This is a genomic window from Streptomyces sp. NPDC003691 (assembly GCF_053981115.1).
The window spans coordinates 1-41,729 of record NZ_JBSFNQ010000066.1; the positions used below are offsets into that span (position 1 = coordinate 1).

Consider the following 41,729-nt stretch of genomic DNA (forward strand, 5'->3'; position numbering starts at 1 on the left):
CCGTCGACACCGCCTGCTCGTCCTCCCTGGTCGCCATCCACCTCGCCGCCCAGGCCCTGCGCCGCGGCGAATGCACCCTGGCAGTAGCCACCGGAGCCCGACCGAAGGGCCGGCCTGCGGTAATCGCCCGAACGGTGCGATACCGCAGGCCGGCCCTTCCGTTTACCCGGTCAGGGGGTGAGGTCGAGCACGCGAACCGGTTTCCCGCTCCACCGCTTCGGCTCGGTGGTGGCGACGACAGCCCCGTCGGGCCGGTCGGCGGTCGGCTGTGCCGCGTGCCGACTGTGAGCGGCGGCCCAGGTCTCCTCCCGGGCGACGGCGAGCGCGGCGGCCAGGTCCAGATCGAGAACGGTGATGCCGGGCAGCGCGGCCAGGTGCTCCGCGGTGCCGGGTCGGGCCCGGTCCGCTTCGACCAGCGCGCAGGCGGGTGCGTAGAGGAACCAGCCCGGCTCGGCGTGGGCCCGGTGGATAAGGCGGGAAGCGAGGACATTGCCCTGCCCGGCCGCCGTCATGGCCGTCTCGTCCAGGACGATGTGCATCTCGCTCACCGGCCGGTCACCTGCGCCAGACGCCGGTCCAGTTCCCCGTCCAGCTCCCGTTCCTCGGCCGCCGACGGGGCGTAGCCGTTCCATGCGGCCAGCGCCGCCTTGGCCCGCTCCGCTCGCTCGGCCCGTTCGGCCGGGGTCAGCAGGGTCTCGGCGAGGCGCGCCAGATACGCGCGCAGCGACAGCCCCTCGGCTGCGGCGACTGCGGCGAGCCGGTCCTTGGCTTCCTCGGGGATACGGACATTCGCATCGGACATCATCGTGCTCCTTCCCATCCTTCGAGGGTACGGGTACGTACCCGTACCCGTACGCCCAATGCCGAATTCGCGGTATGCGTTTTCTATGGCGCAGGGGTTCGGGGGCTTCGGGGTTGCGGGGTCGGCGCAGCAGGTCAGGAGCGCAGCAGGTCGACCGTCTGGCGGACCGCGCTCTCCTGCATGGCGGCGAGGGATTCCGCGGTGACCCCGGCGGTATGAGGGCTCAGGAGCGCGGTGTCGCCCAGTGCCGCCGCGGTACCGTCGGCGGCCAGGCCGAAGTCGTCGACGGCGAACCGCAGATCGGGCCGGGCGGCGACCACGTCAGGCAGGGCTCCGAGGTCGAGGATCTCCTTGCGGGCCGTATTGACGACCAGGGCCCCCGGCGGGAGCAGGCCGAGAAGCCGCGGGCCGATGAGTCCGCGGGTGCCGTCGGCGAGCGGGAGGTGCACGCTCAGGACATCGCTGTGCCGGAAGACGTCTTCCAGCGAAGCCGTCGGCAGATCGGGGTGGTCCCCGGGGGTACGCGTCCAGACCAGCGGTTCCATGCCGAAGGCCCGGAGCAGCGGTAGCAGTGCCCGGGCCGTCGCGCCGGCGCCCAGCACGCCGGCGCGCCTGCCTCGCAGCTCCACCGGGGCTTAGGCCATGCCGGCCCGCTCCTCGCCCGTCAGGGCGGCACGATGGCCGGACAGAGCGCGCTTGGCGAGGGCGAGGACCATCATCATGGTGTGCTCGGCCACGGAGACCGCGTTCACGCCCGGGGTGGTCACCACCCGCACACCGCGCTCCCGGAGCGCGGCCAGGTCCAGGTGGTCGGTGCCGGTTCCCACCGAACCGAGCACCCGCAGGCCCGGGAGCGCGTCCAGGATCACGGGGCCGATACGTTCTCTGACTCCGACGACGGCAGCGGACACCCCGGGCCCCAGGGCGGTCAGCTCGGTCAGTGCCCGGTCCCGGCGGCTTGCCACCCGTACCTCGGTGAACGCGTCGCTGAGGAGCCCGAACGCCTCGGGGTTGCCGGGCAGGTCGGGCAGGGCGACGAAGACCGTCCCCGGAATCGTCCCGCGTGTGCCGACGACCGTCATAGTGATCCCCCAGATACGGAACGTGCCGGTGGCAGACCGTAACGATGCTACGGCGGGCGGCTCGCCGTCCACCCCGCCGTGGCCGATATCGGGCCCTCCTCCGCCCCGTCCCCGCCCACCCTCCGCCGAAGAGCGTGTGCTAGGGTTTCTTGGCTGTAGTTGTAGCAACCATGAACCCGTGCGCCTGGCAGATACGCGAGATCCACATCTTCCTCAGGCGCTTCGTTTGTCTCCGGCAGCTCCGGACGGGGCCTTGGCCTCCAGAGTCCGACTCACCGGACGCGTATTCCGCTCAAACGGGGTCCGCACCGTCGTGGTGCGGGCCCCGTTTCGCGTTGCGCCGGGACAGCGTGCCCAGGAAGCAGGAAGGCGGACACCGCATGTCCCGCAGGCCCCAGAAGTCAAGTCGTCGTGCCCCTTCGGGGCCGCCCGCAGTGGCGGCGCCCAAGGATTTCAAGCTGCCCGAGTCCGTGACGCCGGCGTTGCCGGCCGTTGACGACTTCGCCGCTCTCGATATGCCCGAGGCGCTGCTGAAGACCCTCGCCGCGCAGGGAGTGACCGAGCCGTTCCCCATTCAGGGCGCCACCCTGCCGAACTCGCTGGCCGGGCGGGATCTGCTCGGGCGGGGGCGGACGGGGTCCGGGAAGACCCTGGCGTTCGGTCTGGCTATGCTCGCCAGGACGGCCGGGCTGCGGGCCGAGCCCAAGGCGCCGCTCGCCCTGGTGCTGGTGCCCACCCGGGAGCTGGCGCAGCAGGTGACGGACGCGCTGACGCCGTACGCGACGTCCGTGAACCTCCGGATGGCGACCGTCGTCGGCGGGCTCTCCGTCAACAAGCAGGCCGGTACGCTGCGGCGCGGCGCCGAGGTGGTCGTGGCGACCCCCGGGCGCCTCAACGACCTCGTCGAGCGCGGCGACTGCCGGCTGGCCGATGTCCGGATCACGGTGCTGGACGAGGCCGACCAGATGACCGACATGGGCTTCCTGCCGCAGATCACCAAGCTGATCCGGCAGGTGCGGACGGACGGGCAGCGGATGCTCTTCTCGGCCACCCTGGACCGGAACATCGACAAGCTGGTGCAGCAGTTCCTGACCGACCCCGTGGTGCACTCCGTGGACCCGTCGGCCGGTGCGGTGACCACCATGGAGCACCATGTGCTCCATATCCAGGACGAGACCGACAAGAAGGCCGTCACCGCCCGCATCGCGGCCCGTGACGGCCGGGTGATCCTGTTCATCGACACCAAGCGCGCCGCCGACCGGCTCACCAAGCGGCTGCTGGCCGTCGGTGTCCGGGCGTCCGCCCTGCACGGCGGCCGGTCCCAGCCGCAGCGCACCCGCACCCTGGACCAGTTCAAGAACGGCCAGGTCACGGCATTGGTGGCGACGAACGTCGCGGCCCGCGGCATTCATATCGACGATCTCGACCTGGTCGTGAACGTCGATCCGCCCACCGACCACAAGGACTACCTCCACCGTGGCGGCCGCACCGCCCGGGCCGGCGGCTCCGGCCGGGTGGTCACGCTGGTGCTGCCCGAGCAGAAGCGGGAGTTCACCCGGCTGATGTCCCACGCGGGCATCCGCCCCCGTACCGCCGCCGTCACCTCCACCGACGCGCAGCTCGCGGCGGTCACCGGGGCCCGCGAGCCCTCGGGTGTCGCGGTCACCATAGAGGTGCCCGCGCCGACCCCGCCGAAGTCGTCCCGTGGCGGGCGCGGCGGCGGCGGTGGTGGTGGTGAGTCCGGTGAGCGTTCCCGCCGCAGGCGCCCCCGCCCCGCCGGGGACGAAGGTTCCGGTACCGGTTCCCGTTCCGTTGCTGGTTCCGCTTCCGGTTCCGGCCGGGGCTCCCGTGGTTCCGGCGCGTCCGCGGGTTCCGGCCGTGGCTCCGGTGCCGCCGCCGGTTCCGGCCGCGGTGGCGGCCGTGGTTCCGGTGGTACGGCCTCCGGTGCCGGTCGCGGTTCCGGTGGTGCGGCCTCCGGCGGCGGGCGCGGCGGTCGTGGTTCCGGTACGGCTCAGGGTGCCCCCTCCGCCCGTGGCGGCGAGCGCCGCCGCGGCGGCCGCCGCGGCACCGCGGGATAACCCGCAGACGGGGACGGGGACGGGGGCTGGGACGGGGACGGGAGTGGAGCGCGGCGGGCCTCAGGCCCGCCCGTAGAACTCCTCCGTCTCCTCCACCGCCGCCTTGAACCGTTCGTCGAAGTCATCACGGATGAGCGTCCGGACCACATAGTCCTGGACGCTCATTCCGCGTTTGGCCGCGTGCCCGCGGACGCGTTCCAGCAGGTCGTCGTCTATGCGCAGGCTGAGCACCGTCGATTTCATGCTGCCAGGGTCGCCGCCGGGCCGTCGCGGGCGCGTCATCTTTTGCCCGGTGATCACTCGTACGGGTGATAAGGGCTTGCCCTCGGGCGGATCGTGCACTCGTCGCCCGACTGGTATTTAGACAGAGTAATGAGTTATGCTAACAAACATGTCAGACCTGTCCCATGGTGACACCGGCGGACCTCACGGCGACGACGCCGACCAGGCCGCGGTGAACGCGCTGCGCTCGGCCGTGATGCGGCTGGGCCGACGGCTCAAGCACCAGCGAGTCGACGAGTCGCTGAGCCCCACCGAGATGTCGGTGCTCGGCACGCTGGCCCGCTGCGGCTCGGCCACCCCCGGGGAGCTGGCGCGGCGGGAGCACGTACAGCCGCCGTCCATGACCCGCATCGTCGCGCTGCTGGAGGCCAAGGGACTGGTCCGGCTGGAGCCGCACCCCGACGACCGGCGGCAGAAGGTCGTCAGCCAGACCGAGCAGGCCGAGGCCATGCTCGAAGAGAGCCGCCGCAAGCGGAACGCCTGGCTGGCCCAGCTCGCCGACGGTCTGGACGAAGACGAGTGGGAGAAGCTGCGCGCCGCCGCCCCCGTCCTGGAGAAGCTCGCCCACCTGTAACCGACGGCCGAGGAGGCGAACCCTTTTGCGTACGGGACCCGGAGCAGACTCCGCACCCGCATCCGCATCCGCACCTACGCACAGCACCATGTTCAGCTCGCTGAAGATCCGGAACTACCGGCTCTACGCGATCGGCCAGGTCGTCTCCAACACCGGTACCTGGATGCAGCGCATCGCCCAGGACTGGCTGGTGCTCACCCTCACCGGCTCCGCGTCCGCGGTCGGCATCACGGTCGCGCTCCAGTTCCTCCCGATGCTGCTCTTCGGCCTGTACGGCGGAGTCCTCGCCGACCGGCTGCCCAAGCGGGCCCTGCTGCTCTTCACCCAGTCCGCGATGGCCACCACCGGCCTCGGACTCGCCGTCCTGACCCTCACCGGACAGGTCCAGGTCTGGCACGTCTATCTGACCGCCTTCCTGCTCGGCCTGGTCACCGTCGTGGACAACCCGGCCCGGCAGATATTCGTCAACGAGATGGTCGGCCCGGACCAGCTCGCCAACGCCGTCAGCCTCAACTCCGCCAACTTCCAGTCCGCCCGGCTCGTCGGCCCGGCCGTCGCCGGTGTGCTGATCACCGCCGTCGGCACCGGCTACGCCTTCCTCTTCAACGGGCTGTCCTTCCTCGCGACCGTCGCAAGCCTGCTGCTGATGCGCCGGTCCGAACTGCACCCGTCCCACCGCGCCCCGCGCGCCAAGGGGCAGCTGCGGGAGGGCCTGCGCTACGTCTCCGCCCACCCCGAACTGATCTGGCCGATCGTCCTCGTCGGTTTCATCGGCACCTTCGGCTTCAACTTCCCGATCTGGCTCACCGCATTCGTCCACGACGTCTACGGTTCCGGCGCCGAGATGTACGGCCTGCTCAACACCTTGATGGCCGTCGGCTCCCTCGCGGGCGCGCTGCTCGCCGCCCGGCGCGGCACGTCCAAGCTCTCCGTACTCGTGGGTGCCGCGGTCCTCTTCGGCGCCCTGGAGGTCGTCGCCGCGTTCGCCCCCTCGTTCTGGATCTTCGCGGCGCTGCTCGTCCCGATCGGCATGTTCGGCCTCACGGTGAACGTGACGGCCAACGCCAGCATCCAGATGGCCACCGACCCCGCCGTCCGCGGCCGGGTGATGAGCCTGTTCATGATGGTCTTCGTCGGCGGTACGCCGCTGGGCGCGCCGCTCGTCGGCTGGCTCACCGACGCCTACGGCCCCCGGATCGGCTTTGCGGCGGGCGGTGCCGTATCGCTGCTGGCCGCGCTCACCGTCGGGGTGATCCTCGCCCGCTCGGCGGGCGTCCGGCTCAAGCTGGACCTGCGCCCGGGCCGTCCGCATCTGACCCTCGTCCCCAAGGGGCGCGACCCGGTGACGCGTCCGGAGAGCCCGGCCCGGGCGGGGTAGCGTCCCCGCGCCGGACCGGGCGGGTGGGCCGGTCGGACCGGGTGGGCCGGCCGGCCGGTCGGTTTGGCAGCATCAGGCCCCATGAGACTCTTCACCGCCGTCGTCCCGCCGCCGCTCCAGTTCGACGAGCTGTCGGCCGCCGTCGCGCGGCTGCGGACGGCGGACCCCGGGGCCGACGGTCTGCGGTGGACCCGGCCGGCCGGGTGGCACTACACCCTCGCCTTCTTCGGCGAGGTGGACGAAGGGCTCGTACCCGAGCTGCGGGAACGGCTCCGGCGCGGCGCCCGCCGCAGTACGCCGTTCCGGCTGGCGATCAGTGGCGGCGGGCACTTCGGGCAGGGGATTCTCTGGGCCGGGGCCGCCGGGGAGCCGGACGACATAGCGGCCCTGCGGCGGCTCGCCGAGCGGGCCGAAGCCGCCGCCCGCCGGGCCGGGGTCGCGATGGAGGAGCCCCGGCGCTACACCCCCCACCTCACCCTTGCCCGGACCCGGCGCGGCGCCCCGCCCGCTCCGCTGGCTGCGTACGCGGCGGAGCTGGACGGCTTCAGCGGGACGCCCTGGCGGGTGGCGGAGTTCTCGCTGGTCAGGAGCCATCCGCCGAGCCGGGGCGAGGACTCCTGGTACGAGACCCTCGCCACCTGGCCGCTGGGAAAATGAGCGGCCGGGTTAGTCTCGTGGGGTGAAAACCAAGACCAGGAACCGGATCATGGCCGGTGCGCTCGTGTTCATGTTCGCCATCATCGCGGTGGCGTCGGTCGTCGGAGGATAGCCACCGAGAGGTGCTACGGGTGCCGCCCGCCCCGCGGCGTACGGCACCCGCTCCCGTACCCCCGGCTACCAGGCTTACGGCACCCGCTCCCGTACCCCCGGCTACCAGGCTTACGGCACCCGCTCCCGTACCCCCGGCTACCAGGCTTACGGCACCCGCCCCCGCCCCCCGGCTACCAGGCGTACGACTCCGGCGCTTCGCCCACCGGCGGGAACAGCTCGTCCAGCGCCGTCAGCAGCTCCTCGCTCAGTGTCAGCTCCGCCGCCCGCAGGGCGCTGTCGAGCTGCTCGGCCGAGCGCGGGCCGACGATCGGGCCGGTGATCCCGGGGCGGGTCAGCAGCCAGGCCAGGGCCACCTCGCCGGGCTCCAGGCCGTGCTTGTCGAGCAGGTCCTCGTAGGCCCCGATCTGCTCCCGTACCCCCGGCCTGGCCAGCAGTGACGCGCCGTGGCCGGTGTAGCGGGGGGAGAGCTGCCCCGCTCGCTCCTTGCGCAGCAGTCCGCCGAGCAGCCCGCCGTGCAGCGGGGACCAGGGGATGACGCCGAGGCCGTACTCCCGGGCCGCGGGGATCACCTCCAGCTCCGACCTCCGCTCGAAGAGGTTGTACAGGCACTGCTCACTAACCAGGCCGTACGAGCTGCGCCGCCGTGCGGCCTCGTTCATCTGCGCGATCTTCCAGCCGGGGAAGTTGGAGGAACCGGCGTAGAGGATCTTGCCCTGCTGGATCAGGGTGTCGACGGCCTGCCAGATCTCGTCGACCGGGGTGGCCCGGTCGATGTGATGGAACTGGTAGAGGTCGATGTGGTCGGTGCCGAGGCGCTTCAGGCTCGCCTCGACCGCGCGCCGGATGCCGTAGGCGGAGAGCTTCTCGTGGTTGGGCCAGACCGGCCCGTCCTCGTTGTGGACCGCGCCGTACACCTTGGTGGCGAGAACGACCTTGTCCCGTCGCCCGCCGCCCTGTGCGAGCCACTTCCCGACGATGGTCTCGGTCAGACCCCGCTCGCCGGGGCCGCCGTAGGTGTTGGCGGTGTCGAAGAAGTTGACGCCCGCGTCCAGCGCCGCGTCCATGATCGTGTGGCTGTCGGCCTCGGGGGTGTAGGGGCCGAAGTTCATCGTCCCGAGGACGATCCTGCTGACTTTGAGACCGGTCCGTCCGAGCTGTGTGTACTCCATGGTCCCCATAGATAGACGGCCGGAGGGGGATCCACGCAAGGGTGCCCCGATCGGGGTCCGGGGGCCGGGTCCGGGTCCGGGTCCGGGCCGGAGGTGCCGGGTTATCGGCACGGGATATCACCGCCCGGCATCCCCCGCAGGGGCACGGCGGTCCGCCGAACCGGTCTCTCCGGCTCCGCCGCCGTGACCTGCCATCACGTCCCGCCGTTGCACGCACGGGTGGTTCTCGGGTTGACGAAATAGGGCGAATCTCGCGATCCTGAGCGCCCGCGCTGTACGTCTGTGACCGACGTCACATTTCAACGGAGCCAACCGAGACACCACGGAAACGCTCTGACTGCCTGACAGCCGACGAGAGAAGCCGTTTTCCGATGCCCAAGATCTCCATCGTCGTTCCGTGTTTCAACGAGAACGAGGTGATCGAGACCTTCCACACCAAGCTCGTCGAAACGCTGGACGCCGCCCTCTTCCCGGCCCGCCCCGGCGGCCCCGCGGCCGGCTGCGACACGTACGAGATCTGCTACGTCGACGACGGCAGCACCGACGGCACCCGCGACCGGCTGAGAAGACTCGCCGAGACCGACCCCCGGGCCCGCTACACCTCCTTCAGCCGCAACTTCGGCAAGGAGTCCGCGATGCTCGCCGGGCTGCACATGGCGCAGGGCGACGCCGTCGTCATCATGGACGCCGACCTCCAGCACCCGCCGGAGCTGGTGCCGCGGATGGTGGAACTGCACGGCCACGGCTACGACCAGGTGATCGCCCAGCGCGACCGCAGCGGCGAGGGCCTGATCCGCACCGCCTTCAGCCAGGCCTACTACAAGCTGGTGCGCCGGGCGATGGACGTCGAAGTCATCGACGGCGCCGGTGACTTCCGGCTGCTGTCCCGCCGCGCCGTCAACGCGCTGCTGACCCTCCCCGAGAGCAACCGCTTCTCCAAGGGCCTGTTCTCGTGGATCGGCTTCGACACCGTCACCTTCACCTACGAGAACGTCGAGCGCGCCGCGGGCAGTTCCAAGTGGGGCGGCCGCAGGCTGCTCAACTACGGCATCGACGGACTCCTCTCCTTCAACAGCCGTCCACTGCGCCTGGCCATCCACACCGGCCTCTGGCTGGTGCTGTCCGCCCTCGCCTACACCGTGTGGATCATCGTCAACGTCATGGTCAGCGGCGTCGACACACCCGGCTACGCCACCCTGATCGCCGCCATGGTCGGCCTCGGCGGCATCCAGATCGCCACCCTCGGCGTGATCGGCGAGTACGTGGGCCGGATCTACCACGAGTCCAAGCGCAGGCCCCACTACGTGATCCGGGAGACGGACGAGACCACCATGCCCACCACCCCCAAGGCCACGGCCGCCGCCGGGCTGCGCGAGAGGCAGCGCTGACCTTGGCCACCCGTATCGACCTCCCCGCCCCGCCGCCCGAGGACGCGTCCGCGCCGGAGCACGCCGGGCCCGGAAAGCGGAACGGGTGGGCGGAGTACTGGCCGCTCGCCCTCGCCGCGCTGCCCCTCGGACTGCTCGCCCTCGCCATGTGGTTCGGACGCCATGTCCGGCCCAGCGCCGACGAGTGGTGCTTCCTCCCGGACGTCCGCGAGGACGGTATGTGGGGCCTGGTCCACACCTTCTACTTCACCGACAACGGCCGGGTCGCCAACGGCATCCTCGTCGGCGCCTACGCCGAGTTCCCCGTCGCCGGACACCAGTGGTACGGGCCGGTCAGCGGCGCCCTGATGCTCCTGCTGCTCTGGGCCGTCACGGCGACCCTGCTGCGCCGGACCGGGACCCTGCTGCCGCGCGGAGTGCCGCTGCTGGCCGCCGCGATGATCACCGCGGTCTTCCTGTTCGCCACCCCGAACACGTACAAGACCTTCTACTGGCCCGCCGCCTCCGTCTCGCACACCCTCGCCCCGGTACTCGCGGCCGCCGCGGCCGTTCCGCTGCTGCGGGCCCGCGGCCGGCGCGGCCGGATCGCCGCCCTGGTGGCCGTCGTCCTCGCGGGCGTCTTCATGGGCACCCTCTCCGAAGAGGCGTCCGTCGTCGCGCTCGTCGTCCTCTCCGGGGTCGTCCTCTTCGCCGGGCTCCTGCTGGTCGAGCGCTACCGCCGCCCCGCGCGGATCTGGGCGCTGGCCGGGATGGCCGGTATCGCCGTCGGGACGATCGTCCTGGTGACCTCCCCGGGCTCCCGCAACCGCCGCAGCCGCTTCGACGCGGAGAGCGTCTCGATGCTGGCGCCCGAATCCCTCTGGGGCTCGGCGAAGGGCTTCGCCGAGATCCTCGGCACCGTGGTGACCACCTGGCAGTACGCGGGCGCGGTCGCCGCGGGCGTACTGATCGGGCTGCTCGCCCGGCGCGACGAGACGGCGCCCCGGATCCTGCGCCCGGTCCGCCCCGGCGCCCTGCTGGGGCTGGGAGCCGCCGCGTTCCTGGTCTCCGGCTACCTCTGCACCGTCATCACCTACCCCGTCTTCGGCGCCAAGGTCGTCACCACCGAGCGCACCTGGAACGACTATCTGCTGCTCTGGGCCTTCCTGCTGGTCGCGGCGGGCGCGGTGCTCGGCCGGTGGCTGAAGGGCCGCTACGAGGCGCGGGCGGCGGAGCGTACGGCGGCGTCCCGGCGGACCGGGCCGCTGCTGGTGGGCCTCGCCGCCGCGGTCTGCGCCGTGACCACCGTCTCCCTCGCCGCCGGGGTGGTCTCCCTCGGGGACGATATGCGGGCCCGCGCGGTGCAGTGGGACCGGCAGGACGCCTTCCTGCGGGAGGGCGCGGCCCGGGGTGAGAAGGTCATGCCCTACACCCCGACGAAGGTCGGCCGGATGCTGGAGCCGTTCAGCCGGAACGGGACCCGGGTCTGGCCCGCGCAGTGCGTCGCCGAGTACTACGGGCTGGAGCGGGTGACGTACGCGAGGACCTTCCAGGGCGACTGAGCAGGTCCTGCCCCGGGGGCTCGTGCGGGGTCGGCGGGCCATGGAGGTCCGTGCGGTGTCGGCGGGCCATGGAGTTTCGTGCGGCCCGGTGGCAGCCGGGCCGCACGGACCCGCACCGGCCTACCCGGCCAAGAAACCGAGCACCTCGCGCTCGAACCGGCCCCGCGCCTCCAGCTGCGGCAGATGCCCGACCCCGGCCAGCTCCACCAGCCGCGCCCCCGGGATCGCCGCGGCGGCCGCCCGGCCCAGGACCGGGAAGTTGCCCAGCCTGGCCCGGTTCTCCGGGGTGGCGTACGACTTGCCGACCGCCGCCCGGTCCTCCTGCCCGATGACCAGCAGCACCGGCAGGCGCAGTCGCGGCAGGTCCTGGACCACGGGCTGGTGGTACGCCATCTGGTACGTGTGCGCGGAAGCCAGCGCCCAGCGCGGGTACTCGCCGCTCAGCGTGATCCGGTACCGCAGCTCCACGTTCCGCTCGTAGAGCCGCCGCCACACGGGGACGTAGGAGCGGTAGAAGCCGCGGATGGCGGCGAGGTTGGTGTTCGCCAGCTCGTCGGCGAAGAGCCGCTCCGTGCTCAGCGCCGGGACCAGTTCGCGGTAGTCCTCCAGACCGACCGGGTTCGCCAGCACCAGGCTCCGGGTCCGGCCCGGGTGCTCCAGCGCGAACCGGACGCCCAGCATGCCGCCCATGGAGTGCCCGATGACATCCGCCCGGTCGACGCCGAGCAGGTCGAGCAGGGCGACCGTATTGGCGGCCAGCAGCCCGAAGGAGTAGTCGAGGGCGGGCTTCGACGAGCGCCCGAAGCCGACCTGGTCCGGGACGACCACCCGGTGCCCGGCGGCCGCGAGGTCGCGCGCGGCGGGCTCCCAGGCACCGCCGTCGAAGTTCTTGCCGTGCAGCAGGAGAACGGTCCGGCCGGTGGGGGCCGCGCCCGGGTCCGGGGCGATGTCGAGATACGCCATGTTCACGGTCTCGCCCTGGTTCACCAGCCGCAGGAAGCGCACGGGCCACGCGGTGCGGTAGCCCTCCATGGCGATCCCCAGCGGGACGTCGTACACGGGCTCGCCGTCCGGCCCGGTGGGCCGGGCCGCCGCCGTGGCCGCGTGCGCGGCGCCCGTACCCGCGGCGGTGAGCGCGCCCGCGCCCGCCGCGCCCGCCGCCACCGAACCGAGGAATCTTCTCCGACTGCTCAACTGCGCTCCTGTCATCCTGCTGTGGGCCGCGACCGGACGGTGCGGGATTACCAGGAAGAAGGGGTTGGCGGCGGCCGGAGGTTGCCTCGCCGCGGGGAAATTCCGCGGGGCGGGATCCGGAGCAGGGAGAGGGCGCCGGGGTGGGAGCGCGAACCGGGCCTACGGCTCAGACAGGGCGCGGGACATAGGGACCGCCGAGCCCCCATGCCTGGTGCAGCGCCGTGGCGAAGGCCGCCGCGATCCGGTGCTCACCGCTCGGTCCCGGATGGGTGCCGTCGTAGGTGTCGGCGTCCAGGGTGTAGCCGTCCGGGCGGGACGCCAGCAGCAGCGGCGACGACGGCCCGTCCAGCTCCGCGACCGCCTTCGCCAGCAGCTCGTTGAAACGGTCGCACTCGGCGGCGAACGGGGCGTCGGTACGGGCCCGGACATTGGGTATCACCGGCAGCAGCGCCATCCGCACCCCGGGCGCCGCGGCGCGCGCCTCGGTGATGAACCGGCGGACGTTCTCCGCCGTCTGTCCGCTGTCCGTGTAGAAGCCGAGGTCTATCAGGCCGAGGGAGACCAGCAGGACGTCCGGACGGTGGGCGGCGACCGTACCGCCGATCACGGGTGCCATGTGCAGCCAGCCCTCGCCCCAGCCCGCGAGATGGCGGCGCGCGGCGGCGGGGAACGCGGGATCGGCGTACGCCGCGGAGACCGGGGCGTCGGCGGCGGGATCGTACAGACCGCTACGCGGGCCGACGATCTCGTGCTCGCCGGGGAAGGACGGGGAGGAGAGGTGCTGCCACATCCGGTAGCGCCAGGTGTAGTCGCCGGCACGTCCGATGGTCATGGAATCGCCGACGAACAGAAAACGCATGGGGGTAATGATGCGCGATGCATCTAACGGGCCGCGATGTGATGACGGCCACGGGGGAGGGGCCGGTCCCGGAGGCCCGGCAGCCGTTACCGTCACCCGCCTCGACCTCGGGTACTTCATCCGCCCGGCGGCCGAGGCCGGGCTGCCGTACCCCCGGGCCGAACCCGCACTGGCGTATCTCGTCCGCCACCCCCGCGGGCTGCTGCTGTTCGACACCGGCATCGGGGCCGCCGGTCCGGAGACCGAGGCCCACTACCGGCCCCGCCGCCGGTCCCCGCGCGGCGCGCTGGCCGGGGCGGGGGTCCGGCCCGACGCGATCGCGCTGATCGTCAACTGCCATCTGCACTTCGACCACTGCGGCGGCAATCCGCTCTTCCCCGGGGTGCCGGTCGTCGTCCAGCGCACCGAACTGGCCGCCGCCCGGTCCGGCGGCTACACCGCCGACGAGCTGATCGGCTTCCCCGGCGCGGTGTACGAGCAGATCGACGGCGAGGAGCAGCTCTGGCCGGGGATCCGGGTACTGCACACCCCCGGGCACACCGCGGGGCACCAGTCGCTGCTGGTGGACACCGGACCGGCGGGGGAGGGGGCGTCGGGGTACGGGCCGGTACTGCTCGCGGGGCAGGCGTACGACACGGCGTCGGAGTACGGTGCCGCGCTGCTGGCCCGGACGGCCGCCGCGGACGGCGCCGTACCGCCGCTGCCGCCGTACCGGCCCTGGCTGGACCGGGTGGCGGAATTCGGGCCGCGGCGGGTGCTCTTCGCGCACGACGCGTCGGTACGGGAGGACACGGGCGGCTCCGGCTCCGGTCCCGGCTCCGGCTCCGGTCCCGGCGGCTGAGACCGGTGGCGGCTTCGGTTCCGGTGGCGGCTGAGGCCGGCGGGGCCCGGCGGCCGGTGAACGGTACGGGCCCGGGCCGTTCACCGACCGCCGGAAGTCACGGGTGCTTTACGGCCGGGATGGCAGGCTTGGGCCATGCGCTCGTTCCCGTACGCCTCCCTCGCCGCCCCCGGTGCCACCGCCGCCGCCGCTCTTGTGCTGGCGCCCGTGCTCGCGCTGGCGGCCGCCGCCCCGGCCGCCGCCGACGGGCCCGACTCGAACTTCTCGTTCCAGGACGACCGCATCACCGAGTCCAGCGGGCTGGCGGCGAGCCGGGCGCACCCGGGGATCTACTGGACCCACAACGACCAGGACGAACCACGGGTCTTCGCGGTCGACTCGCGTACCGGGAAGACCGTGGCGACGGTGACCCTGAAGGGCGTCGGGAAGCCCCGCGACATGGAGGCGGTCTCCGTCGGTCCCGACGGGCGGGTGTACGTCGGCGATATCGGCGACAACCGGAACGGCACCTGGCCGCATGTGTGGATCTACGCCTTCAAGGAGCCCGCGCGGCTGGGCGACACCACCGTGCGGGCGACGCAGTACACCGTGAAGTACGCGGACGGCGCGCGCGACGCCGAGGCGCTGATGGTCCACCCGAAGACCGGGCGGGCGTACATCGCCTCGAAGAACGAGGACGGCGGCGGGCTGTACGAGGGCCCGGCGAAGCTCAGCTCCTCCGGGACCAACGTCTTCCGGCGGATCGGGGAGGTGCCGTGGGTGACGGACGGCGCGTTCTCGCCCGACGGGAAGCGGCTGGTGCTCCGTTCGTACTTCTCCGCCCGCGGTTTCGAGTGGAAGCCGGAGGGGCGGCTCGGCTCCGACGACCGGGTCAAGGCGCCGATCCAGGGCCAGTCCGAGGGCGTCACCTACACAGCCGACGGCCGGGCGCTGATGTTCGGTTCGGAGGGGCAGGGCGCCGAGGTGCGGCGGGTCGACCTCGACGACGCGGGCAAGGGCGCGGGCCCGGCGCCCGGCGGCGGCAAGGCGTCGTCGGACGGCGGTACGGCCACGGCGGACGGGGGCGGTTCCGGCGATGACGGTTCCGTGGACGTCACGACCGCGGTGGTCCTCGGCGCGGGCGCGCTCGCGGTGCTGCTGCTCCTGAAGCGCGTCTTCCGCCGCCGTCCAGCCTGACCGCCTCCGGCGCGGTCGGGAGGGGGCGCGGTTCCCCCGCGGGCCCCTCGGGCACGGGGGCGGTGCGGGTGCTGCGGCCCCGGGGCACTGCGCAGGCTTGTCCCGTGGGGGACGGGGCCCGGCGGGCGGAGTCCCGTACCGGCCCGGCTGCCCGGTGGGACGAGTACCGCCCGGGCCCGGCTGCCCGGTGGGGACAGGGCCCCGGGCGGGCCCGTCAGCCCTCTGCAGCCTCCGCGGGCTCCACGGCACCCGATGCCGCCGCGTCGCGCCCGGTCGAGTTGCCCGCGGACGCATTGCCCCTGGCCGCGCCGCTCCGGGGCGTGCCGTCGCCGGCCAGGGCCCCCGCCCCGCCCGCGTTGCTGCGGCAGGCGTCGCCCGCCCCCGGCGGGCGCCAGCCGGCCGCCTCGCGTTCGCGCATCAGCGCTTCGAAACCGGTGAGCAGGCGCTGGACGCCGAACTCCAGATGGTCGAACTCCTCGGTGAACGTGTCCTCGCTCAGGCCCGCGACCAGCGGGAATCTGCCGCTCTCCATCGCGGTGGCCAGGAACGGCTCCTGCACGCCCCAGAAGTCGGTGTGGCTCAGTCCGGTCGCCTCGGCCGCCTCCTCCGCGTCGGCCGCCATCCGGGCGATGCCCGCGACCAGGCTCTGCACCGAGATGATCACCGAGATCCGCTCGGGGTCGGTCAGCAGCATCGGCCGCAGCGCCCGGAGCGCCACCTCCAGACTGGCGATGGTGCTGGGACCCAGCACCGTACGGGCCTGGTTGACCCGGAGCAGCCACGGGTGCTTCTCGTAGAGGTCGAGATAGCCGCGGGCCATCTCCATCAGGGCCGCCCGCCAGTCGGGCTCCCCGTCCCCGCCCTTGGCGTGTTCCCACTCGCCGGGGTCGCTGACCTTGTCCAGCATCAGGTCGAGCAGCTCGGCCTTGCCGGGGACATAGCGGTAGAGCGACATCGTGCCGGTGCCCAGTTCGGAGGCGATCCGGCGCATGGAGACCGCGGCGAGCCCCTCGGCGTCCGCGACCTCGATGGCCCTGGCCACGATCGCGTCGAGCGTCAGCCCCGGCTTGGGCCCTCTGGTGGGCCGGTCGCCCAGACCCCACATGAGCTCCAGGGTGCGGACGATATCGCCGCTGCCGGTCGTCTCCGTCGTCATGGGCTCACCCTATTCCTCCTGCTCCCGGCCCCGGCGCGGGCCTGCCCGGAGCCTGTCCCCGGCCCGTCCCGGAGAAACCGCGAATAAAACTGAGTACGGTGTACCCATGAATCGGGTACAGTGTACGCGGTTGTGGTCGGAGAAGGCATGTGGCCGCTCCACAGTCCGGGACGGCCTGGGAGGAAGAATGAGTGTGAACGCACCCGGTGAACGCGGCGAGTACGCGATCCGCGCCGAGGGTCTGCACAAGAGGTACGGGGAGAAGCGCGCCCTCGACGGGCTGGACCTGGCCGTCCGCCGGGGCACCGTGCACGGCGTCCTCGGCCCCAACGGCGCCGGGAAGACCACCGCGGTCCGGGCCCTGGCCACCCTGCTGAAGTTCGACGCGGGGCGGGCCGAGGTCGCCGGGGTGGACGTGGTGCGCGATCCGCGCGGCGTCCGCCGCCGGATCGGGCTGGCCGGCCAGTACGCGGCCGTGGACGAGGTGATGACCGGCCGCCAGAACCTGGAGATGTTCGGCCGGCTCTTCCATCTCGGCGGCCGCCGGGCCAAGCTGCGGGCGGCCGAGCTGCTGGCGCAGTTCGATCTCACGGACGCGGCGGACAAGGGCGCGGGCGAGTACAGCGGTGGTATGCGCCGCAGGCTGGACCTGGCGGCGTCGATGATCCTCCGCCCGGAGGTGCTCTTCCTGGACGAGCCGACGACCGGTCTGGACCCGCGCAGCCGCGGGGAGGTGTGGGACACCGTACGGAAGCTGGTCGCCGAGGGCACCACGGTCCTGCTGACCACGCAGTATCTGGAGGAGGCCGACAAGCTGGCCGCCCGGATCACGGTCATCGACGGCGGCCGGGCGATCGCCGACGACACCCCGGACGGGCTCAAGAGCACCGTCGGCGGTGTCCGGGTCGAGGTCGTCGTCGCGGACCGGGCCGACCTCCATGCCGCGGTGCAGGCGGTGGGCCGGGTCGCCACCGGGAGTCCGGAGGTCGAGGACGACGAGCTGCGGGTGCACGCGGTCGTCGCCGACCGGGTCGCCGCGCTCACCGAGGTGGCGCGCACCCTCCAGGACCAGGGCGTGGCGGTCGAGGACATCGGGCTGCGCAGGCCGAGCCTCGACGACGTCTTCCTCCGGCTGACCGGTCACCGTACCGAGACCGGCTCCGGCGGGGACCAGCAGCAGAGCGGCGGCAAGAAGAAGGAAAAGGAAGAGGCGGCGGCATGAGCGACACCGCAGTGCAGAACCCGGGCACCCGCGACACCGCGGCAGCGGCAGCGGTGGCCGGAGGGAGCGGACCGGTCGATCTGACCGTCCACGCCGACGGCCGTGAGCGCCGTCTCCACTGGGCGGTGGTGGACTCCTGGAACGTGGTGCGCCGCGGGCTCACCCACTACCAGCGCCAGCCGGTGAACATCGTCTGGCAGCTCGGCTTCCCGATCCTCTCCGTGCTGCTCTACGCCTATGTCTTCGGCGGGGCGATGAAGTCCCCCGGCGGCGACTACCGCGACTATCTGATGCCCGGCATGTTCGTGATGACGATGGCCTTCGGCTTTATGAGCACCGCGATGAACGTGGTCGCCGATTCCACCAAGGGCGTCATCGACCGCTTCCGCTCGATGCCGATGGCCCCGTCGGCCGTGGTCTCCGGCCGGGGCGTGACCGACATCATCGTGGCCGTCGCCGAGCTGGCGATCCTCGCCCTGACGGCGGTGCTGATCGGCTGGCGCTCCGACGGCGGATTCCTTGCCACGCTGGGCGGGTTCGGACTGCTGGTGCTGCTGCGGTTCTCGCTGATCTGGATCGGGGTGTGGCTCGGTCTCGTGGTCCCGAACCAGGAGGCGGCGGGCGGGCTGTACGCGGTCGCGTTCCCGCTGACGATGGTCTCCAGCATCTTCGTCCCGACCTCGTCGATGCCGGGCTGGCTGGGCACGGTCGCGGCCTGGAACCCGATCTCGTCCACGGCCGGGGCGACCCGCGAGCTGTTCGGCAACCCGGTGGCCTCCGACGGCTCCTGGATCCAGGAGAACGCGGTGCTGATGGCGTTCGTCTGGCCGCTGATCCTGACGGCGGTCTTCCTGCCGCTCGCGGTGCGCCGCTTCCAGAAGCTCAGCCGGTGACCTCCGGCGGTACCGGCACCCGCGGTACCGGCACCCGCGGTACCGGCACCCGCGATACGGGGGTACGCGGGACGGCGGTACCGGATACCGGGGTCACGGGGGCGACGGGAATACGGGGGTACGGGGGCGACGGGAGTACGGGGAAGGGCCCGGCGGAGCAATCCGCCGGGCCCTTCCCCGTATCCCTGTGCGGCGCGCGGTGCGCGCGGATCAGAGCCGCTCGATTCAGAGCCGCTCGATCACATGGTCGATGCAGACCGTCAGCGCCTCGACGTCCGCCGGGTCGATCGCCGGGAACATCGCGATCCGGAGCTGGTTCCGGCCCAGCTTCCGGTACGGCTCGGTGTCCACGATCCCGTTGGCCCGCAGCACCTTGGCGACCGCGGCCGCGTCGATCTCGTCCGCGAAGTCGATGGTGCCGATGACCTGCGAGCGCTTCGCCGGGTCGACGACGAACGGATCGGCGTACTTCGACGCCTCGGCCCAGCCGTACAGCGCCTGCGACGACGCGGCGGTCCGGCCGGTCGCGAAGCCGAGACCGCCCTGCCCGTTGAGCCACTTCAGCTGCTCGTTGAAGAGGAACAGGGTGGACAGTGCCGGGGTGTTGTACGTCTGGTTCTTCAGCGAGTTGTCGATCGCGGTCGGCAGGCTGAAGAACTCCGGCACATGGCGCCCGGAGCCGTGCACCCGGGCCGCGCGCTCCAGGGCGGCCGGGGAGAAGACGCCGATCCACAGTCCGCCGTCGGCGGCGAAGGACTTCTGCGGGGCGAAGTAGTAGACGTCGGACTCGGTGATGTCGACGGGCAGACCGCCGGCGCCGGAGGTGGCGTCCACCAGGACCAGCGCGCCCTCGTCGGCGCCCGCGACCCGGCGGATCGGGGCGGCGACACCGGTCGAGGTCTCGTTGTGGGTCAGGGCGTAGACGTCGACGCCGGCCTCGGCCACCGGCTCCGGGTGGGTGCCCGGGTCGGAGGCGACGACGGTCGGCTCGGCCAGCCAGGGAGCCAGCTTCGCGGCCTTGGCGAACTTCGACGAGAACTCGCCGAAGGAGAGGTGCTGGGACTTGTTCTCGATCAGTCCGTGCGTCGCGATGTCCCAGAAGGCGGTGGAGCCGCCGTTGCCGAGGACCACCTCGTAGCCCTCGGGGAGCGAGAAGAGGTCGCGTACGCCCTGGCGCACCTCGCCGACCAGGTTCTTCACCGGGGCCTGGCGATGGGAGGTGCCGAGGAGGGATGAGCCGGTGGCGGCGAGGGCGTCGAGCGCCTCCGTCCGCACTTTGGACGGGCCCGCGCCGAAACGGCCGTCGGCGGGCTTGATGTCAGCGGGAATCTGGATCTCAGCCACGTATCGGAGCGTATCGGGTACCGCCGGACGGCCGCGGTCCGGTCCGGCGCTTGAGACGGCATGCCCACGGACCGGGCGCCCCGGAACCGGCTCAGGCCTCCCGGTGCAGGGCCAGGTCGTAAAGATGTTCCACGAGGGCGATCAGCACGTACTTGCTGGACGAATGGTCCCGGGCGTCGAACTCCACCATCGGTACATCGGCGTCCAGGGCGAGCGCCTGGCGGATCTGCGCGTCCGTGTGGAACGGTCCGCCGAAGTCGTTGACCGCGACGATGAACGGCACTCGGTGGTGCTCCAGCCGGTCCAGGGCGTACCAGGCGTCGGGCAGCCGCCGGGTGTCGACCAGGACGACGGCGCCGATGGTCCCCGAGAGCATCCGCTCCCAGAGGAACCAGAAGCGCTCCTGGCCGGGGGCGCCGAAGAGATAGAGGATCGCGCGTTCGTCGATGGTGATCCGCCCGAAGTCGAAGGCCACCGTGGTGGCGCTCTTCCGGGCGGAGACCAGGCTGGGGTCGTCGAGCAGCCGGCCCGCCGGGCTCATGTCCTCCTCCGTGTGCAGCGGACGGATCTCGCTGACGGAACGGACCATGGTCGTCTTGCCGACTCCGAAGCCGCCGACGACGACGATCTTCAGCGCGTTCTCGGCGGTCCTCAGGGAGTCCGCCGTGATGTCCTCCGGGGCGACCGTGCGCGGGGCGCGGGTCATCGGCGGGGAGCAGTGCCGGTCATCGAGTGTTTGCCTTCCGAGGGGTGGCCGGGGCAGAACTGGAGCCGAGGGTTCCTGATCAAGTGGTCGTCACTATAGGAGAGTTGGCGATCACTTTGGGCGCTTCGTCAAGCCTTTGCCAAGAGTCCAAGGACCCTAATGGCCTCACGTGGGACGTTTCCCCGGGTTTCCCCCCGGTGTGACGTGCGCGACGCGGGCATGCTGGAGCCATGACCGATCAACGGGACGGGGGCGCCGACCGGCCGCGGAAGGGGTCCGGCGACCCCGGAACCGACGGGCGGAACGGCCGGTTCCGCAGCCCGGGGAAGGGCACTCCCGGGTACGGCGCCGCCCCCGGCGCCGTACCGCCCGAACGGCTCGCCGCCCTCCGGGCCGGTCTGGCCGCCGCGCTGCCGCCCGGCGCCGCCGACTTCTCCGCCACCGCCCGCGCCCTCACCACCATGGACGCCTCCAACTACCGCCGGGTCCCCCTCGGCGTCGTCACCCCCCGCCACGCGGACGACGTCGCCGCCGCCCTGGAGGTCTGCCGCGCCCACGGCGTCCCGGTCGTCCCCCGCGGCGCCGGGACCTCCATCGCCGGACAGGCCACCGGCACCGGAATCGTCCTCGACTTCACCCGCCGGATGAACGCCGTCCTGGACGTCGACCCCGGGTCCCGTACCGCGCTCGTCCAGCCCGGCGCCGTACTCGACACCCTCCGGGACGCCGCCCGCCCGCACGGGCTGACCTTCGGGCCCGACCCCTCCACCCATGCCCGCTGCACCCTCGGCGGCATGATCGCCAACAATGCGTGCGGGGCGCACTCGGTGGCCTGGGGCACCACCGCGGACAATGTCCGCGAACTCTCCGTCCTCACCTACGGCGGTACCGCGCTCCGCCTGGGCCGTGAGGTGCCGGGCCCGCCCGGGCCGCTGCTCACCGCCGTCCACGAGCTGATCGGCGGCCACCTCGCCCTCCTCCGTACCGGCTATCCGCCCGGACTGCCCCGCCGGATCTCCGGATACGCCCTCGACGCGCTCCTCCCCGAGAACGGCCCGGACCCCGCCCGTGCCTTCTGCGGCAGCGAGGGCACCCTCGGCATCGTCACCGAGGCCGTGGTGGGGCTGGTCGAGGCGCCCGCCGCCCGCGCCCTCGCCGTCCTCGGATACGCCGACGAGACCGCGGCCGCCGACGCCGCCCCCGGACTGCTGCCGCACCGGCCGCTGACCGTCGAGGGCATGGCCGACGACCTCGTACCGCCGCCCGCCCGGCCCGGGCTGCCGCGCGGCCGCGCCTGGCTGTTCGCCGAGACCGGCGGCGCCACCCCCGCCGAAGCGGCCGCCCGCGCCGGGGAACTGGTCCGGGCCGCGGGCGCGCTGGACGCGGCCGTCGTCTCCGAACCCGCCGCGATGCGGGCGCTCTGGCGGATCCGCGAGGACGCCGCCGGGACCGCCACCCGGCTCCCCGGCGGCGGCGAGGCCTGGCCCGGCTGGGAGGACTGCGCCGTACCGCCCGCCGCCCTCGGCGCCTATCTGCGCGACTTCCGGGCCCTGCTGGCCTCGTACGGACTCCGCGGCGCGCCCTTCGGCCACTTCGGCGAGGGCTGCGTCCATGTCCGGATCTCCTTCGACCTGGTCACCCCGGCCGGGGTGCGGGCCTTCCGCGCCTTCTCCGGCGATCTCGCCGACCTGGTGGTCGCCCACGGCGGCTCCCTCTCCGGCGAACACGGCGACGGCCGGGCCCGCGCCGAACTCCTGCCGAAGATGTACGGACCCGAACTCACCGCCCTCTTCGCCCGCTTCAAGGACCTCTGGGACCCCGCGGGCGGCCTCAACCCGGGCATCCTGGTCCGGCCCGCGCCCCTCGACGAGGACCTCCGCTTCGCCGTCCTGCCCCGGCGGCCCGTCGACGTGGCCTTCGGCTACCCGGAGGACGGCGGCGACTTCACGGCCGCCGTCCGCCGCTGCGTCGGCGTCGCCAAATGCCGGGACACCGGGCCCGGCCCCGGGGTGATGTGCCCCTCCTACCGGGCCACCGGCGAGGAGGCCCACTCCACCCGCGGCCGGGCCCGGCTGCTCCACGAGATGCTCGCCGGGGAGATCGTCCGGGACGGCTGGCGGTCCCGGGAGGTCGCCGAAGCCCTCGACCTCTGCCTCTCCTGCAAGGGCTGCCGCAGCGACTGCCCCGTCGGCGTCGACATGGCCACCTACAAGGCGGAGTTCCTCCACCACCACTACGCGGGCCGGCTCCGCCCCCGCACCCACTACACCCTGGGGCGGCTGCCGGAGTGGCTGCGGGCGGCCGCCCCCGCCGCCCCCGTACTCAACGCCCTCGGCCGGATCCCGCCGCTCGCCGCCCTGGCGAAACTGGCCGCCGGAACCACCCCGGAACGGCCGCTGCCCGCCCTCGCGCCGGTGCCGTTCACCCGGTGGGCGCGCGGCCGCCTCGGCGGCGGGCCGAAGACCGCCGTCCTCTGGCCCGACACCTTCACCGAACATCTGTCACCGGAGGTCGGCCGGGCCGCCGTACGGGTCCTGGCAGCCGCCGGATTCGGGCTCGTCCTGCCGCCGGGCCGGGTCTGCTGCGGACTGACCTATCTCACCACCGGCCAGCTCGACCGGGCCCGTACCGTACTCCGCCGCACCCTGCGCACCATGGAACCGCTCCTCGGCACCGCACCCCTCGTCGTCCTGGAGCCGAGCTGCGCGGCCGCCCTCACCACCGACCTGCCCGAACTCCTGCCAGGCGACCCGCGGGCGGCCCGGCTCGCGGCCTCCGTCCGCACCTTCGCGGGCACGTTGGAGGAGTACGCCCCCGACTGGGCGCCGCCCCGGCTGGACCGCCCGGCGGCCGGGCAGACCCACTGCCACCACCACGCCGTCCTCGACCCGGCCGCCGACCGCTCCCTGCGCGCCCGCGCCGGGCTCCGGGGCGAACTCGCGAGCGGCTGCTGCGGCCTCGCGGGCAGCTTCGGCTTCGAGCGGGGCCACTACGGGATCTCGGTGGCCTGCGCGGAGGACCGGCTGCTGCCCGCGGTACGCGAAGCGCCCCCGGACGCCCTGCTGCTGGCGGACGGCTACTCCTGCCGCACCCAGCTCGCCCAGCTGACGGGCCGCCGGGCGAAGCACCTGGCGGAGGCGCTGGCGGAAGGGCTCGACGGGGGGCGCGGGCCCGGGCCGGGCGCGGAGCCCTTCACCGGGCCGGAGAGCTGAGCGACTGTACGGACGCGCCGGAGACTGCACACGGCTACGCCCAGCGCGCCAGCAGCGCCGCGCAGTAGGTGTCCACACCCATCAGCGGCAGCGGCGGCTGCGACGGCTGGATGGTCCGCACCGTCCCGGCCACCTCCTTCGACCAGCGCTGCAACGGCAGCCACGCCGCCACATGCGCCTGCTCCCGGTCGGTACCCCGGCGGCCGCTGCCGCCCACGTCGTGGCGCATCCGCTGGGACCGGCCGCGGCCTTCGACCACATGGTCGGTGAAGGTCCGCGCCACGGCCCGCATATGGGTCTCGGTGAAGACCTCGGGGAGGCCGGGCGCATCGTGGTAGAGACGGAGGAAGTCGAGGTCTATCAGGGCGTGCGTGACATCCTCGGGGACGGTGACCGGGCGGTACGACGGCCGGATGTCGGAGCCGTCGGACACCCGGGACCCGGTCGCCTCCCACCCCGAGTACACCCGCCCGAAGCTCGGCCAGTACGGCCAGGCCGCCACCCCGCCGGTGATGGTGAGGTCCCCCAGCAGCGACCTGGCCATCGCCTCGGCGCGGCCGCGCCAGAGCGAGTCGCCGGTCACCACGGCGAGCTGCACCATCGTGCGGCCCATCGCGAGGAACTCGTTGGTCGGCAGCTCGGCGCCCGCGAAGGAGACCGGCTCGTCCGGCAGCCAGCAGTAGTAGCCGCGGCCGTCGTCCGTGGTCCGCCACTGCTCGTCGTGGACGTCCATCGCCCGCTCCACGGCGTCGAGATAGTCGTCGACGCGGTCGTGGACGGACTTCGGGACGGCGTCCGGCTGCTCCAGCGCCAGCCGGGCCAGCCCGGCCATCGGATAGGTGATCATCCCGGTCTGGGCGGCGAGCGGGACCAGCTCCGGCTTGACCGTGTACGCCCCCGGCCGGATGCGCCGCGGCCCGGTGCCGCCGGGCGGCTCCGGCGGCACCAGCTCCGCGGTGACACCGGTGCGCTGGTCGTACGCCGCGTAGACCGTCCGGTCCGCCCGGCGCTCGTCCGCCGGGTCCAGACTCAGCTCCGACACGGTCACCGCGGGCCGGTTCGGCCCCGAGACGATCAGCCGGAAATGCCGGTCGCCCTCCCGGGCCACCGTCACCTTCACACCCTTGGCGTGCGGCGGACAGACCGTCACTTCGAGGGCCGGGCGCCCCTCCGTATCGGGCAGCACGGCCGTGGCGGCGGTGAACTTCCCCGCCGTGGACCAGACCGGGAGGCTGCGCCCCTGGAAGTCCTCGACACCCCGGACGTCGTCCCGGGCCCGGAGCACGTCGTCGATGAGTCCGGCCAGCCGCTCGGCGTACTCGGGACGGCCGGTCCGTTCGGCCATCAGCAGATAGCCCTGCATCCGCCAGGACGTGCCCCAGCCGATGACCCCGGCCTCGTTGTCGGGCTCGACGCCCGGGCCGTTGACACCGGTGAGGCTGCCTTCTATGGAGTGGAAGGCACGCGTTCCCTGCTGCTGGAGATTGCCGAGTCTGGGTATGCGGAGAGGCATGGGCCGAAGTTTCGCACGGGTCCGGCGGCCCGGTTCCCGGTACGCGCCCCGTGCTGTCGCCGGTCCCCCGGGCACGGGGATTCCCGGCCCGGCCGTTCCCGCGCCCCGGGTCCCCGGCCGCCCGCCGTCGGGACCGTCCGGACCGGGCCGCCGCTCAGTGGCCGCCGGGGTCCGCCGCCGGGCCACCGGCCGTCGCGGGGGCGCCGGTTGCGGGCGGGCGGCGGGTCACCTCCACCGCCAGGGCCACCAGGTCCGGGACCGCCGGATGGGACGGCGGCGCGCGGTGGGCCAGCCGGACCAGGACCATGGGCAGCTCCGGCAGCGTGCGGTAGACCACATCGGGATGCGGGTGGATCTCCGCGGTCGAGGCCACCGAGACACCCACGCCCCGGCCCGCCGCGATGGACGCCAGCCAGTCGTCGGTGTTGGTGACCGTGATGGTCGTACCGGGGCGGGCGTCGGGCGGCCAGAGTTCGGGGACGGTGACCCCGGAGACCGTGTTCACCAGCAGCGGCGCGGTCGCCAGATCCGCCAGGGTCAGCTCGGGGAGGGCGGCGAACGGGCCGTCCGCGGTGACCGCGGCCACCCGGGGCTCGCTGAACAGCGGGGTGACCACCAGGCCCGGGGCGGCGACCGGGCCGCGGACCACCGCCACATCGACCGCCCCGCGCGACAGACCGGCCGTGCGGTCGTCGAACCGGAGCAGTTCGAGCGGTACGTCGGGGTGCTCGTGCTTCCAGCGGCGCAGCAGCGGGGTGGTCCAGGCGCCGAGGGCCGCCCAGGCGTGGCCGAGGCGGAGCGGTCGGACCGGCCGGCCGGCCGAGGCCAGGGCGTCGTCGAAGGCGCCGACCGCGGACGCCGCCCGCTCCCGGAAGGCCCGGCCCTCGGGGGTGAGCGTCACATGGTGGGTCGAACGGTCCACCAGCCGTACGCCGAGATGGCGCTCCAGGGTGGCCAGCGAGCGGGAGACCGCGGGCTGGGTGATCCGCAGTTTCGCCGCGGCCCTGGTCATGCTGGATTCCTCGGCGATGGCCAGAAAGCAGCGGAGATGGCGCAGCTCAATGCTCATGCGTCGGGAGCATAACCGCAGTGCAGTCGGCATTTCACGGGTCGCGTATCGACCATTAGCGTGGAGCCGTGGACAGCGCTGCGAAGAGCGGGACAAGGGTGGGTGCCGGAACCGTCGGCATGGATTCCGGTACGGGTCCGGGCACCGGCCCGGCACCGGGCGGAAGTGCGGTGACGGCCGTCCCGGGGGCTCCGGTGGTGCTTCCGGGTACGGGGCCGGATACGGGTCCGCCGACGGCGGCGGGGCCGGGCGCGGACGGTTCCTCGGCACACGGGACGGAGCACGGAGTCCCCGGCGCGGGCGGGGCCGACGGCTCCGGCGGCGAGGGCGGCACTCCCGGGAGCCGTCGCGGCCGGGGGAATCTGGGGCCCGTCGGGCTGGTCGTCGCGGGTGCGCTCTCTGTCCAGTTCGGATCGGCGGTGGCCGTCCTCCTGATGGACCGGATCGGCCCCACCGGTGTCGTCACCCTCCGGCTGGTCCTCGCCGCCCTGGTGATGCTCGCCTTCTGCCGTCCCCGGCTGCGCGGCCACTCCCGCGCGGACTGGGGCACGGTCATCGCCTTCGGCGTCGCCATGGGCGGGATGAACATCCTCTTCTACCAGGCGGTCGACCGGATCCCGCTGGGCCCGGCCGTCACCCTGGAGGTCCTGGGCCCGCTCGCCCTCTCCGTGATCGTCTCCCGCCGGCTGGTGAACCTGGTCTGGGCCGGGCTGGCGCTGGTCGGGGTGTTCCTGCTCAGCGGGATGTTCCCCGGGATGGGCGGCGACGGGGTGGAGCGGCTCGACCCGGTCGGCGCGGCGTACGCGCTCGCCGCGGGCGTCATGTGGGCCCTGTACATCATCTTCAGCGCCCGTACCGGCCGCCGCTTCCCGCAGGCCGACGGGCTCGCCCTGGCCTTCGGTATCGCGGCCGTGCTCAGCCTGCCGTTCGGGATCGCGGGTTCGGGCACCCGGCTCGTCGACCCCGTCGTCATCGGGCTCGGGCTGGCCGTCGCCCTGATGTCGTCGGTCCTCCCGTACACCCTCGAACTCCTCGCCCTGCGCCGCCTCCCGGCCTCCACCTTCGCGGTGATGATGAGCCTGGAGCCCGCCATCGCCTGTTTCGCCGGGTTCCTCGTCCTGCGGCAGGCGCTCTCGGTGACCGACGCGCTCGCCATCGCCCTGGTGATCGCCGCGAGCGTCGGAGCCGTACGCACTCAGACCGGCAAGGGCCCTCGCCGCCGGAAGCAGCCCGCAGCGGCCGGGGCCGGGGAGTAGCACTTGCTCCGCCTGGCCCCGGTGGTCGCCGCCTACCCCCGACCCGCCAGGCCCCCGTACCCCGGGATCTCGCGCGGGTCGCGGGAGCCCGGGCCGGTGTAGCGGGCGGAGGGGCGGACCAGGCGGCCGGTGCGCTTCTGCTCCAGGATGTGGGCCGACCAGCCCGCCGTACGGGCGCAGGTGAACATGGAGGTGAACATGTGCGCCGGGACCTCCGCGAAGTCCAGGACGATCGCCGCCCAGAACTCCACGTTCGTCGCCAGCACCCGGTCCGGGCGGCGATTGTGCAGCTCCTCCAGGGCCGCCCGCTCCAGCGCCTCCGCGACCTCGTAGCGCGGGGCCGCCAGCTCCTTCGCCGTACGGCGCAGCACCCTCGCGCGCGGGTCCTCCGCCCGGTACACCCGGTGGCCGAAGCCCATCAGCCGCTCGCCCTTGTCGAGCGTCCGCTTCACGAAGGCCGCCGCGTCGCCGGTCCGCTCGATCTCCTCGATCATGCCGAGGACCCGGGAGGGCGCCCCGCCGTGCAGCGGGCCGGACATCGCCCCGACCGCGCCGGAGAGCGCCGCCGCCACATCGGCGCCGGTGGACGCGATGACCCGGGCGGTGAACGTGGAGGCGTTCATGCCGTGCTCGGCCGCCGAGGTCCAGTAGGCGTCGACCGCCTTCACATGCCGCGGGTCCGGCTCGCCCCGCCAGCGGACCATGAACCGCTCCACCACGGACCGCGCCTTGTCGATCTCCCGCTGGGGCACCATCGGCAGGCCCTGGCCGCGGGCGCTCTGCGCCACGTACGACAGGGCCATCACGGCCGCCCGCGCCAGATCGTCGCGGGCCTGCCGCTCGTCGATGTCCAGCAGCGGCCGCAGGCCCCAGACGGGCGCCAGCATCGCCAGCGCCGACTGGACGTCGACCCGGATGTCCCCGGAGTGCACGGGGATCGGGAACGGCTCGGCGGCCGGCAGGCCCGGCTCGAACGCGCCGTCGACCAGCAGCCCCCACACATTGCCGAAGGAGACGCTGCCGACGAGGTCCTCGATATCGACCCCGCGGTAGCGCAGCGCCCCGCCTTCCTTGTCGGGCTCGGCGATCTCCGTCTCGAACGCGACGACTCCTTCGAGACCCGGTACGAAGTCGGACATCAGGCGGCTCCTCACGTTCATGACGCGTCGTGGCGGACGGGACGCGTGCGACCTGGGTTGCGGTCGGTCATCCCGGTGATGCCCCGTACGGTCGGTCGTCATCCGTTCGCTGCCCGTCCGACGGGAGGCGACACGATATCCGCAGGTCGGGGCGGGGGTCAGCGTGATGACCCGCACAGGGACCGGCGCCGGGGGAGAGGGTTGGCGGCAGGGTGGGGCGGGCACACTGCACCCCGTATACATGGCCTGTGCACGGGAGTTTTTGCGGTGCCGGCCGCCGCCCGGCCGCCGGGGTCCCTGCGGCAGGATGGTTGCCGTGACCGACCGTGATCCCGCGTCCTCCGCCGCCCCCGACCCCGCCGTGATGCGCGAGCAGTACCGCTCCACGCCCCTGGTGGAGACGGAGCTGGCCCCGACGCCCATGGAACAGTTCGCCGCCTGGTTCCACCAGGCCGCCGTGGCCGGGCTCCAGGAGCCGAACGCGATGGTCGTCGCCACGGCCACCCCGGCCGGGCGGCCGTCGTCCCGGACGGTCCTGCTGAAGGAGTACGACGCCCGGGGCTTCGTCTTCTTCACCAACTACGGCTCCCGCAAGGGCCGCGAGATCGCCGCCAACCCGTATGTCTCGCTGCTCTTCCCCTGGCACCCCATCGCCCGCCAGGTCGTGGTCACCGGCACCGCGGCCCGGATCGGCCGGGACGAGACCGCCGCGTACTTCCGCAGCCGTCCGCACGGCTCCCAACTCGGCGCCTGGGCGAGCGCGCAGTCGTCCGTGATCGGCTCGCGGGAGGAGCTGCTCACCGCCTATACCGAGCTGTCCGCCCGCTACCCGGAGGGCGAGCAGGTGCCCGCGCCGCCGGAGTGGGGCGGTATCCGGGTCGTCCCGGACACGGTCGAGTTCTGGCAGGGCCACGAGAACCGGCTGCACGACCGGCTGCGGTACGTCTACGAGAAGGAGCGCCCGGCGGACGCGGAGGGCGGCGCCGCCCAGGGCCGCTGGCGCATCGAACGCCTCGCTCCCTGACGGTTCGGCCGGGAATGCGGCCCCTGCGGGACCGGCCCGGGAAACGCAGAAACCCGCGGGCTCGGGTTCCTCCTTGCGGAGGAGCCGGCCGGACGTACCGGCGAGCCCGCGGGTCGGTGACTGCTGGAAATACGGCAGGTGGCCTGCCGAGTGGCACAGAGTGCGACGGCAGGCCTCAGCCCGCAGTCACCTCACGCGTCCGGTATGCATACATCTGCCGAACCACCTCCTCTCTCGTGTGCGCCACACACTAGGAAGCTCCGGCGGCCGGGTCCACCGAATTAATCCGGTCCCCGCGGGCGGCTCCTGCCCGGAGCCGCGTCGCCCCTGCTCAGCCGTGGCGGTAGAAGATCCGGTCCCGGTTCTCCGTCATCACCCGGCCGTTCCACTCGTGGCCGCCGTCCACGTTCCCGGAGCGCAGCAGCGGCGGCTCGACCCCCCGGTCGGCCAGGTTCTCCGCGGCGGCGGCCATCATCGCCTGCATCAGGGCGCTGGTGACCACCGTGGACGCGGGGGCGAACGGTGCCTCCACGCCGTCGTGGGTGAGGACCGTGTCGCCGATGGCGATCTTCGAGTCCAGGACGACGTCGCAGTGGTCCTTGAGGAAGGTGCCCGACACATGCCGGGACCTGGTCTCGTCCGCGTACGCGATGGAGGTGACCCCGATGACCTTCAGGCCCAGCGCGCGGGCGTTCATCGCCATCTCCACGGGCAGCGCGTTGCGCCCGGAGAGGGAGATGATCACCAGTACGTCGCCGGACTTGGCCGGGCTGGTGTCCAGCACCGCCCCCGCCAGGCCCTCGACCCGCTCCAGCGCGGAGCCGAGCGTCGCGGGGATCACGTCCACGCCGACGACACCCGGCACGGCCAGCAGGTTCATCACGGCAAAGCCGCCCGCCCGGTAGACCACGTCCTGGGCGGCGAGGGAGGAGTGCCCGGCCCCGAAGGCGAAGAGCCGGCCGCCGGAGACGACGGTGTCGGCGATGGCCGCACCGGCGGCCGCGATGCTCTCCGACTCCTCGTTCCTTACGCGTGCCAGCAGTTCGATCGCCGCGTCGAAGAATCGACCGGCCAGCTTGCTCTCGCTCATCGCCGAGCCCTTTCGGGAGAAAGTCCGGGAAATTCAGTGGCGGGGCGGAGCGCGGACAGCCGCGTCCGGGGGTCCCGGCACCGGGGAAAGCGCCGGGGAATGCCCGGGCCGCCGATCACGGTGCGGTCTGGACCATTCCCGTGTCAATACGGTCACCCGACACTCGTCCGGCGGTCGTGTGCGGTTTTCGCGAGGGTTTCGTGTCCGTGGTCCGGCCACGCTTTCTGGTTCGCCCGGTTATGGGCGACGGCGGCGGACCCCTTCCGGCCCGCCCCGGTACACCCCCGCACGCCTCCGGACGCTCCCGAAAGGCGCTTCGGAGGGTCCGTTCCGGCCGCCGCTTTCACCGGCGCGGCACGGTTGTCAGCGGGATGCGTAAGAATTGAGTCCGGGGCCGCACCGCACGATTCTTCGAGGGGCACGTATGTCCGGTTTGATCGACACCACGGAGATGTACCTCCGCACCATCCTCGAGCTGGAAGAGGAAGGTGTGGTTCCTATGCGCGCCCGCATTGCCGAGCGGCTCGACCAGAGCGGGCCGACGGTCAGCCAGACCGTCGCCCGGATGGAGCGCGACGGGCTGGTGATGGTCGCCGGGGACCGCCATCTGGAGCTGACCGAGGAGGGCCGCCGGCTGGCGACCCGCGTGATGCGCAAGCACCGGCTCGCCGAGTGTCTGCTCGTCGATGTCATCGGTCTCGAATGGGAGCAGGTCCACGCCGAGGCGTGCCGCTGGGAGCACGTCATGAGCGAGGCCGTGGAGCGGCGCGTGCTGGAGTTGCTGCGCCACCCGACGGAGTCGCCGTACGGCAACCCCATCCCCGGTCTTGAGGAGCTGGGCGAGAAGGCCGAGGCCGATCCCTTCCTGGACGCCGGGATGGTCTCCCTCGCCGAGCTGGACCCGGGCACGGACGGCAAGACCGTGGTGGTCCGCCGGATCGGCGAGCCCATCCAGACCGACGCCCAGCTGATGTACACGCTGCGCCGCGCCGGGGTCCAGCCCGGTTCGGTGGTGAGCGTGACGGAGTCGGCCGGCGGTGTGCTGGTCGGCAGCGGCGGCGAGGCCGCGGAGCTGGAGGCGGACGTCGCCTCCCATGTCTTCGTCGCCAAGCGCTGAATCCGGCGCCGAAGCCGGCAACGAAACCGGCGCCGCATCCGGCAGCGAACCCGGCGCTGAACCCGGCGCCGCATCCGGCAGCGAAGTCGGCGCCTGACCCGGCGGCCGACCTTGCGCCGGACCCGCCGCGAGGCCCGTCGGCGGTTCGGCGTGCCCCGGGGCGTACCGGGCGCAGGTGTCGGGCCGCCGTCCGCGGATATCACCCCGTGGGACATCACCCCGCGCGCCCTCCGGCACGAGCCGCCCGGCGGTGGATTTCGTCCGGAACGACGACGGGCGGGCGGATCGCGTGTCACGCTGTGCATGAGGCATATGACTCACCGTTCGGCGGCCGTCCTCCGGGGCGGCTTCCGTCCGGTGGGCCAGCGCCTGCCGCCGTTTCGCCGCCGTGCCCGCCGCCGTGGAGGGATCAGGCCGATGCGCCCCTCGCACGCCCCGCACCTCCTGTACCTCCCGCACTTCCCGTCGGCGTTTGCCGCTCTCCGGCCGGCCGGGACCGCCGGGCCCGCACCGCTCCGCCCCCGGACCGGCCGTCCGGACCGCCCAAGGGGCGGGCCCCGGCGTCCGAGGACGCCGGGGCCCTTCCTCCCCTGTCATGACCCGGAGCCCCGAGCTCTCAGGGTCATTCCCGTCGGACCGTCTTCCCCGAGCGGCCCGCCTCCCGCAAAAGATCTCCCCGGGCCGGACGCGGCCAATCCTGGCCTCCGGTCACTCGAAGGTGGGGTGTTGCCCGCCGTCGACTGGGCAGGCCCCGCCATTCGAACGTAAGTTCGATACCTTCGATAGGCTGAGCATATCGGCGAACGGGTGACAGAAGGGGGTGCCGGGCTCATGGTGCGGCGCATCGACGTGACCGGAACGGCGGGCGCGCGACTGGCCGCGTGGGAGTACGCGGACCCGCCCAAGTCCCCGGGCGACGCCCCCGCCCCCGGCGTCCTGCTGCTCCACGGGCTGACCGGCCGGGCCTCGCACTGGGCCGCCGCCGCGCGCCGGCTCTCCGGCCGCCACCGGGCGGTCGCCCTCGACCAGCGCGGCCACGGCCGCAGCGACAAGCCGGCCGGGGGACCCTTCACCCCGGAGGCCCTGGTCGCCGACGCGGCGGCCGCCGTCGAACAACTCGGCCTCGGCCCGGCGGTCCTGATCGGCCACTCCACGGGCGCCCTCACCGCCTGGCAGCTCGCCGCCGAACGGCCCGATCTGGTCCGGGCGCTGATCGTCTGCGATATGCGGGCCTCCCCGCCCGGCGCGGCGTCGCAGCGGGTGTGGGGGGAGTGGTTCCGGGCCTGGCCGGTGCCGTTCGCCACCCTCGCCGACGTACGGAAGTGGTTCGGCGAGGACGACCCGTGGGCGGAACGCCCCCATCCGGCCCGCGGTGACTTCTATGCCGAGGTGATGGCCGAACGCGCGGACGGCTGGCGGCCGGTGTTCTCCCGGCGGCAGATGCTGAAGCTCCGCGAGTCCATCGCCCATGACGCCCACTGGGACGAACTGGCCCGGGTCCGCTGCCCCGCACTGGTCGTCCGCGGCCCCGACGGCGACCTGGGCCGCGCCGAGGCCCAGGAGATGGTCCGGGTGCTGCCCCGGGGGCGCTATGCCGAGGTCCCGGACGCCGGTCATCTCCTCCACTACGACCGCCCCGACGTCTGGTACGCCGCGATCGCGCCGTTCCTCGACGAGGTGACGGACCCGGGGGCGGGCCCGGGGACGGAGCCGCCCGGGAGGTGACGGCCCGTCGCCCCGGCCGCGCCGCCCGGCCAGGAGTCCCGGCCGCGCCGGGCGGTATGCCGAGGGGCGGCCGGAGGACCGGCCGCCCCTCGCCCCGCACAACGCGCGGGCCCGCACATCACCGGCCCGGGAACCGCAAGCCCGGAAACCGCTCCGGGCTCAAGCCGCCGCGGGCTCAGAAACCGAAGACGACCCCGAGCGTCGCCGCCATCTCGCAGGAGTTGTTGTACGTGCCGGACCAGCCGGTCCGGCGGCCGTCCCAGACCCCGTCGGCCGTGACGGTCACCGGCGCCCACTCCCGGGTGCACAGGGTCTGCGGCAGCTTCGACGGCAGTGCGCGGAAGTCGCCGCCGACCGCACGCAGTTCGCGGCAGGCGTCGGCCGCCGCGGGGTGGGTGCCCGTGGCGCGCGGGGCACAGGACAGGGTCACCGCCCGCTCGGCCGCGGTGCCCGCCCGGGTCTCGCCGCTGCCGACGGTGAGGACGAGGGCGGAGGGTGCGTAGAGGGCCCGAGCGTCGGCCGGTCCGGCCGCGGGCTGGGCGACCGCCGTGCTCAGTGCGGTGCCGCCGACACCCAGCATCAGGGCGGTGGCGGAGACGAACAGGGTCCGCAGAGACAGAGGACGCATGGAGAGGACTCCTTCGCTTCGAGGTCGCATTGAGGGTGGTGCGACTGCGGACGGGAGTCTTACGTAAGCGCAGGGTGAGCGCATGTCCGGCGCTCTTTTCCGGTCGCGCGTCCCCCGAAAGGGGTGACCGAATGGTCGTTCGGGCAGCTCGCGGGGGGTGCGGACGCCGGGCCGACACGTTCCAGCATCCGGACGATCTCCGGTGGTCCAGCCAGGAAAAACCGCCTGAGCTGGGTAAACGCTCAGGCGGTACGTTCCTTCAGCCAACTCGCTTCGACGGGAAACCGCCGCCGTGCGACCCCCGGCGGGCCGGCGTTCGAACCGTTCCCTGCACTGCGCGCGGCGCGCGGCACAAAGCGCACGGCGCACGGCACAGGGAGCGGGGGCTACGGGCCGACCGGCTGGCGCATCTCCGAACGGACCTTGGCCGTGGTCGCCGCGGCCTGCGCCAGGTCGAGCGCCTCCGGCTTGACGGTGGCCGACTTGCTGTCGATCAGGCCGACCGTGGCGCCCGTGTTGCCGTCCACCCAGGCGCACACCGGCATGGTGATCTTGGTGCCCGCGCTGTCGGCCACGATGACCTGGCAGCTGATCGTGGTGTCCGAACCGGCGGGCCTGAAGTCCCGCGGCGGTACGGCGAGCCGGGAGTTCGCCTCCGAGGCACTGCCCCGCAGCATCGCCTTCCGCGATGTCTCCGGCTGCTTGATCTGGCCGTACATCCCGGAGACGACGAGTCCGCCGTTCTGCGGGCCGCTCGCGGAGGTGTACTGGCCGACGACGGCCTTGGGGTTCTTGACCAGCGGGTCCCGGGCCTGGACCGCCTTCTCGCCCAGCTCCGACATATCGTCCGTGAACTTGTACTTCTGGGCGGCCAGGGTGGGCGGCAGCACCAGCTTGTACTCGGCCTTCGGGAAGCCGTCGGAGTCCGTACCGGAGTCCTGCCCGGTGTCCGTGCCGCTGTCCGTGCCGGGGTTCGTACCGGAACCACCGGCCCCGCCGCTCGACGCCGAGGAGTCCGAGCCCCTGTCCTTCTTGCCGTCACCGCTGAAGACGGTGTTCCCCAGCCAGGACAGGATCAGCAGACCGGCGACGGCCCCGGTGGCGATGAGGATCGTCCTGCCGGTCCGGCGGCCCTTCGGCTGCTGCGGCGGCTGCGGGGCGCCCCAGCCGCCCGGCCCCTGGGCACCCGGCGGGGGTCCGCCGAAGGCCGGGGCCTGGGGTATCGGACTCGTCTGGTCCACGGGCCCGCCGGGCTGCCCCGGGTAACCGGGCTGTCCCTGCGGCTGTCCGTAGGGCTGCGCCGGCGGATAGCCGGGCTGCTGCCGCGGATCGGGCGTCCCGTAGCCGGGCTGTCCCTGCGGGGGCGGCGGGGTCCCGTAGCCCGGCTGCCCCTGGGGCGGGGTCCCGTAGCCCGGCTGTCCCTGCGGAGGGGTTCCGTAACCCGGCTGTCCCTGCGGAGGGGTTCCGTAACCCGGCTGTCCCTGGGGCGGGTACTGCTGCCCGCCGTACGGGTCCTGGTACGGCGGCTGTGCCGGCGGCTGCCCGTACGGGTCCCCGTAGGGCCCCGGACCGGACTGCCCGTAGCCGGGCTGCGGATCGTTCTGCGGCGACTGGGGATGCGGTGGCGGCGGCGTTGACATACCCAGCAACTTACGGCACGCCACCGACGCCGCGACCCTCCATAAAAGGGATCGCAGGTCGGCGGGGGTACGGCCGCCCGGGACCGCGCCGGGACGGCCGCCGCCCGGGACCCCGGCCCCCTTTCGGAGGCTTCGGATCCCGGGCGGCTGTCCGGCTGGGGCGGCTGTCCGGCCGGGCGGGCCGGACGCCGGGCGGGCCGCGCGGGCCGGGCGGTTGTCCCCCGGTGCGGGCGGTACGGGCCGGGCGGTTGTCCCGTAGTGCGGGGGGTACGGCTGTGACGCCGTCACTGTCCCGGGGTCAGCCCTTGCTCACCGCCGCCAGGATCTCCGGTCCGCGCCGGGCCGTCAGCGGGGCGGCCAGCTTCAGCCCGCCCCAGGCCAGCAGCGTCCCGTAGAGCGCGCCCGCGGGCAGCAGCAGCCACATGGCGCCCTCCGCGGCCGAATCCCGCATCATCACCACCGCGACGATCAGCGGCGAGCACAGCGCCGCCGAGGCGAACAGGCCGCCCGCGAGCGACATCCAGGCCAGCGACGCCTGGCCCGGCCCGACGTTCTTGGACGCGCTGTCCTGCGGGATGGTGTACGGGAAGCGGGCCGAGCCGTAGACGCCGGTGCCCAGCATCGCGCCGAGGACCGCCAGGGCCAGTCCCAGCGCGGGCGGCATCCCGTCGAAATCGCCGAGCGCCAGCCCGATCCCCACGATGACCAGCACGGTGTACGGCAGTGCGATCAGCAGCAGCGCGAAGGTGCGGGCCCGCAGTTCGACATAGGCGTCCCGGGCCGTGGACATCGTCTGGAGGACCATCCAGAAGGCGGAGGTGTCCTGTCCGAACTGGTTGTAGACCTGGAGCCCGAGCATGCTGGTGGCGAAGGCCGCGATGTACACCGAGCCGGTGCCCTGGAAGACGTTGACCACCGGGACGAGCGTGCCGACCGCCAGCGAGGCGACCAGACCGGTCCTGGTCTTGGGGTCGCGCCACAGATACCGCAGGGCGCGCAGCATCACCGCACCGGTCCGCCCCTCGGGGAGGAAGCGGCCGAGGCCGCCCGTGTCGCGGCCCGCCTCGCGTTCGGGGGCCGCCGCGATCGTGGAGCCGTCGGGGGCCGTCATCAGCCGGGTGAGGATCCGGCGCCACCACCGCAGCAGCCCCCACAGGGCGGCCGCGGAGATCGCGAGCTGGGCGGCGGCCGTCCCGTACGCGCCCTCGCTCGTGGCGTCGACCGAGGCGATCGCGGAGGCGACGGGCAGCCAGCGGACGATATCGGCCGCGGGCTCCAGCGTGGCGAACCCCTCCTCCGAGCGGTTCAGCTCCTGGAGGCCGAGATTGACCACCTGGATGCCCACCGCGATCACCAGCCCGCTGAGCAGCGCCAGATCACGGCCCTTGCGCGAGGTCAGCAGCCGGACGTTGGCGGCGACCACCGAGCGGGCCAGGGCGATACAGCCCAGCAGCGCCAGCGGTACGGCGACCACCGCCACCGCGGCCGCCGCCCAGCTCCCGGCGACCGCGATCCCGGCGCCCAGCAGCACACAGAAGGTGAAGAGCGGACCGATGCCCACCAGCGACGCGGCGGTCAGCGCGGTCACCAGGGGGCCGGGCCGCAGCGGCAGCATCACCAGCCTGGTCGGGTCGAGGGTCTCGTCCCCGCTGGGGAAGAAGAGCGGCATCACCGCCCAGCCCAGCGCCAGCAGGCCCGTATAGAGGACCCCGGCGGTCAGTACGTTGTCGGAGCCGCGCCAGGCGATGAAGCCGAGCAGATTGCCGACGGCGACCAGCACCGCCAGCACCAGCGAGATCATGAAGACCGTCCTGCGCGCGGTGGACTGGCGCAGTCCGTTGCGGAGCAGGGTCAGCTTCAGCCGTACGAAGAGGGCGACGAGCTCGCCCGTGGACAGTTCCCGCGGGCCCGCGCCGCCCGTGTCCGGGTCGACGGCCGGGGCGGCATCCGGGGCCGGGTACGCCGCGGTCACCGCGCGGCCCCGTTGCCGCCGCCCAGCCAGTCGAGGGACTCGCCCGCGTCCGCGCCCTGGGCGCCGACCAGTTCCAGGAAGGCGCTCTGCAGGCTGGGCGCGTCCCCGAGGACCTCCGCCAGGGGGCCCTGGGCGCGGATCCGGCCCTGCGCCATCACCGCGACCCACTCGCACAGCGACTCCACCAGCTCCATCACATGGCTGGAGAAGACGACCGTGGCGCCGGAGGCGGTGTACCGCTCCAGGACGCCCCGGATGGTCTGCGCGGAGACCGGGTCGACGCCCTCGAACGGCTCGTCGAGGAAGAGGACCTCGGGGTTGTGCAGCAGCGCCGCGGCCAGCCCGATCTTCTTCCGCATGCCGGTGGAGTAGTCGACGATCAGCTTGTGCTGGGCGCCCGCGAGGCCGAGGACGTCGAGCAGCTGGGTGGCGCGCTTGTCGACCTGGTCGCCGGGGAGCCCGCGCAGCCGGCCCGTATAGGCGAGGAGTTCGCGGCCGGAGAGCCGCTCGAAGAGCCGCAGTCCCTCGGGCAGGACGCCGATCCGCGCCTTCACGGCGGCCGGGTCGGCCCAGACGTCGTGGCCCGCGATCCGGATCCGGCCCTGGTCGGGCCGGAGAAGCCCGGTCAGCATCGACAGGGTGGTGGTCTTGCCCGCGCCGTTGGGGCCGACCAGTCCGATGAACCGTCCGGCGGGCAGGGTGAGATCGACCCCGGCGACGGCGATCTGTTCGCCGAACCGCTTCCACAATCCCTCGACCTCGACGGCGGGCGGTGCCGTCCGCTCCCCGTCCGCCGCGCCCCGTTCCGCGGCTGTGCCTCGGTCCGTGGCGGGCTGCTGCTCCGGCATGGGTCTGCTCCTTCGGATCCCCTGGGACATGACGTGCGGGGGCCGGGCGGCGGAGTGCCGGACGGCCGCGGTGTCGCGTCGGTTACCGGGCCAGCCTAGCCAGATGGGGAAACGTTTTTCCGGAGAGAGAGGAAGCCCGCGATGCCCAGGCGCGGTCCCGGAGATTCGGTGATCGCCGCAGGTGGGGCCGGGTTTCGGCGCGGGGTGGGGCCCGCGCCGTAGCTGCTGCCGTACTGCCGTTGTGCTGCTGCCGTGATGCCGTGCTGCTGTACTGCCGGTGCTGCTGTCGTGCGGTGCTGCTGCCCTGCTGCCGAAGGAGCCGGGGGGTTCCGTCAGCGGCGCGCGCGGGCCGCCGCGGCCTCGCGTCCGCAGGCGTACGCGAGCGGACTGATCAGCTCCTCCGTATCCGGGAGCCAGCGGTTCTCGGCGGTGGGCCGCCGTACCCACTGCACCGGGCCCATCCCGCCGATCCGGGTCGGCGGCGCGGCCACGTAGTGGCCCTGGCCGCGCGGGATCAGGTCCAGGGAGCTGGGGGCCCAGCCGAGATCGCGGACGAGGGCCGGGGCCTTGGCCGCGCCGCCCGGCAGGACGAAGAACAGCATCCGGCGGTCGGGGGTGGAAGTGACCGGCCCCAGCGGGAGGTCCATCCGTTCCAGCCGGGCCAGGGCCAGGAAGCCCGCCGACTCGGGGACGTCCAGCGCGTCGAAGGTCCGGCCCGTGGGGAGCAGGATCGACGCCTTGGGATGTTTGCCCCACATCCGGCGGGCCGCCGTGGCACTGCCGGTGGCCTGGTTCGCCCAGTCCGGACGCACCGCGTGCGCGCCCGGGGCGGCGCAGCCGGTGTCGCCGCACGAGCAGAACTCCCGGCCGTCGGCCGCCTCCAGCCAGGTTCCGGGAAACACGTCCCAGTGCCGTTCCTCCGCGTACCGCACGGCGTGGTCCAGCATCTGTTCCCCCCGCTGCTGGGGGATTTGCGCGGCTTCTTCGACTCCGATGGTCTCTTCCACGACCCTCTCAACTCCCGTGGTCACCGGGGGTTACGGGCCCCCTACGGGCCGCCCCCGGGATCATGATCCCGCACATGGGGCGCATCGATGCACATCCGGGGGCGCGCACACCCATAGGTCATGGAAAGGGGTATCACCCGGGCGAGGGGGCGGCAGCGTGGGGGAGTGCGCCCCCACCGGGCAAGGACGCCTGGTGATCAGGGCCGGGGCGCAGAGAACCGGAATGCCTCATTCCGGTCTGGTCGGGCATATCCGGGGGCATCTTTCGGGGGGACTTCCGGATTTCTGGACGTACGGGCCCCTGGATGCCTCCAGCATCTGGAGAAACCCGACCAACTCGACCAACGCTCTTAAGTCTGCATTCTCCGTATATCCGCCGGACAGTGATCAAGGTGTTCTCGATCGGGCGTTTGATCACCCGCGGCCCTCAGGGGGTTAGATTCCATGGCAGCCAGGCCACTCGTCGCCCGCCAGCCCAACGAACGGCTGCAGGCGCTCATCCAGGAAGCCGGGTGCTCCAACGCCGGGCTCGCGCGCCGCGTCAACATGGTCGGCGCCGAACGCGGACTCGACCTGCGGTACGACAAGACGTCCGTCGCGCGCTGGCTCCGCGGCCAGCAGCCGCGCGGACGGGCACCCGGGATCATCGCCGAGGCGCTCGGCCGAAAACTCGGCCGTACGGTCACGATCGACGAAATCGGCATGGCCAACGGCAAGAACCTCGCCTCCGGCGTCGGGCTCCAGTTCTCACCGACCGTCCTCGGCGCCATCGAGCAGGTCTGTGAGCTGTGGCGGAGCGACGTCGGCCGCCGCGACTTCCTCTCCGGGGCGTCCGTCGCGGCGTCCGCCCTCGTCGAACCCAGCCGCGACTGGCTGATCACCGGCGCGGACGCGCAGGTCGCGCGGAGCGCGGGGGCGCGGGTCGGCAGCGCCGATGTCGAGGCCGTCCGCGCGATGACGCACGCGCTCACCGATCTCGACCACCGCTTCGGCAGCGGGCATATCCGGCCCGTCGTCGTCCACTACCTCAACTCCGTCGTCTCCGGGCTGCTCTCCGGCTCCTACCGGGAGTCCGTCGGCCGGGAGCTGTTCGCCGCCGTCGCCCGGCTCACCGAACTCGCCGGCTACATGGCCGTCGACACCGGGCAGCCGGGGCTCGCCCAGCGCTACTACATCCAGGCCCTCCGGCTCGCCCAGGCCGCCGACGACCGGGGGTACGGCGGATACGTCCTCGCCGCCTCCATGAGCCATCTCGCCGCCCAGCTCGGCAACCCGCGCGAGATCGCCCAGCTCGCGCGGGCCGCGCAGGAGGGCGCGCGAGGGCAGGTCACCCCCCGTGCCCAGGCCATGTTCTACGCCGCCGAGGCCCGCGGCCACGCCCTCCTCGGGGACGTCCGCACCTGCCAGTCCGTTGCGGGCAAGGCGATCGCGGCGCTGGAGCGGGCGGAGCCGGAGTCCGGCGACGACCCCGTGTGGATCGACCACTTCGACGAGGCGTACCTGGCCGACGAACTCGCCCACTGCTACCGCGACCTGGGCCAGTCCGAAGCCGCCGCGCACCACGCGTCCGACGCGCTCGACGGCCACCCCGAGAACCGGGCGCGGCGCCGCGCGATCGGCTATGCGCTCCTCGCGACCGCGCTGGTGCAGCAGCGCGAGGTCGAACAGGCCTGCCAGAGCGGGACGCGGGCGCTGGAGCTCCTGGGGACGCTGCGGTCCAGCCGGGGCGCGGAGTATCTGGACGACCTCCAGCAACGCCTGGAGCCGTACGCGGACGAGCCCCCGGTCCGCGAATTCGGCGCCCGCCTGGAACTCCAGGCGGCGTAACCCGCCTCCCGCGGGGGCCTGGCTCCCCTGGGCCCCCGGGCCGGGGGGAGCCTGACCCTGCGGGGCGTTGGGGGGTGCGGGGTCGCGCCGTGCCGGGCGGCCCGTCGTGGACTTGTCGCGCAGTTCCGCCCCCTATGCCTTCGGCATGGTGGGACCCCCAGCGCCCCTTCTTGCCCGTACCCAGCCCTGTTTCCTTGCCCATCCTG

At 73.1% G+C, this 41,729-nt stretch carries 36 protein-coding genes and 1 pseudogene; 17 read left to right on the plus strand and 20 right to left on the minus strand.

Annotation, left to right across the window (positions count from 1 at the left end; all coding sequences use genetic code 11):
* A pseudogene (locus ACWDR0_RS25720) lies at positions 1–96 on the plus strand (beta-ketoacyl synthase N-terminal-like domain-containing protein); the annotation flags it as partial.
* A 74-nt stretch (positions 97–170) separates the two neighbouring features.
* Here the strand turns inward: ACWDR0_RS25720 and ACWDR0_RS25725 are convergent.
* From ACWDR0_RS25725 to ACWDR0_RS25740, 4 genes are all read right to left on the minus strand, one after another.
* Positions 171–539, minus strand: coding sequence for a hypothetical protein (locus ACWDR0_RS25725; protein WP_456354167.1), 369 nt, complete (start codon positions 537–539; stop codon positions 171–173).
* Between the two features lie 5 nt (positions 540–544).
* Positions 545–802, minus strand: a complete 258-nt coding sequence (locus ACWDR0_RS25730; RefSeq protein ID WP_456354132.1) for a hypothetical protein — start codon at positions 800–802, stop codon at positions 545–547.
* Between the two features lie 134 nt (positions 803–936).
* Positions 937–1,431, minus strand: coding sequence for an NAD(P)-dependent oxidoreductase (locus ACWDR0_RS25735; protein WP_456354133.1), 495 nt, complete (start codon positions 1,429–1,431; stop codon positions 937–939).
* Positions 1,432–1,437: 6 nt separating this feature from the next.
* Complete coding sequence (locus ACWDR0_RS25740) at positions 1,438–1,884, minus strand: hypothetical protein (RefSeq protein WP_456354134.1); 447 nt, start codon at positions 1,882–1,884, stop codon at positions 1,438–1,440.
* A 380-nt stretch (positions 1,885–2,264) separates the two neighbouring features.
* Here ACWDR0_RS25740 and ACWDR0_RS25745 point away from each other — a divergent pair, with 380 nt between their 5' ends.
* Entirely contained in the window at positions 2,265–3,962 is a 1,698-nt protein-coding gene (locus ACWDR0_RS25745; protein WP_456354135.1) for a DEAD/DEAH box helicase, read from the plus strand.
* Positions 3,963–4,022: 60 nt separating this feature from the next.
* Here the strand turns inward: ACWDR0_RS25745 and ACWDR0_RS25750 are convergent, their stop codons facing one another.
* Positions 4,023–4,205 (minus strand): ribbon-helix-helix protein, CopG family, encoded by a 183-nt coding sequence (locus tag ACWDR0_RS25750; RefSeq protein WP_456354136.1) that lies wholly within the window; start codon positions 4,203–4,205, stop codon positions 4,023–4,025.
* A gap of 148 nt (positions 4,206–4,353) precedes the next feature.
* On the opposite strand from ACWDR0_RS25750, the gene ACWDR0_RS25755 reads away from it, so the two are divergent.
* The 3 genes from ACWDR0_RS25755 to thpR all read left to right on the plus strand — a co-directional run bounded on the left by ACWDR0_RS25755 (position 4,354) and on the right by thpR (position 6,853).
* The gene (locus tag ACWDR0_RS25755) at positions 4,354–4,818 is read left to right on the plus strand and encodes a MarR family winged helix-turn-helix transcriptional regulator (protein ID WP_456354137.1); all 465 of its coding nucleotides are present in this window, start codon (positions 4,354–4,356) and stop codon (positions 4,816–4,818) included.
* A 25-nt stretch (positions 4,819–4,843) separates the two neighbouring features.
* Positions 4,844–6,196 carry an MFS transporter gene (locus ACWDR0_RS25760; protein WP_456354138.1) on the plus strand — a complete coding sequence of 451 codons (1,353 nt, stop codon included), beginning with the start codon at positions 4,844–4,846 and terminating at the stop codon, positions 6,194–6,196.
* A gap of 81 nt (positions 6,197–6,277) precedes the next feature.
* Positions 6,278–6,853, plus strand: a complete 576-nt coding sequence (thpR, locus tag ACWDR0_RS25765) for an RNA 2',3'-cyclic phosphodiesterase (RefSeq protein WP_456354139.1) — start codon at positions 6,278–6,280, stop codon at positions 6,851–6,853.
* A 284-nt stretch (positions 6,854–7,137) separates the two neighbouring features.
* Here the strand turns inward: thpR and ACWDR0_RS25770 are convergent, their stop codons facing one another.
* Positions 7,138–8,136: an aldo/keto reductase gene (locus ACWDR0_RS25770; protein ID WP_456354140.1), complete on the minus strand. Its 999-nt coding sequence runs from the start codon at positions 8,134–8,136 to the stop codon at positions 7,138–7,140.
* Between the two features lie 371 nt (positions 8,137–8,507).
* Here ACWDR0_RS25770 and ACWDR0_RS25775 point away from each other — a divergent pair, with 371 nt between their 5' ends.
* Both ACWDR0_RS25775 and ACWDR0_RS25780 read left to right on the plus strand, forming a co-directional pair.
* Positions 8,508–9,524, plus strand: a complete 1,017-nt coding sequence (locus ACWDR0_RS25775; protein WP_456354141.1) for a glycosyltransferase family 2 protein — start codon at positions 8,508–8,510, stop codon at positions 9,522–9,524.
* A 2-nt stretch (positions 9,525–9,526) separates the two neighbouring features.
* Positions 9,527–11,065, plus strand: a complete 1,539-nt coding sequence (locus ACWDR0_RS25780; protein WP_456354142.1) for a DUF6056 family protein — start codon at positions 9,527–9,529, stop codon at positions 11,063–11,065.
* Between the two features lie 120 nt (positions 11,066–11,185).
* Here ACWDR0_RS25780 and ACWDR0_RS25785 read toward each other — a convergent pair whose 3' ends face one another.
* Both ACWDR0_RS25785 and ACWDR0_RS25790 read right to left on the minus strand, forming a co-directional pair.
* The gene (locus ACWDR0_RS25785) at positions 11,186–12,259 is read right to left on the minus strand and encodes an alpha/beta fold hydrolase (protein ID WP_456354143.1); all 1,074 of its coding nucleotides are present in this window, start codon (positions 12,257–12,259) and stop codon (positions 11,186–11,188) included.
* A 166-nt stretch (positions 12,260–12,425) separates the two neighbouring features.
* Positions 12,426–13,118 carry an SGNH/GDSL hydrolase family protein gene (locus ACWDR0_RS25790; protein WP_456354144.1) on the minus strand — a complete coding sequence of 231 codons (693 nt, stop codon included), beginning with the start codon at positions 13,116–13,118 and terminating at the stop codon, positions 12,426–12,428.
* Between ACWDR0_RS25790 and ACWDR0_RS25795 the strand changes: the two genes are divergently transcribed.
* Both ACWDR0_RS25795 and ACWDR0_RS25800 read left to right on the plus strand, forming a co-directional pair.
* Positions 13,117–13,959, plus strand: coding sequence for an N-acyl homoserine lactonase family protein (locus ACWDR0_RS25795; RefSeq protein ID WP_456354145.1), 843 nt, complete (start codon positions 13,117–13,119; stop codon positions 13,957–13,959). The genes ACWDR0_RS25790 and ACWDR0_RS25795 overlap by 2 nt on opposite strands.
* Before the next feature lie 135 nt (positions 13,960–14,094).
* Positions 14,095–15,135, plus strand: coding sequence for a WD40 repeat domain-containing protein (locus ACWDR0_RS25800; RefSeq protein WP_456354146.1), 1,041 nt, complete (start codon positions 14,095–14,097; stop codon positions 15,133–15,135).
* Positions 15,136–15,349: 214 nt separating this feature from the next.
* Here ACWDR0_RS25800 and ACWDR0_RS25805 read toward each other — a convergent pair whose 3' ends face one another.
* Positions 15,350–16,291, minus strand: a complete 942-nt coding sequence (locus ACWDR0_RS25805) for a TetR/AcrR family transcriptional regulator (RefSeq protein ID WP_456354147.1) — start codon at positions 16,289–16,291, stop codon at positions 15,350–15,352.
* Between the two features lie 187 nt (positions 16,292–16,478).
* Between ACWDR0_RS25805 and ACWDR0_RS25810 the strand changes: the two genes are divergently transcribed.
* Together ACWDR0_RS25810 and ACWDR0_RS25815 are read left to right on the plus strand one after the other, a co-directional pair.
* On the plus strand, positions 16,479–17,513 hold the full coding sequence (locus tag ACWDR0_RS25810) for an ATP-binding cassette domain-containing protein (RefSeq protein WP_456354148.1): 1,035 nt from the start codon (positions 16,479–16,481) through the stop codon (positions 17,511–17,513).
* Entirely contained in the window at positions 17,510–18,406 is an 897-nt protein-coding gene (locus tag ACWDR0_RS25815; RefSeq protein WP_456354149.1) for an ABC transporter permease, read from the plus strand. The genes ACWDR0_RS25810 and ACWDR0_RS25815 overlap by 4 nt, the downstream gene beginning before the upstream one ends.
* Positions 18,407–18,631: 225 nt before the next feature.
* Here the strand turns inward: ACWDR0_RS25815 and serC are convergent, their stop codons facing one another.
* Complete coding sequence (gene serC, locus ACWDR0_RS25820) at positions 18,632–19,750, minus strand: phosphoserine transaminase (RefSeq protein WP_456354150.1); 1,119 nt, start codon at positions 19,748–19,750, stop codon at positions 18,632–18,634.
* A 91-nt stretch (positions 19,751–19,841) separates the two neighbouring features.
* On the minus strand, positions 19,842–20,456 hold the full coding sequence (locus tag ACWDR0_RS25825; RefSeq protein WP_456354151.1) for a GTP-binding protein: 615 nt from the start codon (positions 20,454–20,456) through the stop codon (positions 19,842–19,844).
* A 230-nt stretch (positions 20,457–20,686) separates the two neighbouring features.
* On the opposite strand from ACWDR0_RS25825, the gene ACWDR0_RS25830 reads away from it, so the two are divergent.
* Entirely contained in the window at positions 20,687–23,668 is a 2,982-nt protein-coding gene (locus ACWDR0_RS25830) for an FAD-binding and (Fe-S)-binding domain-containing protein (protein WP_456354152.1), read from the plus strand.
* Between the two features lie 34 nt (positions 23,669–23,702).
* Here ACWDR0_RS25830 and ACWDR0_RS25835 read toward each other — a convergent pair whose 3' ends face one another.
* Together ACWDR0_RS25835 and ACWDR0_RS25840 are read right to left on the minus strand one after the other, a co-directional pair.
* Positions 23,703–25,181, minus strand: a complete 1,479-nt coding sequence (locus ACWDR0_RS25835) for a hypothetical protein (protein WP_456354153.1) — start codon at positions 25,179–25,181, stop codon at positions 23,703–23,705.
* Positions 25,182–25,335: 154 nt separating this feature from the next.
* Positions 25,336–26,250, minus strand: a complete 915-nt coding sequence (locus tag ACWDR0_RS25840; protein WP_456354154.1) for a LysR family transcriptional regulator — start codon at positions 26,248–26,250, stop codon at positions 25,336–25,338.
* 68 nt (positions 26,251–26,318) lie between these two features.
* On the opposite strand from ACWDR0_RS25840, the gene ACWDR0_RS25845 reads away from it, so the two are divergent.
* Positions 26,319–27,506 (plus strand): EamA family transporter, encoded by a 1,188-nt coding sequence (locus ACWDR0_RS25845; protein ID WP_456354155.1) that lies wholly within the window; start codon positions 26,319–26,321, stop codon positions 27,504–27,506.
* 32 nt (positions 27,507–27,538) lie between these two features.
* Here the strand turns inward: ACWDR0_RS25845 and ACWDR0_RS25850 are convergent, their stop codons facing one another.
* Positions 27,539–28,645: a citrate synthase 2 gene (locus tag ACWDR0_RS25850; protein WP_456354156.1), complete on the minus strand. Its 1,107-nt coding sequence runs from the start codon at positions 28,643–28,645 to the stop codon at positions 27,539–27,541.
* 307 nt (positions 28,646–28,952) lie between these two features.
* Between ACWDR0_RS25850 and pdxH the strand changes: the two genes are divergently transcribed.
* A complete protein-coding gene (gene pdxH, locus ACWDR0_RS25855; RefSeq protein ID WP_456354157.1) occupies positions 28,953–29,669 on the plus strand; it encodes a pyridoxamine 5'-phosphate oxidase in 717 nt (238 codons plus the stop codon).
* 331 nt (positions 29,670–30,000) lie between these two features.
* On the opposite strand, the gene ACWDR0_RS25860 is transcribed toward pdxH, so the two are convergent.
* A complete protein-coding gene (locus tag ACWDR0_RS25860) occupies positions 30,001–30,759 on the minus strand; it encodes an SIS domain-containing protein (RefSeq protein WP_456354158.1) in 759 nt (252 codons plus the stop codon).
* Between the two features lie 424 nt (positions 30,760–31,183).
* Between ACWDR0_RS25860 and ACWDR0_RS25865 the strand changes: the two genes are divergently transcribed.
* Positions 31,184–31,876 (plus strand): metal-dependent transcriptional regulator, encoded by a 693-nt coding sequence (locus ACWDR0_RS25865; protein ID WP_456354159.1) that lies wholly within the window; start codon positions 31,184–31,186, stop codon positions 31,874–31,876.
* Positions 31,877–32,707: 831 nt separating this feature from the next.
* Positions 32,708–33,601, plus strand: a complete 894-nt coding sequence (locus ACWDR0_RS25870; RefSeq protein ID WP_456354160.1) for an alpha/beta fold hydrolase — start codon at positions 32,708–32,710, stop codon at positions 33,599–33,601.
* Between the two features lie 175 nt (positions 33,602–33,776).
* Here the strand turns inward: ACWDR0_RS25870 and ACWDR0_RS25875 are convergent, their stop codons facing one another.
* From ACWDR0_RS25875 to ACWDR0_RS25895, 5 genes are all read right to left on the minus strand, one after another.
* Positions 33,777–34,229: a subtilase-type protease inhibitor gene (locus tag ACWDR0_RS25875; RefSeq protein ID WP_456354161.1), complete on the minus strand. Its 453-nt coding sequence runs from the start codon at positions 34,227–34,229 to the stop codon at positions 33,777–33,779.
* 386 nt (positions 34,230–34,615) lie between these two features.
* Positions 34,616–35,869 (minus strand): hypothetical protein, encoded by a 1,254-nt coding sequence (locus ACWDR0_RS25880; RefSeq protein WP_456354162.1) that lies wholly within the window; start codon positions 35,867–35,869, stop codon positions 34,616–34,618.
* A 298-nt stretch (positions 35,870–36,167) separates the two neighbouring features.
* Entirely contained in the window at positions 36,168–37,841 is a 1,674-nt protein-coding gene (locus ACWDR0_RS25885) for a transporter (RefSeq protein WP_456354163.1), read from the minus strand.
* The gene (locus tag ACWDR0_RS25890; protein WP_456354164.1) at positions 37,838–38,689 is read right to left on the minus strand and encodes an ABC transporter ATP-binding protein; all 852 of its coding nucleotides are present in this window, start codon (positions 38,687–38,689) and stop codon (positions 37,838–37,840) included. The genes ACWDR0_RS25885 and ACWDR0_RS25890 overlap by 4 nt, the downstream gene beginning before the upstream one ends.
* Positions 38,690–39,021: 332 nt before the next feature.
* Positions 39,022–39,696, minus strand: coding sequence for a bifunctional DNA primase/polymerase (locus ACWDR0_RS25895; protein ID WP_456354165.1), 675 nt, complete (start codon positions 39,694–39,696; stop codon positions 39,022–39,024).
* Positions 39,697–40,140: 444 nt separating this feature from the next.
* On the opposite strand from ACWDR0_RS25895, the gene ACWDR0_RS25900 reads away from it, so the two are divergent.
* A complete protein-coding gene (locus tag ACWDR0_RS25900; protein ID WP_456354166.1) occupies positions 40,141–41,523 on the plus strand; it encodes a transcriptional regulator in 1,383 nt (460 codons plus the stop codon).
* Positions 41,524–41,729 lie beyond the last annotated feature (206 nt).

Excerpts from the sequence above, each read along its gene's own strand:
- ACWDR0_RS25890 (WP_456354164.1), bottom strand. The coding sequence starts at position 38,689 with ATGCCGGAGCAGCAGCCCGCCACGGACCGAGGCACAGCCGCGGAACGG.
- ACWDR0_RS25725 (WP_456354167.1), bottom strand. The coding sequence starts at position 539 with ATGCACATCGTCCTGGACGAGACGGCCATGACGGCGGCCGGGCAGGGC.
- ACWDR0_RS25830 (WP_456354152.1), top strand. The coding sequence starts at position 20,687 with ATGACCGATCAACGGGACGGGGGCGCCGACCGGCCGCGGAAGGGGTCC.
- ACWDR0_RS25750 (WP_456354136.1), bottom strand. The coding sequence starts at position 4,205 with ATGAAATCGACGGTGCTCAGCCTGCGCATAGACGACGACCTGCTGGAA.
- ACWDR0_RS25900 (WP_456354166.1), top strand. The coding sequence starts at position 40,141 with ATGGCAGCCAGGCCACTCGTCGCCCGCCAGCCCAACGAACGGCTGCAG.
- ACWDR0_RS25880 (WP_456354162.1), bottom strand. The coding sequence starts at position 35,869 with ATGTCAACGCCGCCGCCACCGCATCCCCAGTCGCCGCAGAACGATCCG.
- ACWDR0_RS25875 (WP_456354161.1), bottom strand. The coding sequence starts at position 34,229 with ATGCGTCCTCTGTCTCTGCGGACCCTGTTCGTCTCCGCCACCGCCCTG.
- ACWDR0_RS25865 (WP_456354159.1), top strand. The coding sequence starts at position 31,184 with ATGTCCGGTTTGATCGACACCACGGAGATGTACCTCCGCACCATCCTC.
- ACWDR0_RS25810 (WP_456354148.1), top strand. The coding sequence starts at position 16,479 with ATGAGTGTGAACGCACCCGGTGAACGCGGCGAGTACGCGATCCGCGCC.
- ACWDR0_RS25730 (WP_456354132.1), bottom strand. The coding sequence starts at position 802 with ATGTCCGATGCGAATGTCCGTATCCCCGAGGAAGCCAAGGACCGGCTC.
- ACWDR0_RS25755 (WP_456354137.1), top strand. The coding sequence starts at position 4,354 with ATGTCAGACCTGTCCCATGGTGACACCGGCGGACCTCACGGCGACGAC.
- ACWDR0_RS25795 (WP_456354145.1), top strand. The coding sequence starts at position 13,117 with ATGGGGGTAATGATGCGCGATGCATCTAACGGGCCGCGATGTGATGAC.
- thpR (WP_456354139.1), top strand. The coding sequence starts at position 6,278 with ATGAGACTCTTCACCGCCGTCGTCCCGCCGCCGCTCCAGTTCGACGAG.
- pdxH (WP_456354157.1), top strand. The coding sequence starts at position 28,953 with ATGGTTGCCGTGACCGACCGTGATCCCGCGTCCTCCGCCGCCCCCGAC.
- ACWDR0_RS25745 (WP_456354135.1), top strand. The coding sequence starts at position 2,265 with ATGTCCCGCAGGCCCCAGAAGTCAAGTCGTCGTGCCCCTTCGGGGCCG.
- ACWDR0_RS25840 (WP_456354154.1), bottom strand. The coding sequence starts at position 26,250 with ATGAGCATTGAGCTGCGCCATCTCCGCTGCTTTCTGGCCATCGCCGAG.
- ACWDR0_RS25770 (WP_456354140.1), bottom strand. The coding sequence starts at position 8,136 with ATGGAGTACACACAGCTCGGACGGACCGGTCTCAAAGTCAGCAGGATC.
- ACWDR0_RS25740 (WP_456354134.1), bottom strand. The coding sequence starts at position 1,884 with ATGACGGTCGTCGGCACACGCGGGACGATTCCGGGGACGGTCTTCGTC.
- ACWDR0_RS25825 (WP_456354151.1), bottom strand. The coding sequence starts at position 20,456 with ATGACCCGCGCCCCGCGCACGGTCGCCCCGGAGGACATCACGGCGGAC.
- ACWDR0_RS25775 (WP_456354141.1), top strand. The coding sequence starts at position 8,508 with ATGCCCAAGATCTCCATCGTCGTTCCGTGTTTCAACGAGAACGAGGTG.
- ACWDR0_RS25790 (WP_456354144.1), bottom strand. The coding sequence starts at position 13,118 with ATGCGTTTTCTGTTCGTCGGCGATTCCATGACCATCGGACGTGCCGGC.
- ACWDR0_RS25800 (WP_456354146.1), top strand. The coding sequence starts at position 14,095 with ATGCGCTCGTTCCCGTACGCCTCCCTCGCCGCCCCCGGTGCCACCGCC.
- ACWDR0_RS25805 (WP_456354147.1), bottom strand. The coding sequence starts at position 16,291 with ATGACGACGGAGACGACCGGCAGCGGCGATATCGTCCGCACCCTGGAG.
- ACWDR0_RS25815 (WP_456354149.1), top strand. The coding sequence starts at position 17,510 with ATGAGCGACACCGCAGTGCAGAACCCGGGCACCCGCGACACCGCGGCA.
- ACWDR0_RS25835 (WP_456354153.1), bottom strand. The coding sequence starts at position 25,181 with ATGCCTCTCCGCATACCCAGACTCGGCAATCTCCAGCAGCAGGGAACG.
- ACWDR0_RS25850 (WP_456354156.1), bottom strand. The coding sequence starts at position 28,645 with ATGTCCGACTTCGTACCGGGTCTCGAAGGAGTCGTCGCGTTCGAGACG.
- ACWDR0_RS25860 (WP_456354158.1), bottom strand. The coding sequence starts at position 30,759 with ATGAGCGAGAGCAAGCTGGCCGGTCGATTCTTCGACGCGGCGATCGAA.
- ACWDR0_RS25870 (WP_456354160.1), top strand. The coding sequence starts at position 32,708 with ATGGTGCGGCGCATCGACGTGACCGGAACGGCGGGCGCGCGACTGGCC.